The sequence below is a fragment of the Paenibacillus sp. 2KB_22 genome (assembly GCF_052115745.1).
Lineage (GTDB): Bacteria > Bacillota > Bacilli > Paenibacillales > Paenibacillaceae > Paenibacillus.
Genome location: NZ_JBFRHG010000009.1, coordinates 115344 through 173014 on the forward strand (window position 1 = coordinate 115344; position 57671 = coordinate 173014).

The window sequence follows — 57671 nt, forward strand, 5'->3', positions numbered from 1 at the left end:
GACAAGAAGGCGATAGGCTGTCAGCAAACGGAATTTTTAAGACAAGAGCAACGGTTTGGCTTACTCCCTACGCTGTATCGCAACGATTATAATCCCGGCATCACTCCCTCCATAAATATGCCCGGATCACCACGGGCTTCGGGCTAAGGCTTCTATTCGGGTGCAAGAAGAGATATCCACAACTGAGATCATCTGCTCCCTCAACATTACTGAATGTCTACCTTCTTCAGCCATCGTTCAAGGAATATGGATTCTTCATTTTCTATATTCGTAATCAGCGTTTGTAAGCTTTCGGAAATACTCGTATCCTTTGTCAAATTATATTTAATCGCTAGATTCACAAGTATCTTTGCTTTAAGTTCTATGGCTGTGAATTCATCTATATGCTCTTGATTTAATTCAATTAAATGCCGATTATCGTACAAGTACTTGAGTCTTAGCGTCATCATCTTCTTATGATCATAAAGTAAATGTAAGGGTCTTATATCAAGCATAGCCTTATGTTCCGATGTCTCTTTCACATAATTATATAGAGTTGTGTATATTTGCATGCCGAAGTCAAGATTATGCCTGTCGCCCCCGTAGTTAAACATCTCCCAATACTCCGGCGTTTTCTTAGTGAAATAATTTCTTATCGAATTCACTAGGGTATCTGCACTGAATTTATCCTGATATTGATCATTGAACGTATACAGATAAACCATTTCTTTTAGATAATCATGATTCGTTGTTAGATGATTCTTGTCGAACGCAAGATTGAAATCATTAAATGATATCTCAGCCTGACTATACACCCCGTTCTTAAAAAAATCGGAAACATACAATATCTCTCTATCCAGATCATAGCCGTAGACAAATATGTCATGATGCAATTGAAGTTTATTGTAGCGATCGCTTAAGGGCACGTAGAAATAATTGATCATGGTGTGGACATAGTTATTAGCATTAATATTTTCTACAATAAAATCAATAACAGACTCCCATTTCGTTGTTACCGTATCTCTATGTATCTTTTGAGTAGTGATCCATTTGCACGCATCCGAAGGCCGCAGCTCATAAGTCAGAGGGAAATAAAAATCTCCCCAATGATGTTTATAATCTTTGTTAATAAATAATTGAATATAATTGCTATATATCCATGGGTGTGCGCACTCGTAATGGGTAAGTATGGACAAGAGATGAGCATGTTGTGTATAGGTTGTAATCATCGGATAACTGACCGGCAATATTTTTCTGCCCAATGTTTGAGTTGAATTCTTCAACCTTCGTTCACCCCTGGTTATTTGGTTAAATGGCTTAAGGATTCCGAATCAGTATATCTCATTTAGCAATAAGCGCTTCGTACTTGCCCTGTCCAGTTTTCCTGTCTTTGTTTTTGGAATGTTATCTATAATCCTCCATTGTCTAGGCACTTTATACGATGACAAATGCAATTTGCAATGTCGTGTTAGTGCATCCATATCAACCAGGCAATTATTAAAGACTTTCAGAAATGCGATGGGTACTTCGCCTAACAGATCATCGTGTACACCAATAACCATGACCTCCTCCACTTCTTTCAAGCCGTACAAAAATTCCTCGATTTCTTCCGGATAGATATTGATACCGCCGGATATAATGATATTCTTCTTTCGGCCTGTGAGTATAAGACACCCTGATTCATTCCAATATCCCAAATCTCCTGTCTTTAACCAACCATCAACAATGGTAGCGTTCGTTAACTCCTGGTTTTTGTAATAACCGAGCATCACATTCGGGCCCTTGACCCAAATTTCTCCGATCGCTGCTCCTTCAACCTCATTCTCTTCTTCGTCAACAAGACGAATAGAAACGTCATTGATGGGTGATCCACAGGATAAGCTGCGCTCTCCCCGTTCCATCATGCTCACCCGCGGAGAAGCTTCGGTCAGTCCATAGGTTTGAATAATGTCCGAGTGAGGAAATACAGTCTGAAGATGGTCTACTAATTTCGCGGGAATCGCCGCACCGCTAATTACAATAAATTCAATTGAATCAAAGGCACTCCAGTTCTTTGTCTGATGGAAATCGGAAACAAAGTGCATCAATTGCGTAGGCACCGCTGAGAATGCCGTGACCGCCTTATTCTGAAACAGTTTAAACGCTGTGCGCGGCAGCAAAGGCAAGCTGATAAGTTTAATTCGGGTTCCATATAACATGCAAGAAATCAATTGCGTGACAATCGTAGAACTGAAATGAACGGGCATCGTTACAAGAAACGAATCTTGATCCGTATACCCCACCTTTCCGCCATGTGCCAACGCATTCGTTAATACATTCCAATGGGATAACATAACGATTTTAGATTTTCCGGTTGTGCCTGATGTAGGAAGGAGAATCGCACATTGATTGGGATCGGACTGATTGGTTAACGAGATCGATTCGAACGCAGGCATTGGTTCTTGCGATATATCCTGAGCGGTAACCCAAGGAATGTCGCAATTTAAATGCGCAGGCTGTGCAGATTTGCTGATAACCAATTTGGCGTCACTGGCATTTAAAATATTTTCAATTTCAGTATTGGATGCCGAATAAGGAACCGGTACTAACACAAAACCGCAGAATTGAATGCCAAGCGCCGCAAAAATGAACAAGGGCTCATTATTTGTGTATAATGCAAGATGACTTCCGGACTCAAGCTCAAAATTCTTATGGATGTATAAAGCAATCAAATATGCTTCTGTCATCACCTCTGCGTAAGTCCATTGCTGCTTTAGATCTTCAAGAATAATATGATCTTGGCGATCAGAGGCCTCCAGAAATAGACGCTGAATGATAGTCATCATAGCGTTTTCTCAGTCAAATAATTAAGGATTAATCCAGCCGTGGAGAACTTCTCAAATAACAGATCTTCATCAGGGATCGAGATGTTAAACTTCGATTCCACTAAAACAATAAGCTTGATGAACCCTACTGAATCGATCCCTTGGTCCAACAAACGGGTATCGTGGTCTTCCGGATACTCGATGTCCAGCTCAGCAAAAATTTCATCTTTCAAGATCAATTCTATTGATTTAGACATCATATTCCCCCGTTAGATAATCTTTAGAAAGGCTGATTAAAGAGGATAGTATACGTGATGAGCAAGTGAAAGTGATTGTGAAGAAGAATAAGTCCATAACGATGGACAAGGTGAATTTGCACTGAAAGAGTTGTTTGCATAGTTGTATGCAGAGATTCTGCAATTCATGCTGGAGGCGGAGTATGACACGATGCAGGACATAAAAAGCTTGACGCGAAGAGTACAACGACGGAAATACTTGAGGGTTCCTTCGTCAACATCGCAAAGCCTAAAGAAAAAAAGCATTTTCCCAAGCAATGAAGCGTTGCTGAAAATGCTCTACAAAACTACGATGAATGTCACTCGTAAATGGACAGTGCGTGTACAAAACCGGGAATAAGTACACCATCAAATCTCCATTTTCTTCCTCGGCGGAATTGAACTATATTGCGTAAAGTTTTGCTTGGGAGCGTTTACACTAGTAGGATTTACAGCACCAAGCGCCTGATATATTAAATATAATTACATATATGCCAATTGTCAACAGTTTCGAAAAGCCCGTTGATGCCCTCTGGAATTCCATTGTCATCTGGCTGTTCCTAGTATTACAGGTACAAAAAAAGACACGGAAGAACAACTCCGTGCCTATATAAAGCAATTATCCCGCTTCACCGAACTTCAAATTGAAGGTCAACAAGTCTTTAAGCAGGCACATAAAGACTTATATAAAAAATTGAAGTTATTAAAGACGGTTCAATCAAAGCCATAGATTACATATTTCCCGTCCTCAATCCATAAGGAAGTTGGAACAACGAGAGGCGTAGGAATTAGTCCTGCCCCTTCCATTTGAGCATCGCCACCGACTCCACATGCACCGTATGCGGGAACATATCCACCGGCGTTACCTCAACCGTGCGATACCCACCATCCTCAAGCACACGAAGATCCCGTGCCAACGTGCTCGGATTACAACTCACATACACCACACGTTCCGGCTTCATTTCCAGAATCGTTTCCAGCAAACGTGGATCGCAGCCCTTCCGCGGTGGATCTACAACGATCACGTCTGCTTCGATGCCTTGTTCTTTCCAGCGTGGAATAACGTCCTCGGATGCGCCAACTTCAAACTTCACGTTACGCATCTCGTTCAAGAGCGCATTGCTGCGAGCATCCTCAATCGCTTCGGGCACGATCTCCACACCATACACCTGATCCGCATGTTGCGCCAGGAAAAGAGAAATTGTACCGATGCCGCAATAGGCATCAATTACGGTTTCTTTGCCGGTCAGCCCGGCGTACTCTACCGTTTTCCCGTACAGTACTTCCGTCTGCACAGGATTCACCTGGTAGAACGAACGCGGAGAGATCGCAAACTGCACATCGCCAATAAAGTCATAGATTACATCACGTCCCCAGAGAACGCGGGTCTCATCGCCAAAGATAACGTTGGTCTGTTTCTTGTTCACGTTCTGGCAGATGCTCGCCACATGCGGAATGGCTTCACGGATACTGCCAATCCATTCGTCTTTGTACGGAATGTCTCGACCATTCGTAACCAGAACAAGCATCATTTCGCCTGTACGGAACGCCTTCTTCACGACCACATGGCGCAGCAGGCCGCGACCTGTCTCTTCGTTATATGCACTGATTCCAAAATGACTGCCGATCTCTTTCACCTTCGCAACCACTTCGTCATTGTGCTCATGCTGAATGAGACAGCTCTCCATATCGATGATCCGATGGCTTCCTTTGGCGTAAAATCCACCTACCAAGCCACCCTCGGCTGCTCCAATCGGCACCTGTGCCTTGTTGCGATAGCGCCATGGCTCGTCCATGCCCATCGTAGGCAGTACGCGAATGCCCTGCTCCGTATCTTCTTCGTTCATGACACCTTCGAGACGAAGGCGAATGCGATTGCTGCCGATCATTTGCACTTCAGAAGTAGCCAGTTCAGTTGTCTGATTCGCCTCACCAACTGAAGCGTCATCCTGCACACGCTGTTCGGCTCCCTCTTTATCATCCTGCACATTGGATGCCAACGTCTCTGCATCCTCCACCATCACGTTCAACTTGCCAATCCGCTGCAAATTATCGACTACCAACTGGCGTTTCCACGCAAGCTGTCCGGCATAGCTCATATGCTGGATCTGGCAGCCTCCGCACTGATCATAGATCGGGCAAGGCGCGGATACACGATCCGGGCTGGCCTTCACGATCTCCAGCAGTTTGGCGTAGCCATACTGCTTCTTGGTCTTCATCACGCGTACACGCACAGTTTCACCCGGAAGCGCACCCTGTACGAAGAGCGTGTATCCATTCGCGCGACCTACGCCCTCACCGTCATGGTTCATCCCAATGATGTCGATGACAGTCTCTTCATTTTTGCTAACGGGCAGCCCTTCGATTGGTGCAGATTCACGCGTTCTCCCCTTTGGACGAACGGCAGAAAGAGATGCGCCTTGTGGTCGCACCTCTTTTCCTTGCTGACGTGATGATGGACGAGATGATTGACTTGGCTGACGGGACGCTGAAGCGTTCCCTTGCCCCTGAGAGGCAGCCGAATTCCGGCGGTTTTTTCCACGACCGCTGCGGTTCGTATTAGACAACGTACATTCACTTCTTTCTTCTTATATAGTACTCTGCCTATGCAGGCGAGGGAGAAATCTTATTTTTCATTTTGTTCCTGATTCTAACGAATCTGGCACACCTTATTCACATCAAAAATAACGTTCCGAATTTCTAATGAACTTCAGAAACGTTATATCAACCTCGGATGGTGTTTTACGACCTTATTAGATCATTTTCTCCAAAATAACGACGTTGAGATTCGTTAGATTCGCAACTTCGGTGAATTCGCCACATTAAGGCTTCCTAAGTTCGTTAAGCTCAACGCACGGTGACCACATGAGATTATACGCGATCCCACCCTACACGGCAACTGGAAAATCCACTTCCATCTTGCCTTACCACAGAGTTGAATCCAACTCTCCTCAACAGTTATGAGATAATGTGCAACCACTGCTGCTGCAGCATTGCTTTTCTGAGGCGATCAACATTGCTTTTCGTAAGCGACCCATATTGCCCCCAGCACCCACATTCTTAACGATACAATTGCAGATGATGCTTAAGGTTCGTAAATGTAGCTGGCAGCGTGCCGCCCAACTCTCCATCTAGGTTCAGTTGCACATAACCCGGCGAGGTAACTTCCATATGACTCGTCTGGAAATGAACCACTTTCTTGTCGTTCAGATGCTCCCCACGCAGCGCGAGCGTGACGAGTCGGATCATGTCAGCCAGATTACATTTGCGGACACCGATCACATCGAACAGACCATCATCAATGGTTGCACCCGGAGCCAACTTCTCGAAGCCCCCGACCGAATTGGTATTGGCGATGAGGAATAACATGAACTCATCATGAATCTCTTCCTGACCGTCGGCGCGAATAATCAGTTCCTGAGGAGACAGGCTCGCCATTTTCTCAATACCCTTCATATAATAGGCCAGTTGCCCAATCATCGTTTTCAGACGACTCGGTACTTCATAGGTCAGTTCAGTTAATGATCCGCCACCGGCGATATTGATAAAATATTTATCATTCGCTTTGCCCAGATCAAGCGGACGAAGCTGCTGGTTAATGACCAGATCCACGTAATCTTCCCACTGTCTCGGAATGCCCAGTGCACGCGCAAAATCATTTGTCGTTCCCAAAGGAAACACACCCAGCGGAGGACGGTTCTCCCGCTCGGCCATACCGTTAATCACTTCGTACAACGTGCCATCTCCACCAGCAGCAATAATCATGTCATAGCCGCGTTCAATCGCGAGTTCAGCTTCGCGGGTTGCATCACCTTCGCCCGTTGTTGCATGACATGAAGCTTCAATACCACCTTGATCCAAACGCTGCAAAATATCAGCCAGACGTTTCTTCATTTCTTCCCGGCCTGAGGTCGGATTATATATTAAGCGAGCTTTTTTCATCTCATACGCCACCTATTCCACATTATCCATGAGTCTGAACGACCTCATAATCTTACCTTGCACCCGTCCACAACAGGACATATTTTTTACACAATGATGAACTTCCGTTCATTCTGCTCTAATCTTTCGTCTTACCTATATCTATGCATCAGGAATTCCGTCTCATTCCAAAGCCTTTAACTCCTATCATATCATCAAATGTAAAGATGTCCTAGCCTGTAATCTATAAGTATATTTTTTCATATATGTACCCACTAATCCATCTATAACCCAATAAACATCATGCACCAGTCCTGAATCTTTCCCACTACCTTTTATGTAAAATAGTCTCATTATTCAACCATTCTGCCCGCTTGGGCAGGAATTAGTCTTCGGTTTCGGTACCTTCATCTGATTTTGACATGGATATGCTACAAATTTACAAATCTTAAGATGAAAAGATAAATAATATAAACCTTTTTCCAATATAGTCTTAGTGCACCCTCAACTTAACACCACATCATACCCTTAAAGGAGAATTATGAATGAAAAAAATCGTGTTAATGCTTCTGGTTTTTCTTATGGCATGTATTCCTTGGGTCACCGTTGTTGAAGCAGCAGAAATTAACCATGATCAGGTTATCGGATTTCAGGAAATCTCACCAGTCACCGTAATGCAACAAGCAGCCAAGCGTTTTCAGCCTTTTCTGAAAGTCTATCATGGTTGTGTACCTTTCCCCGCAGTGGATCAACAGGGCAATACCAGTGCTGGCTTGAATACGTCCGGCTCATCGAATGGAAACTGTAGCTCAAGTACAGGGCAGATCTACTCCCGCTCCGCCTGGCACAATGGGGTGTGGGCCATCATGTATTCGTGGTATTTTCCCAAAGACTCCCCTTCCTCCGGACTCGGCCATCGTCATGATTGGGAAGGTATCGTCGTGTGGGTAGATAATCCGGCAGTAGCCAATCCCCAGATCCTCTCCATCGCCTATTCCGGTCACGGACAGTTCACCAACATCACACCAAGCAATACCAATACACAAGGTAACCGTCCGTTGATTTCCTATAATAGTACCTGGCCGCTAAACCATGAGCTTGGCGTTACCAACACTGTTGGGGGAACACAACCTTTAATCGGATGGGACGACCTGACTTCTGCGGCACGAAATGCGCTCAATACTACGGACTTTGGCAGCGCCAACGTACCTTTTAACGATAATAATTTCACGAACAATCTGAACAAGGCTTGGTTTAGGTAAAAAAAAATCCCCTTCAAGTGAACAGTTCACTTGAGGGGGATTTCATGATGAAGTGATCGTGAACCGATAGCTATAGATTTTTCAGTTAAACACTTACCGTTAGAAAGCTCCTCGGAACATCGCCCGTCGAAATCCTTACTCTAAGATCAGGTTGTTTTATTATCGTATCACGCTTCAGCCAACCTCAAAATCCGATTTTTCTGCCTGCGCGCAGCTGTTTGTACCAGAAATATACGGTGCAGCCCACACAATAGCCCACCAGGGCGGCACTTGCAGCTGCAAGAAGCATCACAGCGAATAGATAACCTGCGACCGTCCAACCGAGTGAGAACGAAATGAGTGCCAGAGACAGGAAGAGCACGGCCAGAATATTGTTGAATCGCTGCAGCTCCACCGCCTGCATTTCTGTCCCTTTACCATTCAACACAACTTTCCCAATTTGCACAAACAGATTAAGCTTTCCACCGGAAGCCAGACCAACCACCTGAATACTCCACAGCACGCCCAGAACTACAAGTGGATTGAACACAAACGAAAGTAGAACAAACAATACAATACCGACCTGATTCGCTTTCACATAGCGCATGGGCACTTCTCGCATCAGAATATCACCTTATCCCCATTTTATTAGTTGGTTTTATTGTAGTCGGTATTGGGTTAATGAGCAAGAGTACACTTTATTTAAGGGGAGTAAAATCTCTTTTTAGCACGTCCCAATGGGGTGTCGGGATGCCTGTTGTCTTTTTCCAATCGGTAAATGCCTGATTTAACAGCTCGATCTCTCCAAAAGAACCCGCGACCAGCTTATGAACCGGAAGCATACTATAGATCTTCAACAGAAGGTACAACGTCCGTTGATGCTTACGAATCATTTTAGCCTGAATCTCCGGTATAATCGTTATGCCCATCGCCTCAAGCACGCTGAAGCCCTCATCCATCGCCCTAATCATATGTTGAATTTGCTTTCTGTTCCCGTCCAACTTGATCAACTCACGCTTCTCATTAAAGCTCACTGCATTCAGCATCAGAATGGGCACAATATGGCTTTTCAGCCAGGCATCAATATCGCTCAGATCATTCAACTTGTATTTCACATGTTGGAAAGCTTGATCCAGCAAAGGTTTAAAGTTGATATCACCGTCCAGACTGCCAATCACCATTTGTCCGTTCCCTCCACCAATCGATAACATGCGGTCCTTTTCCCTCTTACCTCCACTCACCTGGAATCCAAACGCGACCTGTTTTGCCACCTTGCTGTTTGCCTCCAAAAAGTTCTGCATGCTTCGTGCATCTGCGTTGTTTCCCACAATCACGATATTGCTGCTCTGATTGTCTGCAAGAATAGGTAACACAGAAGGAAAATCGTTATATTTCATCACAACAAAAATAAGATCATATTGGTCATCCACTTCCAACGTTCTGGTTACCCGAACCGGATCAACTGTCGTTTTGAATTGAAACATATGCCGGATGACGACTCCATCCTTCTCCAACTCCTCTGCTCGCTTCCCTCTAGCCAGAACAGTGACATCATTGCCACCGCGCACCAGTACGTGCGCCAGTTGACTCCCCAGAACCCCCGCACCATACACTAATATTTTCATTGGTTATCCCTCAATTTCATATTTTATAAATAATCGTTGTTTTATCAACATTTGTTGATAAAATAAGAGTAACAAAGCACCTACTGTGCTTCAATCGTTAAAATATCCGCATTTGTTGAATAATCAACGAATGATTCCTTATTGTTGAAAACCATCATAGGAGGGGCCATGGACAGACGAGTACTCAAGACACGAAAGGCGATAATCGAAGCTTTTGTCGGGTTATTGGAGGAACAGGAGTTTGAGCAAATTACGATAAACGATATTGCTGATCGGGCGAATGTAAACCGAGGAACCATCTATTTGCATTACGCTGATAAGTTCGACCTGTTGGATCAATGCATTGAGACTTATTTGCAGCACTTGTTGGAGGCCTGTATGATCGAAAGCCCTACTCCAACATCCGTTACGGCCAAGGATGCACTTCTTCGGACCTTCCGATATCTGGAACAGCATGCCACGACCTATACCACACTTCTAACTAAAAAAGGTATTCCAGCGTTCCGTAGTAAGTTGATGACATTGTTGATCCAAGGAGTACAGGAGCAGATGGATGCTTGTGGCATTCAGGAAGGTATGAAGAAAGAGGTTACCATACAATTTCTTGCTTCCGCTGCAGTCGGTCTCCTGGAGTGGTGGATTATGAATTCCATGCCTTATCCGGCCGAGGAGATTGTTGACCAATTAATAGATCTACTGGAACTACATCTCAGTTTGCACGCTCCCATAAGCGGGTAAACTGTTCCTCGTTCGAGTGTTTGAGTGATCAACAACAAACAAAAAACCACGTCCTTGGACGTGGTTATTTTGTGTTTATGAGCTATGGAATTCAAATCAACTGTTGACGACATTACTGCGAGCGATGCAATTATGCACCTATGTTAAAGCGATCACTTCAAAAAGAAACTTTAACCTCATTACATCTATCCAACAAAATCTGAATCTGGCGCTCCAGCCACTGCCCAAGCAATGGATGTGGCAGCAGCGTCTCACCACTATACTTATAATTCAGTTCCTTCAGCCGGTCCGGGATTACGTTCCTCGTGAAATAACCGGCACTCAAAAACAGCGGCGCCACAATGACTCGTTTCCCCCGCTCTTCGCTCCAGTACTTCACTTTGTCGTACACACTCTCCGGATTCAGCAACGCATAATCCGTATGGGCTACACCACTAACTTCCTGCACAAGCTCTGCAAGGGAAGAAATTCCGGCTTCCCAACGCTCGCGAAAACCATCATGAATACTCCCATGTCCAACAAGCAGAATCGTTTCCTCCTCCGGTTGCTGCGACAGTAATCGGACTTTGTCCCACACCATCACGGCAATATCCGGATCGTTATCCACTGGATAACCGAAGTGAACCCGCGCCTTCACATGGAACGGCTCCAGATCCGTTTCGCGATCAGGTGTTTCCTTCGCACCGATAGCATATTCAATTTCATCCACATGTGTACTCCCGGACGAAACGAACAGAGGTACGACCAGAATATCGGTTACGCCTTGTGCTTCCAGTCGGTCGATACCGTCCTGAATCAGGCGTCCTTCCACTAGTTCAAGAAAACCGGCTTCAACGGGTAATGGAATAGGCAGATTCAACCGGGAGATCGCGTCATCGACAGATTCCACCCAGGTCTGCTCCTGAGAACCGTGACTGATGATGAGTACACCCGGCTTCTTCATGTTAGCGTCCCAGGCGTTCCAGCGTCATTTTATAACCATCATTGCCGTAATTCAGGCAGCGTTTCACACGTGAAATTGTAGCTGTACTTGCACCTGTCTCTGCTTCGATCTGGTTATACGTATTGCCTTTACCCAACATACGAGCCACTTCCAGCCGCTGGGACATGGACTGGATCTCGTTTACTGTGCAGAGGTCATCAAAGAAAACATAACACTCTTCAATATCTTTTAACGTCAAAATAGCCTCAAATAGTTGTTCAATGCTTTTATCATTTAGCTTTTTCAGCTGCATTTCATCATCATCCCCTAGCGGTTACTGTGTACCTACATTGTACTCACACTGAGTTGGTATTTCAAGCGTTACCGATTTCACGCACTACAGAATAAAAATACATGTTACCGCTTACAAAAGGTACTATTGTCCTCCACTCGCGCACATCAGACGAAATTACCGCGCTATTTCCCAGTTTTCACCTGTATATATCCGATTACTTATGTAGGATTATAACCCGCTAAAATGTGACAGTTCTGTGTCTAAACTGCATTTTACTCTTCGGGAACCTGCCATCATGCCATGCGCCCAAATCCGCAAATATCCCGTTTTCCGGGATACCCGCCTACGCCGTCTCTCCGCGAATGACATACAGTATAACAAAAGGGAGTTCCACTACCGTATATGATGTACATCTGTCATGAAACATGTGGAACGCAATTCCGAAATCCAATAGAAGGAACGTGATCGTTCATGCCACAGCATTATTATCACCGCCAGCCAGCACAAGGGCAGCGTCCGTCTTCTCATGCACGTCGGCAGGCACATACTTCCGCCTATATGCCACCCGGTGTGGTTCCGCGGTCTCTAAATGAAACTCAGATTCAACCGATGTACCCTGGAGTAGAACCACATTACCCGGGCTTCGGTGAAGTCGAAGCATCTGCAGTCGTACCCTATGGGCAAGGTGTGGCCGGAGGGAACTTATACGGAGGTGCGGCCCAGGTTGTTGCCCCAGCTCCGGTACCGGCGCCTGCTACGGGCAGTTCCGGTTTTTCATTAGCCAACATCGGTGAGTTAAAAGGAATGATCGACCGCTTCGGCGGTATTGATGGAATCATGAGTGGAATAGGCAAAATGCAGAAGGTCGTCGGTGGTATCCAGCAGATGGCTCCGATGATGAAACTCGTTATGGGCATTCTGCCTTTTGGAAAAGGTAAATCGAATAACAGCGCAGCTGATGCAGATTATGAAGAATATACACCGCCCCGGAGACGGAAACGCAAGCGGACGAATAAACAAACGAGTACTCCACGTCGCCGCAACACGACTCCAGTCCGCCGCAAATCCAATTCCACGAAGCGCCGTCCCAAAAGTCGCAAACGTTAAATTCATCCAGGCACCCCCATACAGAAGGTGGGTGCCTTAACACCGTTCATCAACAAATAAATAAATTTCAGGAACTTATGTTCTTATTTCTGTAATTTGAGGTATACTGGATAGTAACTAAAGGAGGCGGACCATGGAACTTTTCAAAGACAAATACACGCCCGCATTAATCGATCGGACCGGCGAACTATTACATCAATTCTACCCGAAGCTGGATACACAGCAATTTCATGAATTGGTTTTCGCTGAGGGCTGGGAGCAGCTTGAATTCAAAGCACGGATTCGCCGAATCACACTGGCGTTGACCGAAGTGCTGCCCGACAATTATGAGGAAGCATTACATATTATCGAACAAGCCGCTCCGAATATGAGAGGTGTTGAATATCTGTTTGTACCGGATTTTATCGAAGTGAACGGACTTGACCCAGAGGATTACGAGTTATCCATGAAGTATCTGGCCCTCTTCACACCCTATTCCAGCTCCGAGTTCGCGGTACGCCCGTTTATTAAACATTATCCAATCCAAACGATGAAACATATGATGGCATGGGCAGATAGCGACAATGAGCATATCCGCAGACTTGCCAGTGAGGGCAGTCGACCACGTTTGCCATGGGGTGCCAAACTACAGAACTTTATCACTGATCCAACACCTGTACTTCCGATTCTGCATGCATTGAAACAGGACGAGTCCCTCTATGTTCGTAAAAGTGTCGCCAATCATCTGAATGACATCTCCAAGGACCACCCCGAACTGGTTCTGGATCTGGTTACGACCTGGTACGGACAACATGCGCACACAGACTGGATTGTCCGGCATGCCAGCAGATCCTTACTGAAGAAAGGACATAGCAAAGCACTAAGTCTTTTTGGTTATAACGAGCAGGATTCCATTCACATTGAGCAGCTTCAGCTTGTCCAAGATACGATTGCCATTGGCGAGGATCTTCATTTTTCGTTTGATGTGGTCAATGAAAGTGGCGAGTCTCAGATGCTGAGAATCGAATATGAGATGGGTTATATGAAAGCAAACGGCAAACAGGCTCCCAAACGATTCAAATGCTCCGATAAAATGTACGCGACAGGCAGAACCAAGGTTGCCACCAAACAGTCATTCAAAATCATTACAACGAGAAAATACTATGCTGGACTACATACGTTAACGATTGTAGTGAATGGTATAGCGGCAGCAACGACTTCGTTTGTCCTTGAAGTGCAGGAACAGGGATAATTCGCAAGTTATACACAACTCATTCCAACGACAACTTATTCACATGTGGATAGAATATTTCTAGTATATCTAAGCAGCATCAGAAAGGCCACCTGGCAAACATCATCTCCCTACAGTTATTTCTGTCCGAGATCATGGCCAGTGGCCTTTTGCATATGTAGTTCAAACTGCAAGTCCCCTAACACACCCTCACCGCTGTCCAAATGTAACACGTTCTACTTAAACCATCCACGCTTTACAAACCAGGCCACCATACTTCCGCCAAGCACAAACATCAATAGCAGTACCGCCCCATACCCAAACTTCCATTGAAGCTCAGGCATATAGGCAAAGTTCATGCCATAAATACCCGCGATCAGCGTAAGCGGCATAAATACAGTCGTAATCACTGTGAGTGTCTTCATAATCTGATTCATTCGGTTGGAATTCAGGGAAATATAACTATCCCGCAGGTCGGCCGTCATCTCCCGATCGGCTTCGATCATGTCTGTCAGCTTCAATAAATGGTCATAGATATCTGTAAAATAAGCTGTATGTTCGCCTGTTCGCTGCACATGCTGGGAGTTCACCACTCGATAGAGTAGATCCCGCATCGGTACAACCGTTCGTCTGAGCTTCAACAATCGGCTACGCAGGTCAAACACTTGGTTCATCAGGTCTTCAACGGACTCTTGTCCACCCCGGTTCTCCAGTTCAGCCAGTTCATCCTCAATGGCAAATAGAGACGGAAAATAATGATCGACCAGCTTGTCCATCACCGTATAGGCCGCTGCCACTGGACCACGAGCCCAGATCGTACGCTCATGTGCATGGTGCAATAATCGATCCCACGCTTCATCCACTTCCTCCAACACACCATGATGAAAAGACACAAGGAAGTTCGCTCCGAGAAACAAGTCAACCTCCTCGGCTTCCAGTGTGGACGGGTTCAGTGCATGCAGTACAAGAAACTGCAAATGTTCATAATAATCAAGCTTCGGCCGCTGCAACACATGCAGACAGTCCTCAATAGCTAAGGGATGAAAATGAAAATATGTATCCAGCAAACGGCTTTCCTCTTCCGTAGGCTGGTTGAAATCTGCCCATACCCAGGCGTAATCGTTCAGATCTAGCTGTGTAAGCGGTACGTTCACGGAGACTTGATGTTCTCGTGTAATGGCGAGTGTACGAATCATAAATCAGACCACGTCCTTGTCCTGTATCTTTAAGTCATTGTACAACGTTAACCATAGGCTCGTCTCCCACGTGTCCAAAATATCCACAGATGCCTTCAAACTCGACAACAAAAAAAGCCAACCCTGTTGGCTTCTCTCATTTCCCTATCCACAGTTCCCTGTATCCACAGGAATATCTTCTTTTGGTTTATCATTCCACGGATGGCTATCCACATATCCAGCCTGTCCACACGTTCATGCACAGGCGTCTCTTGATTTTGGTTGTATAATTGTCCACATATCCCGATATTCACACAGTTATGAACAGTTTGTCTGGTAACCCCGGATTCGTACGGAATCACTTCTCTTTTTAGAAAATAATCCAGTACAGCAATCCTGCCAGTCCAGCAGTAATTGGAATTGTAATGAACCACGTAATAATGATACGTCCAGCAAGTCCCCATTTCACAGCAGAGAAACGTTTTGCGGAACCCACACCCAGAATAGCTGATGTGATCGCGTGCGTTGTACTAACTGGAAGGTGAAGCAACGTTGCTGTGAAAATAACGGAAGCAGCTGACAGATCGGCGGCAAAACCGTTAATTGGTTCAATTTTAAAGATTTTTGTACCCATTGTTTTGATGATTTTCCAACCACCAATGGATGTACCCAGAGCCATCGCGGTTGCTGCTGAGATTTTAACCCACAGCGGCACTTCCAGATGATCTTGTACACCTGCTGCAACCAAAGCAAACGTAATAATACCCATCGCTTTCTGTGCATCATTCGTACCATGTGTGAAAGCTTGCAGTGCTGCCGTGAAAATCTGTACCGTACGGAAACCTTTATTCACGTTATGCGGACTGCGTTTGGCAAAAATGTATTTGAGAATCGTCATGACCACATAACCGATGGCAAATGCGATTAGAGGTGATAATAGCAAACCTCCGACAATATCAATGAACCCGCTCCACTTCACTTTATCGGAACCTGCGCCAACGAGCACGGCACCAGCAAGGGCTCCAATCAATGCGTGTGATGAAGAAGACGGAATACCAAACCACCATGTAACCAGGTTCCAGATAATCGCAGCGATCAAGGTGACTATGACGACCTCGATCCCGTTATCTAGCGTGGTGGGGTCGGTTACACTCCCCCCAATCGTCTTCGCAACGCCTGTAAACATCATCGCACCGACAAAGTTCATTACCGCTGCCAAAAGGATCGCGCGACGTGGCGTTAGTGCCCGTGTCGATACTGAAGTTGCAATGGCATTGGCCGTGTCGTGAAAACCGTTGATGAAGTCAAACGCCAGTGCAAGGAAGACGACTATACCTAATACCCAAATCGTTGTTTCCATTATTCTCTGGCTCCTTAAGAATTACGCATGATGATGGATTCGAGCACATTTGCTACGTGTTCACAAGCATCCGTTGTTGTCTCAAGACGTTCGTAAATTTCCTTACGTTTGATCAATTCAATCGGATCAGGAACGGTAGCGAAAAGGTTCTTGATACACATGCGCAACACTTCATCACCCTGATTTTCCAGATCATTCAATCGAATCGTGTACTCACGAATCGCCAGCAATTTTTTCTGAGACAGCAAATGAATAGCCTTCTGAATTTCGTAAGCCGATTGGCGCAAAATTTCAGCAAATTGCACGATATATTCGTCAGGATCCGTCAGTTGGTACATATAGAAACGGGAAGCCGTTGCTTCGAGTCCGTCCAATACGTCATCAAGTGTTGTTGTCAGCTCCATAATATCATCGCGTTCGATCGGCGTGATAAACGTTTTGTTGAGTTCCGTAATGATTGTGTGCACATAGTCATCACATTGGGACTCGTACTTCTTCATTTCATTGGCAAAAAGAGTCACATCCTGAAGGTTGGAAACATGCTGGGAGAAATAATCTGCCGCTTGAACAACCGTATCTGCCATGTTCTCCAGTGTCTCAAAAAATATATCCTTCTTCTTCTTAAGCTTCATAGCCCTATCCCCTTTACGGAAAAAATTGCCGATAACCGATGAAACATGAAATGACAACCTTTGATATCTTATCATATTTGTTTCATGGTTTGTACAAAAGGTGTGATCCTTTTTTATATTCTTATCACATTAATCTGAAATGAATCTTAATTATTTGGAATAATGGTAAATTCAAGTCAAGATTTTACACTGCGTTTACAATTCGACATCCAAAGACAGAATCGACACGATTCTATTTTTCACGCCAAGATACAATATAACGCCTTTTCGATAACAAAATGCATACCTGTTTCATTGTATTCTTTCATTACATCCTTCATTGCTGCACAGCCAGCTTCACATGACTGGAGAATTCCGGTTGATTGGGAACAATGCTGATAAAGGTTTTACCCGGCACAAGAGCCACTTCACTGCCATCCTGAACAAACCGGATAATATCTCCCTGTTTCTTCACCCACTGCCCACGAATCATTTTGCCCTTCTGGAACAACATGGCTTCCCCGCCCTGTTCCAAATTGACGGACAACCGACCTACACTATCGAGCACCTTGTGATCTGCACCTGCCACAATGATATTCGCTGCGCCAAGTGCAGTCCCATTATCCAGATCCTGATCTGCCTTACCATTCACCATTCTCATATATCGTCCGCTAACTTCATCATAATCATACGTCACCCGGTAACTATCCAATAAATAATGGATGTCGAATTGCTTCACTGCCTCTCCTGCGGATGTCGCGCCTTCTTCGTTATAGATGTATACGGGAGATTTAAACTCATGGCTATAACCCTTGATGTCTGCCCCTTCTCTTAACTTGTCCGCTGAAGTATACAGATTGTGTGGCGCTTTACGATCCTTGGAACGCCAGAAGTAAGGCCCTCCATTTGAGATTTCATCCATATGCTGTTTCTGCTGCCTTTGCAAAATGGAATATGCCTCCGGACTGCCTCCGGCATGAACAAGCACCCCATCGTAACTCTCGCCAAGCTCAATCAGATATGGACGTATACTGCGAACAGGTCCAACCGTCTCAGCACCGCCTTCACTCTGGAAGATGGCTATAAACCGGGTAATGCCTCCCTCTGCGAGGACTTCAAGAATGATATCGGCGGAACTCAGACCCGATTGGGGCCGAGCCGCTGGTGCATTATTAATCATGACAGCAAGGGGACGACGCGTAATCGCTTCATCTACAGGCAGACCTGTAAGAGGTGCTGTGTAGAGTGAAGCGTTGGACTCCTCCACAGTCTGTTCTTCTTGTACAGGTGCAGGTGTCGGTTCTGGCTGAAGTGGCATCTGAGACGCCTCCTGGTTTTGGCAGGCAACAAGACTCAATGAGAGAATTAACAGGGATGCAGCCGATGCCGCTTTGTTCCATTTAAAAAGCTTCAATATAGGACCTCCTGAACGATATGGCCTGGTTCTAAGTTGTGATATATGTCTCATGTGGGCAACCATTTCACGTATTTCTTTCCATTTAATCACACCCCATCCGATTTGTCTGCGCCCCGAAGGCCTTGATACAGCGTGAAATTCACATTTGAAACAGTGAATAGCGAGAAAAATATGTCCTAAATGTGAACTTCTCAAACCTTACTTAAAATTTGAACTAGATTGTGATTTTAATCACAAACAAAACGACTTTTGGACTATACAATAAAGACATCAAAGGTGATCACTTAGAAAAAACAAAAACAACACACACTAGATTCCATGAAGGAGTGGTTCATATGTTCAGCTTCAACCAATGGCTTAGAGAAAACAAAGTGGCAATGTGGATTTTGACAGTACTTCGGGTGTATATCGGTTACGATTGGATGACTCACGGATGGGGCAAATTGACTGGCGGATTCCAAGCTGGCGGGTTCCTCGCCGGGGCAGTCGGTAAAGCAACGGGTGAAAATCCAACAGTTCAAGCATGGTGGGGAACGTTCCTTGAGAAATTCGCAGTACCAAACGCAGGATTGTTCGACTTTATCATTCCGCTTGGTGAATTCCTTGTAGGTGTAGGACTCATTCTCGGATGCTTCACAACACTGGCTGCGCTGATGGCTCTCGTGATGAACTTCGCGTTCCTCTTCTCGGGTACAGTAAGCACGAACGCTCAACTGGTTCTGATGCAAATCTTCCTGGTAGTTGCTGGTGCAAATGCAGGTAAAATCGGTCTGGATCACTGGGTACTGCCTTACCTTCGCGGATTGATCACTCGTAACAAAGGTAATCACCCAAAAGACACACCAACGATTAGCCCAACTCATAAAACAGCTTAAACAATATTCAACAACGCTGCCGTCCTGCTCTCCATCCCCCGGAGAGCAGGGCTTTTTGCTTTTCAAGATATCCTGAATGTCCTGACTGACTTGCCCATCCACAGAATATCATATTATGATGAACATAAAGTTGAACTTCAAAGGAGTACACGATATGCCGACCCAGCGACGTCTTGAGACCGATGCAGACTTCCAGGAAGCCATGAATATGAAGTATAAGGTTCGAGTTTTTAAAGATAATCACCAGATTGACTCGGGTGGCATTATTATCCGTTTTGACAGCAATACCGTAGTTGTACAATCCAGTGTCAGTGAACTTGCTTTTCATTCGCGTACAGACTGTGAATTGTTCGAAATTCGCAAATAAAGATCCATTGCATGCATAAGTCCTCATATTGAAAAAAGGTTCCTTTAGCCCATCAAGGGTCTAAAGGAACCTTCTTTTATTTATATATTGTAATGGTATACATTAACACATGTTTCCGTACCCAACTGGTTTCTGACACCATATTCAGGCTGTTGTCTGTTCCAAGTTACACGCCGTCTCCAAACTGCCAGCAGTTCAAACTGAGCGTTCCATAAGGGTAAGACTGGAATAGGCGCTTCGCTGATCGGGACATATCCGCTGTACCCATCGCGTAGAACAAAGGCGCAAGGTGTTCTGTCCCATACGACGGCACTGCCGTACGTGCATGAGGGGCTTTTTTCTCATATTGAAACAGTTCTCTTGTGTTCCACTGCTGCAAGCGCTCCCCAATCCAGTTATCAAATTCCACCGCCCACTCCTGCGGTTCATCCGTATCGCCCAGCATACGTAAATTGTGAACCGTTCCACCACTGCCAATGATCAGCACATCATCATGACGCAGCTGTTCCAGCATTCGGCCAATATCATACTGTTCCTGCGGCGTACGCAGCGAGTCTACAGATACAGCGATCACAGGGATATTAGCCTCAGGATACATATGGAGCAACGGTACCCATACGCCATGATCCAACCCTCGGCCTCGAATCGGCTGATGCGCAAGATTGCTGCGGGTGAACAAAGCACATATCTCGTTCGCCAGATCTGGCTGCCCGGATGCAGGGTATTCCATCGTATACATCGTAGAAGGAAATCCATAAAAATCATGCAGGGTCTGATGTGTATCATCCATCGTCACGGACGGTTCAGGACAATCCCAATGCGCCGTAAATACGACAATGGCTTTCGGAGCCGGCAGCCTGTCTCCAAGCTGGTTCAAGAAGTGAGTGTAGTCATTGCTCTCCACCGCCAGAGCGGGAGAACCATGCGCAATGAAAAGTGCGGGTAATGTCATTGCTGCCAACCTCCAGACACGGATAGAATGCTTACTCTTCTATTTTACCCCTAAGAAGGCGCTTTTCCAAGCTGACATCCCCAAACCGTTGCAATCCTGCCATTTATATCATCCAGTGCTGCCAATCCTGCTCGATCTTCTGACGTTCACCCAGCCACTCTCTGGTACGCGTAATTAGCTGTTCCCGCTCTTTACCTGAAGAGAAGGTATGATCGCCCTGGAAGATGATCTCCTTGTCGCAACGCCCTTCCTGACGCATCCAGAATACCTTTTGATACAGGAATGCGTAATCTACAGGAATAATCTCATCTGACGTGCCATGCATGACGAGAACATCACCGCTAAACTTGACTGCTTCCTGGAATGGTTGATGTTCAGCGAGAGATTCGAAGAAGGTAGGTGTGAATTTGTATCCAAGATAATCAGCCGCACCCAATTTCACGCCTTCATCGTAGACTTCCCGTCCCGTAATCTTCACGATATCATTGAATGGATAACCCACGGAGGACCACATCACCAGATTCTTGACACGTTTATCGCGCACAGCTGTTAGTAATGCAACGGCACCACCCAGACTATGACCAATCAGCGTTACGCGTGTAGGATCTACATCACTGCAATTCACCGCGTAATCCAGCACCGAGCGTGTCTGCAGCACCATGGACTCCAGTCCCTCCGCTCCATACTCCCCACTGCTCTCTCCGCAACCGATATAATCGAAACGCAGAACCAGATAACCGTCTTCAGCCAGCTCACGGGCAGTCTTTACAAACAAACGGTCCACACCGATCCGACTACCCACGAAACCGTGGCAGATGACTGCCAAAGGTACGCGCTGCTGACTCTTCTCCTCCTTGATATCTTTCACAACCGGATAGTGAATCGTGGCTGTTAATTCTTCCTGTCCATGACGGATACTGATCTGACGTTCCATACCGATTTCCCCTTTCCATGCTTAGCCTGTTATGTTTCATTTATTAAATATATATAATCCGATAAGTTTAGTGTGTATTAAGATGTTATTCATATATTATCATCCCGTAACCTGCAAGTCAACGTAAGGAAGAACCCTTTCTACGTTGAATGCTAGTCTTCATTTTATCGGATGATAAGCGCAAAAAAATGAGCCATGCTGATGACAGCTGGCCCGGAAATCTTTTATCTTTTTGGAATTCAAACCAAGGGTTGCAGGATCGTTATTCGTAGCTTCTGCGGAACATCTCGTGGGTTTCCACCCGTCCATTCCACTCATGCTCATGACCCGAATCACTGTTGTCCCAGAAACTTCTTCCCCTCAAATTGCCATCTGTCAGTTCTTCTGCATACTCCGTGTCCTCCAGATTCTCCTCAAAGGATACAACCTCGTCCACAACTCCACGGGAGTTGCTGTTCAGTAGCAGCTTACGCGTCAAATCTGTTTGTTTGTCCATAACAAGCACACTCCAATCTTGGATTTCTGTTGGAAATGCTACTATTGTGATGGAATCGGCTGTTCTTTATGCATACTTCACACAATCGTTAGATCTGTGATGCCTGAAGGTATTTTTTCACATGAATGGGGGAAAATAAACGAACAATCATTGGCAGCATATGCCTCGGAATCCTTCTGCCGAAAGGAATGAATTCATGGAACATTTATTGGAATGGATTCAACATCACGGTAAACTGGTACTGTTATGCACCTGTGTCATTCTGGCCTGTGTGGGCATCTGGGCCAACCATGAGCAGCTTTTTAATAAGGAATGACTTTGCGAAACGAGAGCCCTTCCCGTATACTAAAATACCGTCAGGGTCTTCAGATAACGGAAGATCAGAACGTGTGTAGACAGGGGGAGCAATCATTGGGGATTTCCTATAAGAAACTGAAAGAAATACAGAATCGGCAAATAACCGAGATGAGTCGTATGACACCTGAACATGTGAAATTGTATGACGAGATCAGCACCATTGCGCGTCATGCACCAGCGGACGAGAGAACACAGGAAGAATGGATTCTCTCCGCAGGAAAAGCAATCGTGCAGGCTCAGCGGGATAACAAACCCGCACGCGAGCTATACGGACCTGATCTGGAACAAGACATCCATGCACAGCTCGGGATAACAGATACAGCACCGAAGAAGACGGCTGCCACTGAGGTGGGTACATCCACTCCAACCCGTGGTAATAGTCCATCAGCTTCATCGAAAAAGAAAGCCAACGTTGCTGAACCACAGCCAGCGGAGAATGCCGAGCCAGCGAAACGGACACCAAAGTGGTATGCCATGATCGCATGGGCCGCACTGTCTTTTGTCATGCTGATCCAAGGATGTGCAGGATTGTTCGTGGGTTGGACTGGTGGAGACACGGAACCATTCCAACACATCAGTCTGTTCTCTCTGATCGTTGCAGCCGTTGGCGGAATCGCATTGGTAGAGATGCTCCGCCGCCTTGCTGAGCGACCAGACGATGAAGGAGCGGACCGAAATAAGGTACCTAAGCTCAATATTCGGGGGATCGTCATCTACATCGTGGTCGTGGTACTCGTGCTGTTTGTCGGGTATCCGTTACGGGATAAACTTCCGGTATTCGCACTAGCTCCATGGGTGAGTGCGGTAATCGGCATTGTGGGGCTTGCTACGTTACGGCCTTTATTCGGTCAAAAGAAAACAGCATAACACGTTATATCATGGATTAAGGGGCCTCACGAATTCGTGAGGTCTTTTTCCATTTGGAGCTGGTGCCGATGTTTGATTCCTTTGCCTGGTGTTTCTCCAAACTCCCGCTTGAACATCCGGATAAAATAGTTCACTTCCATGCCGATGTTCTCTGCCGCCTCTCGCACGCTTGCACTTGGATGCTTGTTCAACCAGTCCGAAGCCTTCTGCAACCGCAATCGCTGCATATATTGATGTCCTGTCACGCCATAATGATGATGAAACAATCGATTGAGATGCTGCACCGAATAACCCACTGCATCCGCGACATGCCTCAATAACAGGTCATCCTGGTAATGTGTATGCATCAATGCTACGGCTCGGATGAGTGCATCTTTGCCTGTGTCAGACTCCTGATTCGAACGGGTTACTATCTCCTCCTGCACCATGGATGATCCAATATCCACACGACCGACATCCGATGCAATTTTCGATTGTGCTATATCCAAAATGAGCTGGTAGATCAGGGCAGAAGTATTCCACATCTCCGTTACTCCTTGATTCAGTCCCTGCCAGAGATCTGTTAACCGCGACCACATGAATTCAAAACCGGAGATGGGGTACGGCTCGTTCTGAAGCAAACCCGCGCTATGAAGTACCGATCCAGTCGATGCACCGCCAATACCGATATAACCAAGTTCACCTTTGGATTTGGAATGAGGCACATACTCATGCGCAATCCCGGGCTCCACAATGAATAACTGCCCTGCTCCCATCGTCCATGTCCCTTTTCCCGGAATCCTGAACTGCCCTTCACCGCCACGTGACAAAAACAACTGATACACCGGAAATCCATCCGGTCTATGCAGAACTTTCGCTTCCTGCGTGCCCACACAATACAGGTACAGCGGCAACCGGGAATCCGGCAGGCCCGTCAAACGAAACGCAAGCATTCCCTCATTCCTTTCGGCTCATAGGCTTCTAGCTTATTCCTTCTATTATCCATCGACTTGTCCTGCTTCAGCAATGGTCTAAGGAACCTTTTTGGCGACAAGATTTTTATAAAACAGGTGGGGTAGTTGTGCCAAGTTTGGTTAAAAAGCATAATGAAAAACTCCCCTTCCAGAAGGAAAGGGAGTCCGAGTTTATTTCAGTATCAATTTTTACGTTCAGCTCTGTGCAGGTGTTTGCCCCTCACTTGATGCTGGTGGATTGGTAGAAGACGTTTGCTCCTGTGTTGGCGTAGATTGAGCCTTTTCAAGTTTAAATGTATCAGATGGACCTGAAAGCGTATGTTTATTCGTTGTTGTATTTCCAGCAACGGAAAGAATATACACCTTGTACTCGTTTCCTTCCACCAGATCGGCTCCTGTTGAATCTTTAGCTGTTTTAGTCAAGGAAACTTCAACCGCTGAAGGATTTCCAACTTGGTAGCTAGAGTTAGAGCTTGCTGTAGTGACATCCAAACTATCTGTTCCTTTAACAATAAAGAGTCGGTATGCAGAAATTCCAGTTTCAGCAGCTGGTTTAGTAAAGGTAAGCTTATAACTTGCCTCAGTCACAGTACTTGTATTTTGAAGGCCTGTTATAGTGGCAGTTTGAACCGCATTTGCTTGTGCAAAAATATTAAACTCATTGGAAGCAGAAGACAGATTGGAAGCACGTGATGTACTGTCCGAAACAGACAAGACAAACACTCTGTATTTCTGTCCAGCTACAAGTACACTACCATTAATATCTCGATGTCCACCGTTTAGTACTACTGGACTGCCTGCATTGCTCTTATTAATTTCAACAAAGGAACTAATTCCAAGAGCAGAACTTGTATTGAATCCACTCACTTGGTTAGCAGGCACAATCAAGATACGATAATTGGAGATATTCGTCTCGTTAGTTGCCTTATTGAAGGTTATTGTTACATCCGAAGGCGTTCCAGACTGCCCTTGATCTTTAACAGTTACATTCACATTGCTCACCACTGCTACAGCGGAATTTGAAGTAAGCGTAACTAAACCGGAGGCTGACGATATTGCATTCGTTAAAGACGCATTATTATTAACAGCCATTACGTAAACTCGATAGCCTACATCATTACGGAGCGAGTCACCATCCACTGTTCTAGAACCATTAGATAAAGTAATCGTCTGGTTACTTCCGGTTCTACTTACATACGTATAATTGGAGCTATTCACCGCATTGGCTGCATTCAGATTGAAGCTGCCTGCATTCGCATTCTTCACCACAAACACTCGATAGTGATTTACATTTGTCTCATCTGCGGATTTAGTGAACGTCACACGCAGATCACGTCCATCTCCGTTATCACCAATATCCGTTGCACCCACATTGCTCGGAGCCGTTATAGCGGCGTTCTGTGACAACGTAATCTGTGAAGAGTAACCAGACAGAGCATTCTGACTGGAGTTTCCGTTGTTATTCACCGACAGCACGAATACCCGATAAGCAACGTTATTGGTAATGGTATAACCATTGGTATCTACCGCATAGTTTGGAAGCGTAACGGACAGGTTACCACCCGTTTTGTTCACCTGTGTGTAGTTGCTTGACGCATTAGCAGCGCTCAGCGTGAAGCTGCCCACATTAGCGGAACGAACGACATAGACTCGATAGGCAGAGATTCTGGACTCATCCGCAGCTTTGTTGAAAGAAACGCGCAGATCACGCCCATCACCGTAGTCACCAATATCCGCAACAGCAAGGTTGCTAACGACTCCAGCGTTACCGTTCGTTGTAAGTCTCAGCACAGTGGAGGAAGCTGACAGCGCATTGGTGTATCCATTTTGCTGATTGCCCACTGCCATCACGTAGATGCGATAATCTTGCAGATTCGTTACGTTATAACCACTTGTATCCTTCATGGATGAAGGCAATGTCGTGGTAATATTGTTGCCTGTTTTGTTCACCGTATAGTACAGACTGGAGGACAGGTTGCTTGCCGTTGTCAGATTGAAGCTGCTGGCAACGGAGTTGCGCACCACGAAGACGCGATAGTTCGCTACCTTGGACTCATCCGATGAACGATTGAAACTCACTTGAATATCTCGACCATCTCCATAATCCGAGTTGTCTCTCACCTGCGTAATTACCGGAGACGTTGCTGTGTTCACGGACAATGTAAGTGAAGAGGATGCTGCGGACAGCTTGCTGTCTGTTGTTGTATTTGTGCTTACGGACAGGATGTACACTACATATGCTGTACCGCTCTTGATCAATTCGCCGGACGTGTCCCGTGTCGAAGAAGTCAGCTGACTTTTGACCGCAGCGGTGTTGCCTTTGTATATGATCGTGGAGTTTGCACTGGACACTTTGTTCGCTGCAGCCAGATTGAACGCAGAAGAGTCCTTCGCTTTAACAACAAATGCACGATAATACGTAATGTTCGATGTCGTGCTCGGCTGCGTGAAGTTAATCTCCAGATCGCGGCCATCGCCATAGTCACTAATATCTGCGGCACGCAGACTTGTAACTGCCTGTACTGTGGATTTCACAATATTGAGCTTCAAAGCCTGGGAAGACCAGTTCAATGCATTTTTATAATTATTGCTGCTGTTACCAACAGTCAGTACATACAGGCGGTACGTTTCATTGCTGTTGAGCAAATCCCCGTTCACGTCACGCGTCTGTGCATTAAGCGTCAGTTTCGGGTTGCTGCCATTCGGTGTTACAGATGTATAGTTTGCAGAAGGTACGGCAGATGCTGCCGATTCTGTAAAGCTATTCACATCGCGAGATTTCACCAGCATAATCCGGTAAGCAGATACCGCCTTCTCCGAAGTTGGACGTGTGAAGCTCACGGTCAGGTCACGACCATCCCCGTTACTTCCAGATACCGAACCATAGATGTTCCATGCAGCATATTGTGTCTCATCCACTGGTGGCGTTGCCTTTGTCTTGATATCTACACGTTGATTGCGCGAGTTCCAGAATACTTTCTCTCCAAAAGCTTCACTGACAAAACGAATTGGAACCATCGTGTTGCCCTTAATCGTATTTGCAGGTACATCCAAAGAGATCGCTTCCCCGTTGATGTATGCCGTTTTGGAACCAAGTGTCAGAGTAACTTCCTGATCATCACGAGTCGCAACAATCGTTTTGGTTCTGTTCGTGTACTGCACCTTCGCATCCAATCCTTCAAAAATCGACCGAAGCGGAACCAGTACACGTCCACCTTTCATCACAGGTGCCTGAGCAGATGATAACTCTGCATCATTAATATATATGCTGATCCTCGCAGCTGCATCCATAACCGACGTTGGAAGTGCGGACATCAGCATGGCCGATACAGCCAGCGCTGACATAACCTTCTTCACTTGTTTTCCTCCCGCTTTCCTCATATCCCATATCCCCATTCTCGCATTTAGTTAACATCGAAATAGATTCGTTGTTCTTTTCAATAATTCCTGTATTTACCTATGCACAACTAAGACGTTCCGATCAGCTCAAAGGTTTCCAGTTGTACAAAAAATATTTTCGCAGAAATCTTCCTCTATCTTCCACCCTCCAAAAGTTAAAAATAACAGAAGAATTTGTCACTATTCCGCAACCACATCCTGCCCCAATTGCGTTAATGTATAGTGACTAGTGAACAACGCCTATCATTTTCTTAACTACGGGAGGTTCATATCTATGACATCATCGTTCCAATCTGCCAAACGTAAAGGCATACGCACCTTCATTACAGCCACCGCCATTCTCATGCTGCTACAAACGGCTGTCGCTCCATTATCCGGAGTCGCTACTGCCGCTTCTTCCAGTACAGAATCCAAAGTCACGACTGCCAGTTCAACAAAGATATATCACACATTTCAGTCCATGCTCTACAAAAAGAACGGCTTGCCTGCCGCCGATGCTTATCTCGAATCTCATATCAAAAAAGTAACAAAGCATCACGCCACCCTGATGGTGCTTCAATTGGAGAATGCTCGCCTAAAGGCGCTAAGCGCCATGACGGACCGCCTGCTCGTTCCTAACGTTCAGGACAAGATGATCAAGGCTTACAAGTTGAACGATAGCTTCACCAAACTCATGGAGCGTACCCAAGACTCCGATCTGCGTGCACTGCTAAAAGAAGCCCGTGACAGCGGCTACCGCCTCGTCATGCTCGAAGGCTCTCTCTATCCCATAATGAATTATGCGGCATTCGTGAAATATACCTCTGTCATTAAAGAGGATATCTCAAGCTACATCCATATCATGACAAAGGAAACGAAAAACTTGCCTGCGGATGACGGTGCTCTGGTCATTGGCTATCAGGAAATCCTCCTTCGAGCACTCAGTCAGGAAAAATTCCTGGAGCTGCATCCGAAATCGAATCGGGCCAAGCAGGTGCAGGATCTGTTGAACAGTTATACCCTGTATACCTTTTATGGGCTGAACAACACACCGCTGTTTGATTATGATACGAACAAAATGGTGCCAAACGCTCAAAGAGGATACAACGGCGTCTTGCAGCGCCTTGCATCCGTGGACAGTGAGTTCCTCACCAAGCTAGATGCCTTTATGGACGTCGTGAAAGAATCGAAGTATGAGAAAACGGCTGAAGTCGAGAAATGGCTGGAGCAGCATGTGCCGGTCAGCGATTATGCGAATTATTGAGTTAATCTGTTCCTTCCAACATTAACATTGAGGCCTAAATATTTAGGCTACGTTACAACATATCATTACGACAAAAAACCGCCACAGGATCTCTCCTGTGGCGGTTTCTTCTTGGTTTCTTGGTTTCTTGGTTTCTTGCTCTATTGAAGTGGCTTGACCATACGATTATACTCATGTCCTCCGATGACAATGACATCGTCTTTGACATATCCCTGCCGTTCATAGAGCATTAGCGCACGGCCGTTGTCCCGTTCTACAATCAGGGATACCTGTGAGTGACCCAGATCTCTGCCCTGCTTCTCAAAAGCAGCCATCAGTGCCCGGCCGATGCCCTGCCCCTGATAAGCTTCACTTACCGAGAGAGTATCCAGATAATACTCACCCGGGCGGGTTTCTTTAACCAAAGCATACTTCTCATCCCGACTTCGTCCAAGGCGATTCAGAATCGGCTGGTCCAGACGATCCGCTTCACCCCCATCATAGGCTACAAGAATTCCCGCGATCAGTCCATCCTGCTCCATCACTGTCACATGACGATAGCTAATCCGATTGTCTTCCTGTTCATAGAACGCCTGCAAAATCTGCATCGCCTTCTCATGATCCGCCTCACCCGCAAGCGCGTATGCAATGTCTCCTATCGCTTGATACAGCAACGGAATGACCTGATCAGCATCTTCTATCCGCGCAGGTCTGATTAGAGGAGATGTTTCTTGGTGATCTGATTGCATACTTCATTTCACCTCCGACTGCATGTCTGACTGCCTTGTTGAATAATTCATCAGATTAACATGTTGAACAGATTCAAATTTTTGTTCAGCTCGGTATAGGCGATACCTTTGCGATTCATGCGTTCAATCAGGGGATGGTAATCTTCCTTGTACATGAGCTCAATGCCCACCAGGGCAGGGCCATTTTCCTTATCATGCTTTTTTGTATATTCAAACCGGGTGATATCATCATTCTTCCCTAGAACTTCCTCCAGGAATTCACGTAAAGCTCCTGCACGCTGTGGGAAATTAACCATGAAATAATACTTCAGACCTTCGTAGATGAGAGAACGTTCTTTGATCTCCTGCATCCGGTCGATATCGTTGTTCCCGCCACTAATGACGCAGACCACCGTTTTGCCCACAATCTGCTCACGATACTGCTCCAGTGCGGCAACAGCCAAGGAACCGGCAGGCTCGACAACGATCGCATTTTCATTATAGAGCTCCAGAATGGTTGTGCAGGCTTTGCCTTCTGGCACTTTCACAATGTCATCAAGTATACTGCTGCAGATATCATAGGTAAGGTCACCAACCCGTTTCACCGCTGCGCCATCCACGAATTTATCAATATCATCCAGTGTCACAACCTGTTTCCGGAACATCGCCTCACTCATGGAAGCTGCTCCAAGTGGCTCGACACCGATGATGCGTGTCTCCGGACTTACGGTCTTCATGTAGGTTCCCACACCGGCTGCCAGTCCTCCGCCACCAATCGTCACGAACACATAGTCGGCATTCTCATCGAGACTTTCCATGATTTCCATCGCTACCGTACCATTACCTGCAATAATCTTCGGTTGATCAAAAGGATGGATGAACGTCATGCCCTGTTCGTCACATGCACGCATCGCTTCTGCATAGGCATCATCATACGTATCCCCGATCAGCACCACTTCAACGTTACTGCCACCAAAACGTCTTACCTGCTTCACCTTTTGGTTCGGGGTTGTACTCGGCATGAAGATTTTGCCGTTAATCCCAAGGGCATTACAGCTAAAAGCGACACCCTGAGCATGGTTGCCCGCACTTGCACAGACAATACCCTTCTCCATCTCGGCTGGCGTCAGACTGCGAATCATATTATAGGCACCCCGAATTTTGAATGAGCGCACCACCTGAAGGTCTTCCCTTTTCAGATACACATTACAGTTATATTTGGCCGACAATACAGCGTCCCGCTGCAACGGCGTTCTTACAATGACCTCACGCAGCACATGATGTGCGCGCACGATATCTTCCATGCCAACACTGGCACGACCGGGATTTGTGGTTCCCGTTGGTTCTTGTTCAACTGGTTTCATGTTGTCTCCACACTCCGCTTTTATGGTCTATATAAGTTGAACAACGTTTATTTACACTGAAACTACGATGACAGAACAACCCTCCAATCGCTGTTATCCCCAGATTTTTTCGATTCCCTTTTCCAAGGGAAAAATCCGGTGATAGCGTATGCTTCCGATGCAGCTTTCTTTCAGAAAGCTTTTAGGCGAACGCTCCGCTTTTTCAGGTTTTTTCTGTCCTCTTCGTTATCGTGTAAATGACTAATTCAACTTATCTAGCAATGTCGCGCACTGCTTTTCTTTGTATTGTATCACTTTTGTTCTGTTCTTGCGCTTGAGCTTACATCATTTATCATTCGTACAATTTCATCGATAATGACCTGAGGGTCTGTATATATAACCATATGCCCCGATTGATCTGCCCCAATCCATCTTGCATTGGATAGCTTGCTCACCGTCTGGCGATGCGCCATGATGAGAGCAGGTCTGATTTTCCCCTCTCCCTTACCCGGTTTCGTACCCGAGATCACGCTGACTTCCAGATTACCCAGATCCGGCGGATGCTCCAACAATGCTGCCATGTCACTGAGAAATGTTTTGCCTTCTGCAAGCATCGTGCTTGCTGCCCTTACAGTGAAATCCTCCTTGAGATGATCCGTCGCCACATCGGCAGGCTGAATGCTTCCCGCTTTGCTGCCAAGCAACTTATATAAACCCGTACGCGCCATGATTGGAATAAGGAAACCATTGATGGCAAAGCTCTTCTTGGCCGTGTTCGAAAAATACATATCGCAATGCTCGTCTGATGGATCTACCAGAATAATGCCTCGTAATCTACAGGGATTTGCAGACGCCGCAGCCCGTACAATTGGACCACCCCAGCTATGTCCAACCAGAATAAATGGGCCCGGGCCCAGCGCAGTCAGCAGTTCCCCAAGATCCCCTGCAATGCGTTCAAGGCTACGGGCAGCCGCGTCGACATCACTTCGTCCTGCCCCTGCCCTGTCATACACGACGGCGCGTGCATGCTCAGCAATGGCTGGTGCAACTAATCCCCAGTTCGATCTGGAGGCACCCATGCCGGATTCAAATACAACGGTAAGTTCCCCTGTTCCCCTGGACATATAATGTAATTTGCGACCATCGCGGGTCTGAACAAACGCACTTGAGCCAAACGTATGTGAGCTAGGGTTAGGATTCATGTTCCCCTCCTGATTACAAGCATAGTCATCTTTCACCGAATCTAATTGAAAATGATTATCAATTACTCCATTATAGAATACTCTATCCTTTACCACAACCATGTTGCTTCATCAAAGTTACAGCCGTCCTGTCGTTTCTATCGCTTTATGTCACGTGCAAGGATCATCACCCATCCCACCGTTTTCTTCCTCCTTTCTTTTCCCTTATGCAAAAAGAAAACCCGATCCATAATCAGATCGGGTAACTGTACCAACCACTATGCGGCTGGTCCTTACATACACCTTCTTGTTGCTTCGTGTGCAATTCCTGCACGGATTCACAATTGCTTAATTCCAAGGATGGATGAATACTCGCTTTAAGGCTACTGCCCCTTATCCCCGAATACCATGATCCTTCTTGTTTAGCTGCTCCAGAAGCTCGTTCATCGCTTTTTCCGTCATGGCCCCACCGCTAAACGCAACCAGTGCACGCAGCGGCATATATTTCATCATTGCATCCATCATATCCGCATGATCACCAGCATCCTCACCACCGAATCCGCTGGCTTCCTGGAACTGTTGCAAAGCCTGTTCCAATAGCTTCTTATGCGCCGGATCACGCTGGATATCACCTAATGTGCTATTACGCGTATAAGTGGGAAGGAATGTCGCTGTAGACTCTACATTCACACGTGTATGCACATGAATGTCCCGAGAGGAGCTGCCCACCTGAATCTCGAACTCACCTGTCTCCACATGCCAGTCCTTCATATCTACATTGTAATAGGCGAATGAACGCTTGTTTAGCGTAAAACTCACTACTTTTGACTCTCCAGGTTCAAGAGCTACTTTGGCAAAAGCCTTCAGTTCTTTGACCGGACGAATAACTGTGCTCTCTACGTCGCTAACATACAGTTGTACAATCTCCTTGCCCGCTCTGTCTCCGGTATTAGTGACCCTAACTTGCACATTCACCTCATCCTGATCCGTCAGTTCCGTGCGATCTACCTTCAGGTCAGCATATTCAAATGTTGTATAACTCAGTCCATAACCAAACGGGAACAGGGGCTCCAGCTCTTTTTTGTCATAATAGCGGTAACCCACAAAGATACCTTCCCGATAATCGACACGATCCCCTTCGCCCGGGAAGTTCAGATAAGATGGATTATGGCTGAGTTTCGCAGGGAATGTCTCTGCCAGTTTACCGGACGGATTCACCTCTCCGTACAACAGATCAGCTATCGCTCCACCAACCGCCTGTCCACCAAGATACGCTTCGAGCACCGCTTGCACCTTCGGCAGCCAAGGCATCTCCACTGGAGATCCGTTGCTAAGAACCACGACGACACGTGATTGAATCTTCGCAATCTCTTCAATCAGTCGAATATGGTTGTCAGGCAGACGCAAATGGGCACGATCATACCCTTCGGATTCATAACGATCCGGCAATCCAACGAACACTACAGCTGTATCCGCTGATTGCGCTGCCTGAACAGCCTCATGCATTAACGTTTCATCCACATCATCGGCTTCAATCCGATAACCTGGAGCATAGGAGAAGGTTACACCTTCGCCAGCCACCTGTGTCATCTCTTCCACAATATCATCCACTTTGGTCGGATTAATGTGGGAACTGCCGCCACCCTGGAAGCGAGGTTTACGCGCAAATGCCCCGATTATCGCCACATCGCCTTCACGCCCAAGCGGCAGGAGACCTTCTTCATTTTTCAGCAAAACCATACTCTCGGCTGCCACCTTACGCGCAAGTTGGTGATGCTCATCCTTGTTATATGTAGCCCCATCTTGCTTTTGATCAACAGCATTAAAGATCAGCGTAAGCAGACGCTCCACCGCCCGATCCAGCTTGTCCAGCGGCAGTTGTCCGCTCTCTACAGCATCGATCACTTTACGCTCACCAATTCCACCACTTGTGGGCATCTCCAGTTCCAGTCCTGCTGCAAGGGCGTCTGCACGTTCATTGACCGCGCCCCAGTCGGATACCACAAGACCTTCGTGTCCCCATTCGTTTTTCAGGATGTCGGTAAGCAACCATTCATTCTCACCAGCATACGTACCGTTCACCTTATTGTAGGAACACATCACCGTCCACGGCTGTCCATCCTTCACCGCACCTTCGAAGCTCGCCAGATAAATCTCGCGCAGCGTCCGTTCATCTACTACCGCATCAATCGACATGCGCCGTTCTTCCTGATTATTGACTGCAAAGTGCTTGAGAGATGCACCCACACCCTGGCTCTGCACACCCTGAATATGACCCGTAGCCATCTGCGTGGATAACAACGGATCTTCGGAAAAGTATTCAAAATTACGTCCGCCCAGTGGGGAACGTTTAATATTCACACCCGGACCAAGCAACACCCCTACATCCTCGGCCTGACATTCCTCACCCAGGGCCACCCCGACCTGACGCGCCAGCTCCTTGTCCCATGAACTAGCCAGTCCTGCCGCAGACGGGAAACAGGTTGCAGGAACGCTCGACGTCAGACCCAGATGATCTGCACTTCCATCCTGCTTGCGCAGCCCGTGAGGTCCGTCCGTCACCATGATGGATGGAATGCCAAGACGCTCCACCCCTTTCAGATGCCAAAAGTCCAGTCCCGAGCACATACCCGCTTTTTCTTCCAGTGTCATCCGCTGTACCAGTTCCTTGATGTTACGTTCCACATTAACCCCTCCAGTTCATGATGTTGATGCAATTTACACTTCACTCCGATGACAGAACACTTCGTTTCTTCAAGTTTTTTCTGTCTTCTCCGTTATCATGTAAATCTTTCGTTGGATTTAAGTAATATAACAAGAATACATCGTGAACTGTTGCTTATTCAAATGTTTACCCCATTCGTCACGCTTACATAACAGCAGCTCTTCGTTTGCTTCACGAGCCAAAAATAAAATAAAAAACAGCCCGATTTCAATTTCATCAGGGCTGTTTTTTATTGCTTTAGTTTCACAATATTTTGGATTAATCATACCGATCATTTAATAAGGAAACACCAACTTACGCCTGTGTCTTAAACCAAGCTGCCGCAGCTTCTGCCTCGGTACGAGTCAACTGATGACCCTGGCGCTCCCAATGCGTGTTTACATCGGCACCTGCACCGCTGAGCAGCGAAGCAAGTTCCTCGGTTTCACGTCTTGGTACAATCGGATCGTTCTCGCCTGCACCAATGAACACAGGCAGACCTTTCAGATCTGGCAATTCCAGACCGCGCAGCGGTACCATCGGATGATGCAGAATTACACCTTTAAATACATCCGCTTGATGGAAGATCAAGCTTGCCGCAATGTTGGCACCGTTAGAGTAGCCGAGTGCATATACGTTGGACCGATCGAATCCATACTCCACCGCAGCTGCATCTACAAAAGATCCCAGCTCTACCGTACGAGCAATCAGATCTTCTTCATCAAAAATACCTTCGGCCAAGCGGCGGAAGAAACGGGGCATCCCGTTCTCCGATACGTTACCTCGTACTCCAAGTATGCCAGCTCCTGGCGCGATCATCTCCGCAAGACCGATCAGATCGTTCTCGGTTCCCCCTGTGCCATGAAGCAACAGGATTGTTGGGGCATCCGGCTGAGTACCTGCTTTATAGATATGTTTCATTGTATTGGTTGTGGTCATGATTTGGACTCTCCTTTCCATTCACGCACTTCAATTCGTGGCAACAATTGTTCAATCTGTTCGCGCTGTGGTTCATACCATTCAGGCAACATCAGTTTCTCACCCATGCTCTCTGCTGGTTCATCCCGTGCAAATCCCGGAGGATCCGTAGCCAATTCGAACAGTATGCCTCCCGGCTCCCGGAAATACACAGCGTTGAAGTATTGACGGTCAATGACTGGTGTTGGATGATACCCGGATTGTTCAAGATCCTGCTGAATTTGTTCATGCTCCGCGTAGTCTTTAGCACGCCAAGCAATATGGTGAACTGTTCCGGCTCCGCCAATCCCGCGTTGAATGCCTGTAGACTGAATGTCAATGATCTGCCCAATATCACCGCTTGCCTGTAGACGAAGGAGCCCGTTCTCTTCACCGACCTGCTCCAGACCGAGTTTGCTCACCAATACATCCATGGTTTTCTCAGGAACGTGGCTGAACAATACAGCCCCGCCGAATCCTTTGATGGCATGCTCCGGTGTAACTCCGTTGAAACTCCAGCTGCTTGGCTGACCACCTTCGCGCTCAACCAGTTCAAGCAACAGGCCACCTTTATCGAAGAAACGAATGTACTGCTCACCGAATCTGGTTTTATCTTCATACGGAATATCGAAGGAAGTAAGACGTTCTTTCCAGAAAGGCAAGCTTCCTACAGGTACCGCATATACGGTAACTCCAGTTTGACCTGAGCCAATGACACCTCTTCTTGAATTCTGCTGTGGGAAAAAGGTGATGATTGTGCCCGGTGCACCCTGCTCATTACCATAATACAAGTGATACACGTCTGGTGCATCAAAGTTAATTGTTTTTTTCACCAGTCTGAGCGCCAACACGCCTGCGTAAAAATCAACGTTTTTCTGTGCATCGTCTACAAAAGCTGTAATGTGATGAATTCCTGTAGTTCTGAACATAATCTCCACTCCCTTAGGTTTAGTATTTAGTCGTATCATAGGTTGTTTTTGCATCTTTTATTTATTGTATTGATTTTTGTTATTTATCTTTAAGTTAAGATTCTTTAAATTTATATTAATCCATTGGACTGCAATATGCAAGCTTTTATTTTAAAATTAAGATTTAAACCAAAAAACAGGCCCCGAGCACCTCGGGAACCTGCTTATCGTTATAACAATTACGTTGTTTCACTAATCCTGAAATATCTTTGTATCACTGCTTCTTAAACCAATTTCATTCTTTTTGGTGGATTCACCAAATCTTTGTGCTCATACTCGTCCTTGATGTCTCCAACAATCTCTTCAAGGATATCCTCCATTGTAACCATACCCACCGTAGCACCTGCCTCGTTTTTCACGGTTGCAATGTGTACACGGCTTTGCTGCATCTGGATCAGCACATCCTTGATCGGAGAACGCTCGGAGAAACTCGGCGTATTATGGACATATGTCTCCATATTGAAGGCGCGGCCTGCCGCCACACTCGTCAGCATTTCTTTGGTGTTGATGAAACCAACAAAATGCGCCTGATCTCCATTTGCAATAACAGGATATCTCGTGTATTCGTGTCGATTCAGCGTCTCAATGATCTGATCAAGCGGCATTTCTTTATTCAACGTAACGATTTTATCTCTTGGAATCATGATCTCCTGAAGCAAACGCTCATCAAAAGCAAAAATGTTCTTCAGATAATCCAGCTCCGTCTGGTTGATCTCGCCACTCTCATAGCTCTGTGCCATAATCAGCTTCAGCTCTTCTTCCGAGTGAACGGTATCATGCCCGGCAGGTTTTACACCAAATATGCCAAGCAACAGACGAGCAGCTCCATTCAGCGCGTAGATGAAAGGATTCATGATTTTACCGAACCAGTACAGTGGTGGTGCCAGCAACAGCGTCATTCTCTCTGCAAACTGAATCGCCAGTGTTTTCGGTGCCAATTCACCAATAACCACGTGCAGGAACGTAATAATCGCGAGAGCAATACCATAGGAAAGCACGGTAGACAACGCCGCCGGCACTTCCATGCGCTCAAATAACGGGTGCAGCATTTTCTCAACGGTAGGTTCACCCAAGGCCCCCAATACGAGCGCCGTGATGGTAATCCCCAATTGACATGCCGACAGATAATAATCCAGGTTGTGCGCCACTTTTTTGGCCAGTACTGCCTTTTTGTTACCTTCCGAGATCAATTGATCGATTCGGGACATCCGTACTTTAAGAATTGCAAATTCAGCTCCAACGAAAAAGGCTGTCAGACCTATAAATACGGCTACTAAAAATAAATTCAAGGCTATTATTCCGTCCAATGATTTCCCTCAGATTGAGGGATTCACCTCCATTAAAATTTAAAATAAGGTTGCACGAGTGAAGTTCCGGTGACAGCTCGTTCTTCCAATAGCCATTGCCTCCCAATTTCGCTGATTGTTGTTTTCAGTGGTTTAAAATTGGTTTGCAAACGCGAACGCTGCGCTTCTTCAGAATCGATTCCGTCCCCTACACAGCTACGTTGTCAAAAACTATTTGAAGTTTCACAAGATTCTCGGCTAAAATCACGCCAGATCGCTTGCAGCTTCCTCAACTTCAGCGCCGCTCACTCGTTCCAGAAGAACTTGCTTGATGTGATAGTTCTCGGCGTCTACCACGGTCCAGACATAATCCCCGTGTTCTACCGTGTCGCCTTTTTCCACACCTACACCCTTCTGGTACTGAATCCATCCGGCCACCGTATCCATCTCTTCATTTCCTTCAAAGCTAAGCCCGAACTGCCGCTCCACTTCATCCAAAAGTACCCGACCATTAATGAGATATTGATTCTCTCCGGTCTCCTGGATATCAGCCACCTCATCGGCATCGAATTCATCACGAATCTCACCGACCAGCTCCTCCAGAATATCCTCCATCGTAATGATTCCCGAAGTACCGCCGTATTCATCCACAACCACGGCCATGTGTACACGTTCCTGCTGCATTTTAATCATCGCATCCTGGATACGTGTAACTTCGGAAACGAATGGGATCTCGCGAACGAACTCGCTCAGTTGATACGATCTTGCAGCAACCATGTCAGGCAAAATCTTTTTCACATTCACGACGCCGATAATACGGTCCTTGTCCCCGTCCTCAATGACAGGGTAACGTGAATAGTTATGTTCATCCAATATAGGAATAATATCGTCATAGGTCATATCCTGATCTAATGTCACCAGTTCCGTACGTGGTACCATGATGTCTTTGGCATCACGTTCGTCGAATACAAATACATTTTCCAGATATGAAAGCTTGGTCTTGTTGTTCTCGTCACCTTCGTAACTCTGGTTCATGATGATCTTGATCTCGTCCTCCGAGTACGCTTGATCATGTTCGGCAGGCTTCACACCGAATCCACGCAGAATAACTCGTGATGCTCCATTGAGGGCCCAGATGAACGGATACATGATTTTACCAAACCAATATAGAGGCGGCGAGAGCAATAACGTCAGTTTTTCCGAAAACTGAATCGCCAATGTTTTGGGTGCCATCTCACCAACAACCACATGCAAGAATGTGACGAGGATAAAGGCAATTGCATATGAGGCAATGGATGAGATTGAAGCAGGCACATCTAAATAATTGAATACCGGGTATAACAATCTCTCAACCGTCGGTTTTCCGAGTGCTCCCAGTCCCAGAGCGGTGACTGTAATACCGAGCTGACAGGCTGACAGATAATAATCCAGATCCGAGACAACTTTTTTGGCGAGTACAGCCTTTTTATTGCCCTCGGCAACCAGTTGATCCACTCTTGATGTACGAATTTTGACTACAGCGAACTCCGATGCTACGAAAAATGCAGTCAATGCAATCAAGATAATAAGTAAAGCGATATTCAATATGGTAATTATGTCCAATGATTTCCCCGATTCTCAGGGATTCACCTCCAGAGATATTTACAGCGTGATCCGTTAACTGTGTTAACCATTCATCAGCTGTTAGTCTTTCAACACGACGTCTGCCTTATATAAAATCGATTTCAATGATAATTTTTGTATAAGTCTTACGTTTGACCTTGTAAAATTACAAAACAGGAATTCAAGATGAAGTCAATGACTTGCAGAAACTTCTTCATTCAAATCGGGTTACCCCTCATGCTGTCAATTGTTCCTCGCTTAACTCCACCTAGATTCGCCATTTGGACAATTTACAATATCGCCTACCCAATAGATATCCACCTCCCCTCGTACTCATTCCTGTTTCCGAAAAGTATACCATGTTTCCCTCTCAACCATCCAGTTGCACGTTATGGTTTGGAACAAGGTTACAGTATAATGTTCACAAATTAGTCTCTATGTATGTTACGTACTTTATATAATATGATTAATATAGCCTTATAATGTGATATTGTTCACATGTTTAGTATAGTCCAATTTATAAAAATACTACCCTGTACTTTTGCGCACTAAACATACCTGAACCTCCAGATTCACTCCTTGTTTTGTACCTTTCCCGTGTCTTTATCCTAAGGACAAGTCCGCTCGTTTACACAAGATACATCTATATACGCAGCAAAGAGCCCGCAGGATGCAAATACCTTTCCGGTACACATCTTTCGGACTCTTTGTTCATTCTATACCAGTGCTTTAGCAGCAATATCCGTCCGCTGATGTTTGCCATCGAATTGGATACGTTCCGCCTGTGCATAGGCTTTGTTTCTAGCTTCGGCAATATTCGCACCAAGGCCAACTACGCCCAGGATCCGTCCACCATTTGTGACCCAGTCTCCTGCTTCATTACGCGATGTACCTGCGTGGAATACCACCGCATCATCCACCTGATCCAGTCCTTCAATGACTACACCTTTGGCATAAGGACCCGGATAACCTCCTGAAGCAAGTACCACACATACAGCAGCTTCATCGCTCCATTCAATCTCAATGTCAGCCAGCTTGCCATGGACGGTTGCCCAGAAGATATCAAACAAATCACTCTTCAGACGTGGCAGAACCACCTGTGTTTCGGGATCACCGAAACGTGCGTTGAACTCAATCGTTTTGGGTTTACCATCAGGCGAGATCATCAATCCGGCAAACAATACACCCTGGAATGGACGCCCCTCGGACACCATTGCTTTGGCAGTTGGTTTGATGATCGTCTCCACAGCCTCCTCAATAATGGAAGCCGAGATATGTGGCAATGGTGAGTATGTACCCATACCGCCTGTGTTTGGCCCCTGATCATTGTCGAATACAGGCTTGTGATCCTGTGCTGCCGCCATTGGTCGAACGGTCTCTCCATCGACAAAAGCCAGAATGGACATTTCCTGACCTGCGAGGAATTCCTCGATGATCACTTTGGCTCCAGCTTCTCCAAACACTTTATCCACCATGATGCTGCGAAGTGCTTGATCAGCCTCATCACGGGAATAAGCTACCGTTACTCCTTTGCCCGCTGCCAGTCCATCTGCCTTGATGACAACTGGAATTGCTTGTTCATTCAGGTATGCTTGAGCCTGTTCGTAGTTATCGAATTTCTCATAAGCTGCGGTTGGAATGTTGTATTTGTGCAGCAGATCCTTCATGAACGTTTTACTTCCCTCGATCTCTGCTGCATTGCGATGAGGTCCGAATACCGGAATACCAGTGGAGTCAAATGCATCCACGATCCCATCTGCCAGCGGATCATCTGGACCAATAACCACTAATCCTACTTTAAGCTCTACAGCAAGAGCCGTTAGTTTATCGAATTCATTTACCGCAATCGCATGACACTCAGCGAGCTCAGCAATACCTGCATTTCCCGGTGCACAGTGAATCTTGCCTACCTTCGGACTCTTCGCCAGCGCCCAGATGATTGCGTGCTCCCGGCCACCGCCGCCTACTACCAGAATATTCATTCGTTCTGTTCCCCCTCCGTGCATAACTAGATTTGTTACGCTAATGCGTGTTGAAAACCTAAAAAAGAGGGGGTGTACCATAAGTCATAAGTATGACTGGCGACACCCCTTATTAAACCTTTTTCGCTCTAGTGTTTGAAGTGACGAACGCCTGTGAAGACCATGGCAATTCCGTATTCATTGGCTACTTTGATGGATTCTTCATCCTTAATCGAACCGCCAGGTTGAATCACCGCTGTAATTCCGGCTTTTGCTGCCAGTTCCAACGTATCTCCCATTGGGAAGAACGCATCCGATGCCAGAATGGCACCTTTTGCTTGCTCGCCAGCTTGCTCAATCGCAATTTTGGCTGCACCCACACGATTCATTTGTCCAGCGCCCACACCTACCGTCATATCATTCGCAGCAAGTACAATCGCGTTGGATTTCACGTGTTTAACTACTTTCCAGCCAAACAACAGCTGTTTCAGTTCTTCTTCCGATGGTGCGCGATCCGTTACCACGTTCAGTTCGCTCGCTTCAATGGAGTGCACATCGGACTGTTGCACGATCATACCACCGTCGATGGAAGTTACAACGAATTGGCTCTCCCGTTTACGAGCAGCATTCAGTTCACCCGTTTTGAGCAAACGAATGTTTTTCTTCTTCGTCAGGATATCGAGTGCCTCTTGCGTAAAGTCAGGAGCAAGTACGATTTCCAGGAAAATCTCGCTCAATTTGCCCGCTGTATCGCTATCGATAATACGGTTTGCTGCCACAATGCCTCCAAAGATGGACGTTGGATCTGCAGCATATGCCTTGCTGTAAGCTTCATAGATACTTGCGCCAATGCCTACGCCGCATGGATTCATATGTTTAACCGCAACAACCGCCGGTTCTTCAAATTCTTTCACAATCTGCAATGCTGCGTTCGCATCGTTGATGTTATTGTAAGACAACTCTTTGCCATGCAATTGCTCGGCTGTTGTCAACGTATCTTGAGCAGCCAGCGGTTTGCGGTAGAATGCCGCCTGCTGGTGTGGATTTTCGCCGTAACGCAAATCCTGGAGTTTTTCGTAAGTAACCGTCAGACGCTCTGGCAACGGATCACCGTTCAGGTTGGAGAGATAGTCAGAAATAACTGCATCGTAAGCCGCTGTATGGCGGAACACTTTTGCTGCAAGCCGTTTGCGTGTTTCGAGAGTGGTATCTCCATTGCTGCGAACTTCTTCAAGTACCTTGCCGTAATCTGCTGTGTCAACAACGACACTAACATAAGCATGGTTTTTGGCAGCGGAACGAAGCATGGTTGGACCACCGATATCAATGTTCTCGATCGCGTCTTCGTATGTTACGTCCGGCTTGGCGATGGTATCCTGGAAGGGATAAAGGTTTACGACAACGAGGTCGATGTACCCCAGTCCGTTCTCCTCCATCTGACGCTTGTGCTCTTCGCTGTCACGAACAGCCAGCAAACCTCCATGAACTGCCGGATGCAATGTTTTAACACGTCCGTCCATAATTTCCGGAAATCCGGTCACATCCGAAATTCCGATGACAGGTACGCCTTCCTTCGACAATAGGCTGCTTGTACCTCCTGTCGAAATAATCTCCACACCCATTTGCGACAGCTCGCGGCAAAAGTCCACGATGCCTGTTTTATCCCATACGCTGACCAGCGCTCTTTTGATACTCACAATATGCTCCTCCTTTAATGTCCCATGGCTTCGCGTTTCCTGACGAAACACAGCCGATTTATTTCCCGAGAAATATCACAAAATGCGTACCAATTTTCGACTTCTGTTATATAGTTGATAAATGGATTTTCACACTTAAACACTACGAGTTCAGAACAATCTTTCGATCGCTGTTATTCCTAGATTTTTTTGAACAATTTCTCAATGGTAAAAATCCATTAATAAAGGCGAGCGCTTCGCTTCTCCAGCTTATTTCTGCCCTCTCCGTTATTGTGTGAAACAGTTTAAAACTATATCAAACCGGTTTGTTAACAGTGACGTGACGCCCATTCAATTGAACCAAACCTTGAGCGAACCAAGATACCACTTCGGGGTATAACTGCTGTTCGGCCGCATGGATGGAACGGCTGATTGACTCAGGCGTATCCTCTGGCAGAATGGGAACTGGATGCTGGGCAATAATCGGTCCGGTATCCATACCTCCGTCTACAAAATGCACAGTCACGCCTGTCACTTTCACGCCATATTCAAGTGCCTGTCCAATCGCATCCTTGCCTGCAAATGCCGGCAGCAAGGACGGATGAATGTTAATCAACCGCCCTGCGTAACGATCCACCACAACCGAAGTCAACAATCTCATATATCCGGCAAGAACGACCAAGTCGATCTCTTTGGATTCAAGTACTTCCACGATCTCTGCCTCATAGGCTTCACGGGAAGCATAATTTTTCGGAGTAAACAGATGACAATCCACGCCTGCGTCCTGTGCACGCTGCACAACACGTGCAGACGGTTTGTCACATACGAGCAGATCAACGGATGCATTCAGCCCACCGTTCCGTACTGCATCGACCAATGACTGAAAGTTAGTCCCTTCACCCGAGGCAAATACAGCTATGCGGTAGTTCGCCATTAAACATCCGCTCCCGTGAAGGTTACTCGCGCATCTCCTTCAGTAACACGTCCAATGATGTACGCTTCTTCACCAGATGCTTTCAGTTGTTGCAGAGCTTCCGCTGCATCTGCTTCATTAACAACCAGTACAAGTCCAACACCCATGTTAAATGTGGTGAACATGTCACGGTTTGAGACAGATCCCTTTTCCTGCAACAGGTTGAAAATCGGCAGGATCGGCCAAGAGCCGTAGTCAATATCCACATTCACGTTGCTTGGCAACATACGTGGAATATTCTCGATGAAGCCACCACCTGTAATGTGTGCCATGCCTTTTACTTTTACCTTTTCGAGCAGGGACAACAGGGGTTTAACATAAATTTTCGTAGGTTCCAGCAGGGAATCCCCCAGCTTACCACCCAGTTCCGCTACTTCATCATGCAGATCAAGTCCCGCATCTTCCAACAAAAGTCTGCGCACCAGCGAGAATCCGTTACTGTGCACACCGCTGGACGCAAGTCCAATCACTGTGTCTCCTGGGGCGATGGTTGTGCCGTTGATGATCTTCGCTTTGTCCACGATGCCTACCGTGAATCCGGCAATATCGTATTCGCCTTCACTATACATGCCCGGCATCTCTGCCGTCTCGCCACCGATCAGCGCACAACCAGATTGATGACAACCTTCAGCGATACCCGCAACAATAGCTTCGATCTTCTCAGGAATGACTTTGTCACATGCCAGATAGTCGAGGAAGAAGAGTGGTTCTGCACCCTGTACCACAATGTCGTTCACACACATCGCTACCGCGTCGATTCCGATGGTATCGTGACGGTCCATGGCAAATGCAATCTTCAGCTTGGTGCCTACGCCATCCGTACCGGATACAAGTACAGGCTCATCGTATTTATCTTTGTTCAAACCGAACAGGGCACCGAATCCACCCAGATCTGTCATCACTTCCGGACGGAAGGTACGCTTCACGTGTTTTTTCATCCGTTCAACCGCTTCATTACCTGCCGCGATATCGACGCCGGCCTTTTTATATGCTTCGGACACAACCATCACACCCTTCGTATCTTATAAAAATTGAACCAGTGTATTAACACGTACCTCTTCGGTAACTGAACAACCTTTCGATTGCCGTTATCTCTAGATTTTATCGTGTCAATGTTAAGTCCAACCTACCTATCCTTGCTCCATCTCTAACAGATGGTTTTGTACCAATTCAAACCCGGCTACGCCGAGCGTATTAAACTGACTATACTCTTCTATCGGGAGGTTACGAATGTACTCATCACCGCAGTATAAATGTCCAGCACACTGAAACACTCTCAGTTCTTCCTTTTCGGGCGTCAAAGGTGTGTTACCCACGATCCTCCACGATCCATTTCGGATATTGGCCGGAGAAGTGAATATGACGTTGCTTCTACGGTTCCCAAAGGAATAGAAGAGAAAATCGCCATCTTCCACCCTTACGGTTTCGTCACGCTGAATGCTCATCACGCCGAACGAAAATGCCTTTTTGAAACGCCCTTTAAGTGCGCATACCACCTGGCATACCGCAAATCGGCCGTCCTTCATCGGAATCAGGAACACGTCACCTTCGTTATAGCTCTTTCTCATCTGCATGGATTAACAGCTGCAGCCGAATTTTTCTTCGCCACCAAAGTCGAGGCGGGTTGGGTAATCATTATCAAAACATGCGAGGCAAAGCCCGCCCTTGGGATCATCCTGATTATCTCCCTGAATGGATGCAATCAGTCCATCCGGACTGAGGAACGACAGGGAATCCGCATTTATTTCACGGCAGATCTCTTCCACCGATAGCTGTGAAGCGATCAATTCGCGGCTGTCCGGTGTATCGATGCCATAGAAACAAGGATTCTTGAAAGGTGGGGATGTAATGCGCACATGAACTTCCGTTGCTCCTGCATCACGCAGCATGTTCACGATCCGCCGGGAGGTCGTTCCCCGTACAATGGAGTCGTCAATCATAACCACACGTTTGCCTTCGACAACACGACGCACAGCGCTCAGCTTCATCTTCACGCCCTGTTCCCGCAATTCCTGACTTGGCTGGATAAATGTACGTCCGGTGTATTTGTTCTTGATCATACCCATCTCATACGGAATACCCGTTTGCTCCGCATAACCAATGGCCGCTGAGATACTGGAATCTGGTACCCCCGTAACCAAGTCCGCATCTACAAACGACTCAATCGCCATGCGGCTTCCCATCCGTTTACGGGCAGCATGCTGATTCGCACCATTCATATCACTATCCGGACGAGCAAAATATATATATTCCATCGCACATAATGCCTTGCGGTGTTTGTGATGATCGAAGCGATCTTCATGCAGTCCATCTGCATCCAGCACAAGCAGTTCACCGGGTTCAATATCACGAATTAACTCTGCGCCGATTGTTTCCAGCGCACACGTCTCGGAAGCAAACAGATATGCATCCCCGAGCTTACCCATCGTGAGCGGACGAAGTCCGTGTGGATCGGAAGCTACGAGCAGCTTGTCATTGGTCATAATCAGAAAGGCGTAACCGCCAACAATGCGCTGGAATGCCTCTTTGGCCGCTTCCACAAGCCCTTTGGAGGATCGTGCAATCAGATGCGCAATAACCTCGGTATCACTCGTTGTTTGGAAAATGGAACCGCTCTGCTCCAGCTCACGCCGAATCGTTGGTGCATTTACAATGTTACCGTTAGTCGCTACCGCCAGATCGCCATCACGATATTTGAATACCAATGGCTGTGCGTTCGTCAGTTTACTGTCACCGCTTGTTGAATACCGGACATGTCCAATGGAAATATCCCCGGTTAACGTCTGCATCAGGTCTTTGGTGAACACTTCTTTCACCAGACCCATGCCGCGATGATAGTTAAACTGGCTGCCATCACTCACACACATGCCTGCACTTTCTTCGCCCCGATGTTGCAGCGCATGCAGTCCATAATAGGAGAGTGAAGCCGCGTCAGGGTGTCTGAACACCCCGAACACGCCGCATTCTTCCTTCAACTTGTCGAGTCCTTCCTTGCCGGACCCTTCATTATAATAATCGCCTGTCCACAACGGTCCTGTCGTCAGTTCATGAGACATGGAATCGCATCCTCCCAGACCTGAGCCAAACCTCCTACAGGTTCGCTCACGGCTGATGTTCCGTTCAACTCAATCGTCAGGTTACTTCCTTCTACACGGCCAATTACAGCTACAGGTACACCGCGCTCACGTACAAATGCTTCAAGTTTACCCGCTTGCTCTGGCGTAGCCGACAACAAGATACGGGATTGACTCTCACTGAACAGGGCGTGATCTGCACGCAGTGCAGTCTCCACATTCACCTGTGCTCCTACGTTACCGCTAATACAAGACTCTGCGAGTGCTACAGCCAAGCCGCCTTCAGACAAGTCATGTGCCGAGCGAACGAGACCGGATTGAATAGCTTCCAGCACCGTGCTGAGCAACGCTTTTTCCGTCTGCAAGTTCAGTTCTGGCGGACGGCCTTCCGTCTGACCATGAACCGCGTATTGCAGCTCACTGCCGCCCAGTTCAGCTTTGGTCTCACCGAGGAGGATGATCACATCTCCTTCGGATTTGAATGCTTGTGTCGTGATATGATCCGTATCATGAACGAGACCTACCATACCAACCACTGGCGTTGGATAGATGGAGCCTTTGGCGTTTTCATTGTACAGACTTACGTTACCACCGATAACCGGCGTATCCAGCACACGGCAAGCTTCTGCCATACCGTCTACCGCTTTCTCCATCTGCCAGAAAATATCTGGTTTCTCCGGGTTACCGAAGTTCAGATTGTCCGTAATCGCGAGTGGCTCTGCACCGGAACATACGATATTACGCGCTGCTTCACTTACGGCAATACGTCCGCCAACTTCAGGATCAAGATACACATAACGTCCGTTACAGTCCGTTGTCATCGCGAGACCTTTACGTGTGCCACGAATCGTTACAACCGCTGCATCCGAACCTGGACGAACGGCAGTGCTTGTACGCACCATGTAATCATATTGATCATAAACCCATTTTTTACTCGCAACCGTTGGTGAAGCCAGCACTTGTTTCAGCGCTCCGCCGAGATCCGACACTTCGTCGTAACGAAGCGTGTCGATGGAAGCACTTTGCTCATAGTACGCAGGTACAGAAGATGGTTTGTCATACACCGGACATTCGTCAACAAGTGCTGTTACTGGCATATCCCCTACCACTTCGCCATGGTGGATCAATTTCAGACGACCGTCATCCGTTACTTTACCAACTTTGGCACAGATGACACCCCAACGTTCAAAGATTTCCATCGCCTGCGCCTCATCCTTCGGCTCAACGACGAACAACATGCGTTCCTGGGACTCGGACAACATCATCTCGTAAGGTGTCATGCCTTCTTCACGCTGTGGCACCTGATCCAGATACAGTTCCAGACCGTTACCCGCTTTACTTGCCATCTCTGCACTTGAACATGTCAGACCGGCAGCGCCCATATCCTGAATTCCGAGCACGATTCCCGTGTCGATCAATTCCAGACAGGATTCCATCACCAGTTTCTCCATAAACGGATCACCAACCTGAACCGCTGTCCGTTGGGACTCGGATTCTTCTGTCAGCTCAACGGATGCAAACGTTGCACCGTGGATACCGTCACGACCTGTTGGTGGCCCTACATAATAAACTGGGTTACCTACACCTTTGGCTACACCGCGCTGAATCTTGTCATGATCAATCAGACCCACACACATCGCGTTAACCAGCGGATTGCCTTCATAACTCTCATCAAACATGACTTCACCCGCAACGGTAGGAATACCGATACAGTTCCCGTATCCAGCAATACCGGCTACGACATGCTCGAACAAATATTTAACACGATCGCTCTCCAGCTTTCCGAAACGAAGAGAGTTCAGAAGTGCTACCGGTCTTGCACCCATGGAGAAAATATCACGGATAATGCCGCCCACACCTGTTGCCGCGCCTTGATAAGGCTCAACTGCGGAAGGATGGTTATGGCTTTCAATTTTGAATACAACGGCCTGGTTATCACCGATATCCACGATACCGGCACCTTCACCAGGTCCCATCAGGACACGTGGTCCAGTGGTTGGGAAGCGGCGCAGCAATGGCTTGGAGTTTTTATAAGCACAGTGCTCGGACCACATTACACTGAACACACCAATTTCCGTGTAGTTTGGCTTGCGGCCCATGAACTCACAGATCAGCTCATACTCGCTGTCAGACACGCCCATTTGTGCGTAAAGTTTATGTTCTGCGACCTGTTCTGCTGTCGGTTCCTTAGCGGATAGCTGCTGCGTCATGCCGATCCCTCCATGCTTTCAAAATAGATGTAAACATACGTTTGCCGTCTTCCGAACCAAACAGTGAATCCACTGCACGCTCTGGATGCGGCATCATGCCGACCACGTTTCCAGCCTCGTTACAAACTCCTGCAATATCACCCAGGGAACCATTCGGGTTGGTACCATACGTAAATACGATTTGGTTGTTCGCTTGCAGACTCGCGAGCGTCTCCTCGTCGCAATAATAGTTACCTTCACCGTGAGCAATTGGGATGACAATCTCTTCGCCCGGTGCATAATCACGTGTAAATGGTGTATCTGCGTTTGCCACTTTTAATACCGTATCGTGACAACGGAATTTCAGGGAAGTGTTGCGGATCAATGCGCCTGGAAGCAATCCTGCTTCCGTCAGAATCTGGAATCCGTTGCAAATGCCCAAAATATATTTACCTTGTTCAGCAGCTTTCGCTACCTCGTTCATTACCGGTGCAAAGCGGGAAATCGCTCCGCAACGCAGGTAGTCACCATATGAGAAACCACCCGGAACCAAAATACAATCATAAGCCGATAGATCTGTAGCCGTGTGCCATACATAATCAACCTCTTGTCCAATCGCATCTTCCACTGCCTTGTAACAGTCGATGTCGCAGTTGGAGCCAGGGAACACAAGAACTGCAAATTTCATGAGATTAACCCTCCAATTCGTAGCGGTAATCTTCAACAACGGTGTTGGCCAGCAGCTTTTCACACATGACTTTCAATCGTTTCTCCGCTTCCGCACGATCTGTTGTATCCAGGTTGAGTTCCATGACTTTACCGATCCGTACACTTTCCACTTCGTTGAATCCCATGGAATGCAGGGCTCCTTGAACAGCTACGCCTTGCGGGTCGAGTACGCTTTGCTTAATAGTGACATATACGGTTGCTTTGATCATGATCCTTATGTTCCTCCTCAGTAATGAACGGGATAAATGCTTTATGCTGTTAAAAAAGTGACTTTGGAGCTTGCTCCGGGGCGGATTGTTCTTCCGGTCGCTGGTTGTCCCCAGGTTTTTTGGATTGTTTTAGCCCGCTCTGCGGTCAAAACCCGGGGACAAAGGCGAACGCTTCGCTCCTTTAAGAACAATTCCGCCCCTCCGCTAGTCCATGCGACGTTTTTTAAAGGCCTAAACCTTTACGTTGCACGGCGTGTATTGGTCTAGTGCGTGCTCCCAGGCGGATTGTTCTTTCCGGTCGCTGGTTGTCCCCAGGTTTTTTGGATTGTTTTGGCCCGCTCTGCGGTCAAAACCTGGGGACAAAGGCGAACGCTATCACTCCTTTAAGAACAATTCCGCCCCTCCGCTAGTCCATGCGACGTTTTTAAAGGCCTAAACCTTTTACGTTGCACGGTGTGTAATGGTCGAGACTGACCATTATGTGGAAACAGTTAATGGTCTTAGAGTAACTTTAGTAATCAGTGAATTTAGTTCTCGTAATCTTCTTTCAGGCTTCCCCTACCTGTGGGAAGCCATCGCTCTTCATTGCCTCACCCACCAGTTTGAACACTGGCGGAGGGAAAGATTTGAGCTAGAGAAGCGAAGCGTTCGCCTTTGCAACCGGAATGTTTCCTTTTGAAAAAAGGATTCCAATCCAAACATTCCGGGGGCAACAGCGATCGAAAGCCAAACTTTCCCATAGCCTCTCGCTCAAACGTTAGCTTCCTCAAACTTTCCAGTAGCTCGCGCTCAAACGTTACACTTTATTATTTCGTTAAACGGTTATAAATATCGACGTATCTTGCGGTTGTTTCTTCAACTACCTCTTGCGGGAGCGGATCAGGTTTGCTGTTCTTATCCCAATCGGTTCCAGCGAGATAGGTGCGCACTGGCTCTTTATCCATGCTGTCGATCTCGATGTCTAGTTCATAATTCTCTTTGGCCCAGAAGCGTGAAGCATCCGGAGTGAAGATTTCGTCTATCAGGATGACCTTGCCGTCCACGATGCCGAACTCGAATTTGCAGTCTGCCAGAATGATGCCACGCTGATCACAATAATCACGCGCGAATTCGTACAAGCGCAGACTTTTTTCCTGAAGCTCCATTGCAAGTCCGTCTCCCACCAATTCTTTCATGCGATCCATCGAAATGTCCTCGTCATGCCCTACATCATTTTTGGCTGCCGGTGTGAAAATGGGAACTTCGAGCTTGGCGTTTTTGCGAAGTCCATCAGGCAGCTTAATACCATTCACTTCACCGCTTGTCTCATACTGTCTCCAACCACCACCAGTGATGTATCCACGCACGACACACTCAATATCAATGCGTTCTGCTTTGCGTGTTACCATGATGCGGTCTTTGAGCAATTCTGGGTCTGTGATGAGGTCACCCAGTTGATTCAAATCGGTATGAACGACGTGATTCTCCATCATGCTACCTGTCAGTTCAAACCAGAAACTGCTGAGTTTATTCAATACGTTTCCTTTCTCGGGAACCGCCGGGTCCAGCACGTAATCAAATGCCGAGATTCGGTCAGTAACCACGATCAGAAAATGTTCACCCAGATCGTACAATTCACGTACTTTTCCTTTATATAACAGAGGTGCTTTAACGAGATCTGCCGCAGTGGACAGTGCCATGGGCTCACCTTCTTTCAGGAGATGTAAAGTATACGTCCAATTCCCCTCATCACGCAGGGCCACTCCGAATGCAGAAGAACCTTCCGATCGCTGTTATCCCCGGATTTTTTCTGATCCCTTTCTCAAGGGGAAAATCCGGGGATAAAGGCGAGCGCTTTGCTTCTTCAGGTTTTTTCTGCCTTCTCCGTTCCAGCGTGAACACATAATCAACCTATACTTTTAGGGAGTAGAATATAAAAGCTTAATATATTAATCGTTCAAGCCGAGCTTTTTGAAGATCGTATCTACGTGCTTCAAGTGCCATGACGGGTTGAACGCATCTGCGATTTCTTCTTCGTTCAGTACTTCCGTGATTTCCGGTGTGGATTTCACGATATCCTGGAACTGACGTTGTTCTTCCCATGCTTGCATCGCACGTGGTTGAACAGTATCGTATGCTTGCTCGCGGCTGAAGCCTTTGTCGATCAGTTTTGTCATTACGCGGCCGGAGAATGGCACGCCGAAGGTGCGCTCCATGTTGCGTTTCATGTTCTCAGGGAATACCGTCAGGTTCTTCACGATGTTACCAAAACGATTCAGCATATAGTTCAGCAACATCGTTGCATCCGGCAGAATGATACGTTCTACAGAAGAGTGCGAGATGTCGCGCTCATGCCAGAGCGTTACGTTCTCGTATGCCGATACCATATGTCCGCGAATGACGCGGGACAAACCGGAGATGTTTTCACTACCGATCGGGTTACGCTTGTGCGGCATCGCGGAAGATCCTTTTTGACCTTTAGCAAAAGCTTCTTCCACTTCACGGAATTCACTCTTCTGCAGTGCACGTACCTCTGTAGCGAACTTGTCCAGGGAAGTTGCAATCAACGCCAATGTAGCCATATACTCCGCGTGACGGTCACGTTGCAATGTTTGAGTGGAGATTGGCGCAGGTTTCGTGCCCAGCTTCTCGCAGACAAACTCTTCAACAAACGGATCAATGTTGGCGTACGTTCCTACTGCGCCTGAGATTTTGCCGTATTGTACGTTGTCTGCTGCATGACGGAAACGCTCCAGGTTCCGTTTCATCTCTTCATGCCACAACGCCATTTTCAGTCCAAATGTTGTGGGCTCCGCATGTACCCCGTGCGTACGTCCCATCATTGGTGTATGCTGATAGGTCAGTGCTTTTTCACGAAGAATTTCAATGAAATTCACGATATCCTTTTCCAGAATCTCATTCGCTTGACGCAGTACATAACCCAGAGCCGTATCCACGACATCTGTGGAAGTCAGTCCGTAATGCACCCATTTCCGCTCTGCACCCAGACTTTCAGATACCGTACGTGTAAATGCGATAACGTCATGACGTGTTTCCTTTTCAATCTCATAGATGCGGTCGATGTCAAAAGATGCGTTCTGACGAAGCAATGCTGCTTCTTCCTTAGGGATTACACCCAGTTCAGCCCACGCCTCACATGCACATATTTCAACTTCCAGCCACGATTGGAATTTGTTCTCTTCGGTCCAGATGGCTCTCATTTCGGGTCTGCTATAACGTTCAATCATGAATTTGTATTCCTCCAGAGGTTAGTTTGTTCAATCCATTGCAATCCTTCTTCAACATCCTGACAAAGCAGATTCACATGCCCCATCTTACGTCCTGTTTTCGCTTCGGTTTTACCATATATGTGAAGCTTGGGAATCACACCAAGTTCTATCGCTTCTGCATCAGGTTGCCCTGTTCTGGCGATAATGCCTTCCAGATGTTCTCCAAGCACATTGACCATAACGACCGGGCTCAATAACGAAGTGTCCCCAAGTGGTAATCCGCAGATCGCACGGATATGTTGTTCGAACTGAGAAGTCGCACAAGCTTCCATCGTATAGTGACCGGAATTATGTGGTCTTGGCGCCAGTTCGTTGACGTACAGTCTTCCATCCGCCGCTACAAACAGTTCCACAGCTAGCAACCCGACAGCCTTCATTGATTCTGCAACCGCTGCTGCCAGCTTTTGCGCTTCAATCTGGATGTCTGCAGCAACTCTAGCCGGTACAATTGAAGCATGCAAAATGTTATTCACATGAATGTTCTCCGCTGGCGGGAACGTTTTGATCTCTCCGTTGGTACTACGCGCAACAACGACCGAAATCTCGCATTCAAATTTGATGAATTGTTCCAGCACCAGTTCCGCACCTGTAGCTGCAAGCTCTTCGTACGCAGCCACAGCCTCATTCGCTTCCCGAATTACACGCTGGCCTTTGCCATCGTAACCTCCAGTCACCGTCTTCAGTACACATGGCACGCCAAGTTCACTTACAGCAGCAAGCATCGTATCCCCACTCGTGATCTCCCGATAAGGTGCAACTCTTACTCCAGCGGCTTCAATTGCACGTTTTTCACGTAATCGATGTTGTGTGGTGTATAGTAACGCACTTCCTTGCGGAACGTAGGACTCACGTTCGAGCAGTCCAGCGACTTCTGCATCCACATTTTCGAATTCATACGTAATGACATCGCATTGCCGAGCCAGTTCAAGCGCAGCTTTGGCATCGTCATATCCTGCTTCAATCTGACGAGCAACTTGACCACAAGGCGCATCCGAAGCGGGATCAAGGGTAACAAATCGATACCCCATTGCCGTTCCTGCGAGGGTCATCATACGCCCGAGCTGTCCGCCTCCAAGAATGCCGATGGTTGTTTTCCCAGGTAGCAGGACATATTGTAGTTCTCCAGCAGTACCCGATTGATTCCCTATTCTACTCATAGTTCTTTACTGCTTTCGAGTACTTCTTGTTTGATGCGCTCTCTTCGAGCTTCAGAGCGACGTTGGACATCCGGGTCAAAAGCCCCGATCATCTGAGCTGCCAGCAATCCGGCATTCGTTGCCCCCGCCTTGCCAATCGCTACAGTTGCGACGGGAATACCACCAGGCATCTGAACAATGGACAACAAGGAATCGAGACCGTTCAATGCTTTGGATTGCACGGGAACACCAATGACCGGAAGCATCGTTTTGGAAGCGACCATCCCGGGCAGATGTGCTGCCCCGCCTGCGCCTGCAATGATCACCTTGAATCCTCGATCAATTGCTTGCTCTGCGTATTCGAACATTAAATCCGGTGTACGATGGGCTGAGACAACTTTTTTCTCATAACCGATTTCCAGTTCATCCAACACCTCGCACGCATGCTTCATCGTTTCCCAATCCGACTTGCTGCCCATAATTACAGCGACTTGCAGTGACATGAATACATCCAACTCCCGTCTGAGCTTTTTTGATTACATCTGATATGAAGGAACGCTTATTACGTGTGAAATGAAAAAATCCGCTACCCGCGAAAACATCACATTTTCTTCGGACACCGGACTCCAAGAAATACGTATCCCTCATTTGGGCATGCCAAAAGGGGGCTTGCTGTCCGCATCTGGTTGCATGCGACTCTCAGCCGTATCTCCTCGTAGTCCGGAAATTTACGGTTCCCGGGTAGATACTTCCGGGCCCTATTCCCGGCGTTATACGAGCAAATATCTATCAAACTATTTTCGTTCATTTTTGTAATCTCTTATTACACATTTCGTTCCTACTCGACCTTATTCTTACCTGATCGACACATCTAACATTCTAACAATCCCCTACAGCTAATGTCAACTTAAAGACGAACATTTAACATATTGACAAATATAATGTTCGGGAATTGCTTCATTAATTTCGGTTAGCCATCCATTTCATCCCATAAAAGAAAGCCGGCTCCTCTTCAATCTCTCGAAGACAACCGGCTTCCTGCTTTTCAGTGCGTACACACTTCATCCATTATTTTACGATCAGTACTGGAACCTGAGCATGCTGCACCACATTGTGACTGACACTACCCAGGACAAATTCACGAATTCCACCAAGTCCACGGCTACCGATAATAATGATATCAGAATCATTTTCTTTGGCAAAATCAAGCAACACTTCCGCAGCCGCTCCTTGGATCAGATCCACATTGGCCGTTACACCAGCAGCCTGAAGTCGTTCTTTCGCTTCATCTGTTGTCTGCACCGCCAGATTGTAGTAATCATTATTAAGGGAAGGTGGCAGTGGCGCCAGCCCCTCACCGATAAATACACGCGGGAAATCAAAAGCATGAATGACATCCAGTACAGCATTCGGGGACACTTTGGCTAGCTCAATTGCACGATCAAGTGCTTTATTTGAAGCTTTGGAACCATCATAAGCCACTAATATTTTAGAAAATAACATGTGAATCCCGTCCCTTCCTTTATATGTAGAGCACGCGAAGCAAGCTTCGGTCTAACATCCAATAAACTAACATAAGCATATAACTTCTTAAACGTACCGGAGCCACCATGAACCATTTATACGAAAGAATTTACATATGAAACCTGTGAACGATTACGCGTGTGTTTCAAGTGTTCATTGAATAAAATAACCATAGATTACCGCATTCAAGAACAACAACAACGGAATGCCAATGGTGAAGCTGGGATGTTTGGTCTTATGCCTTTTCCGATACATCGCGATCCAGACTCCCAAAGCACCGCCAATAAACGCAAGCAAGAATAACGTCCGTTCGGGTGTACGGTCACGACGCTGTTGTGCACGCCTCTTATCATCCGACATCACCAGATAACCAACTACATTAATAAATAAAAACCACAATATAAGTCCGGTTTGCATATAATTCTAGCGATCCCCCTGTCCCGGGACATCTCCCTGTCTCCATTATAGTCCTCATCAGAGACATGTTCAACGCACCAGGTAGGGAACCGCAATTTTGTGTAAAATGTTACATCGCTCTGACCTAGGACTCCTGTTTTGGAATACCGTTCAGGCTTGGTGCTCTTTTGGCTGCTTTGTCCGGGCGCAAAGCGATACTCTCTTCCCGAATACTGTCTTTGTTTTGCTGGTTATGGATTTTCTCAGGTTTGTTATGCGGCATATAGGTATCACCTCCTTGGCTTACGTTGCCTGAAAAAGGAGGATCTTATACGACTTGGCGTGAACGAGTAGTGAAAAGTCATCATCAGTTCATCTGGAGTTTGTCTACTCTCCTTTTTTCTCCATAGCCGCTTTTAGCAGATCACCCAGATTGGAACCGATGGACTCCTGCTTTGCATACTGCTTAACCAACTTTTGCTGATCGCGTTTGTTCACATGCTGTTTATCCTTATCCAATGTTTCTGTAATTCCACAAGGTAGACATTGTACGTATAGCCCCGCCTTGCCTTCTTTGATTTCCATCTTTTTGTGGCACTGCGCACAGCGACGATTGGACAATCTTTTCTCGGCAGAACGACGATATCCACAGTCCTCTGTAGGA

The 57671-nt window shown here is 46.7% G+C and carries 52 protein-coding genes and 1 riboswitch (1 of these 53 only partly in view); of the genes, 8 read left to right on the forward strand and 44 right to left on the reverse strand.

The window, feature by feature from the left end:
* Positions 1 to 206 precede the first annotated feature (206 nt).
* The 5 genes from AB4111_RS28785 to AB4111_RS28805 all read right to left on the reverse strand — a co-directional run bounded on the left by AB4111_RS28785 (position 207) and on the right by AB4111_RS28805 (position 7000).
* Positions 207 to 1262 (reverse strand): hypothetical protein, encoded by a 1056-nt coding sequence (locus AB4111_RS28785; RefSeq protein ID WP_442034634.1) that lies wholly within the window; start codon positions 1260 to 1262, stop codon positions 207 to 209.
* Positions 1263 to 1310: 48 nt separating this feature from the next.
* The gene (locus AB4111_RS28790) at positions 1311 to 2804 is read right to left on the reverse strand and encodes a class I adenylate-forming enzyme family protein (RefSeq protein ID WP_442034636.1); all 1494 of its coding nucleotides are present in this window, start codon (positions 2802 to 2804) and stop codon (positions 1311 to 1313) included.
* Positions 2801 to 3040, reverse strand: a complete 240-nt coding sequence (locus tag AB4111_RS28795) for an acyl carrier protein (RefSeq protein WP_442034638.1) — start codon at positions 3038 to 3040, stop codon at positions 2801 to 2803. The genes AB4111_RS28790 and AB4111_RS28795 overlap by 4 nt, the downstream gene beginning before the upstream one ends.
* Before the next feature lie 806 nt (positions 3041 to 3846).
* Positions 3847 to 5625 (reverse strand): 23S rRNA (uracil(1939)-C(5))-methyltransferase RlmD, encoded by a 1779-nt coding sequence (gene rlmD, locus AB4111_RS28800; protein ID WP_442034640.1) that lies wholly within the window; start codon positions 5623 to 5625, stop codon positions 3847 to 3849.
* A gap of 493 nt (positions 5626 to 6118) precedes the next feature.
* On the reverse strand, positions 6119 to 7000 hold the full coding sequence (locus AB4111_RS28805) for a diacylglycerol kinase (protein ID WP_074093499.1): 882 nt from the start codon (positions 6998 to 7000) through the stop codon (positions 6119 to 6121).
* 524 nt (positions 7001 to 7524) lie between these two features.
* Between AB4111_RS28805 and AB4111_RS28810 the strand changes: the two genes are divergently transcribed.
* Positions 7525 to 8241, forward strand: coding sequence for an NPP1 family protein (locus tag AB4111_RS28810; RefSeq protein WP_442034642.1), 717 nt, complete (start codon positions 7525 to 7527; stop codon positions 8239 to 8241).
* Positions 8242 to 8425: 184 nt separating this feature from the next.
* On the opposite strand, the gene AB4111_RS28815 is transcribed toward AB4111_RS28810, so the two are convergent.
* The gene (locus tag AB4111_RS28815) at positions 8426 to 8842 is read right to left on the reverse strand and encodes a DUF4395 domain-containing protein (protein ID WP_442034644.1); all 417 of its coding nucleotides are present in this window, start codon (positions 8840 to 8842) and stop codon (positions 8426 to 8428) included.
* 76 nt (positions 8843 to 8918) lie between these two features.
* The gene (locus tag AB4111_RS28820) at positions 8919 to 9845 is read right to left on the reverse strand and encodes a ketopantoate reductase family protein (RefSeq protein ID WP_442034646.1); all 927 of its coding nucleotides are present in this window, start codon (positions 9843 to 9845) and stop codon (positions 8919 to 8921) included.
* Between the two features lie 168 nt (positions 9846 to 10013).
* Here AB4111_RS28820 and AB4111_RS28825 point away from each other — a divergent pair, with 168 nt between their 5' ends.
* Positions 10014 to 10583: a TetR/AcrR family transcriptional regulator gene (locus AB4111_RS28825; RefSeq protein WP_442034648.1), complete on the forward strand. Its 570-nt coding sequence runs from the start codon at positions 10014 to 10016 to the stop codon at positions 10581 to 10583.
* A gap of 157 nt (positions 10584 to 10740) precedes the next feature.
* Here the strand turns inward: AB4111_RS28825 and AB4111_RS28830 are convergent, their stop codons facing one another.
* Together AB4111_RS28830 and AB4111_RS28835 are read right to left on the reverse strand one after the other, a co-directional pair.
* A complete protein-coding gene (locus tag AB4111_RS28830; protein ID WP_442034650.1) occupies positions 10741 to 11526 on the reverse strand; it encodes a sirohydrochlorin chelatase in 786 nt (261 codons plus the stop codon).
* A gap of 1 nt (position 11527) precedes the next feature.
* Positions 11528 to 11818 carry a YerC/YecD family TrpR-related protein gene (locus AB4111_RS28835; RefSeq protein WP_017690665.1) on the reverse strand — a complete coding sequence of 97 codons (291 nt, stop codon included), beginning with the start codon at positions 11816 to 11818 and terminating at the stop codon, positions 11528 to 11530.
* 453 nt (positions 11819 to 12271) lie between these two features.
* On the opposite strand from AB4111_RS28835, the gene AB4111_RS28840 reads away from it, so the two are divergent.
* Entirely contained in the window at positions 12272 to 12907 is a 636-nt protein-coding gene (locus tag AB4111_RS28840) for a tyrosine protein kinase (RefSeq protein ID WP_442034652.1), read from the forward strand.
* A gap of 133 nt (positions 12908 to 13040) precedes the next feature.
* Positions 13041 to 14138, forward strand: coding sequence for a DNA alkylation repair protein (locus AB4111_RS28845; protein WP_442034654.1), 1098 nt, complete (start codon positions 13041 to 13043; stop codon positions 14136 to 14138).
* A 215-nt stretch (positions 14139 to 14353) separates the two neighbouring features.
* On the opposite strand, the gene corA is transcribed toward AB4111_RS28845, so the two are convergent.
* The 4 genes from corA to AB4111_RS28865 all read right to left on the reverse strand — a co-directional run bounded on the left by corA (position 14354) and on the right by AB4111_RS28865 (position 18677).
* A complete protein-coding gene (corA, locus tag AB4111_RS28850) occupies positions 14354 to 15313 on the reverse strand; it encodes a magnesium/cobalt transporter CorA (protein ID WP_253430100.1) in 960 nt (319 codons plus the stop codon).
* A 349-nt stretch (positions 15314 to 15662) separates the two neighbouring features.
* Positions 15663 to 16652 (reverse strand): inorganic phosphate transporter, encoded by a 990-nt coding sequence (locus AB4111_RS28855; protein WP_062836232.1) that lies wholly within the window; start codon positions 16650 to 16652, stop codon positions 15663 to 15665.
* Positions 16653 to 16666: 14 nt separating this feature from the next.
* Positions 16667 to 17284 (reverse strand): DUF47 domain-containing protein, encoded by a 618-nt coding sequence (locus AB4111_RS28860; protein WP_062836231.1) that lies wholly within the window; start codon positions 17282 to 17284, stop codon positions 16667 to 16669.
* Positions 17285 to 17600: 316 nt separating this feature from the next.
* Complete coding sequence (locus AB4111_RS28865; RefSeq protein WP_442034657.1) at positions 17601 to 18677, reverse strand: DUF3048 domain-containing protein; 1077 nt, start codon at positions 18675 to 18677, stop codon at positions 17601 to 17603.
* A 338-nt stretch (positions 18678 to 19015) separates the two neighbouring features.
* Here AB4111_RS28865 and AB4111_RS28870 point away from each other — a divergent pair, with 338 nt between their 5' ends.
* Both AB4111_RS28870 and AB4111_RS28875 read left to right on the forward strand, forming a co-directional pair.
* Positions 19016 to 19555 (forward strand): DoxX family protein, encoded by a 540-nt coding sequence (locus AB4111_RS28870; RefSeq protein ID WP_339239503.1) that lies wholly within the window; start codon positions 19016 to 19018, stop codon positions 19553 to 19555.
* A gap of 154 nt (positions 19556 to 19709) precedes the next feature.
* Positions 19710 to 19922, forward strand: coding sequence for a hypothetical protein (locus AB4111_RS28875; protein WP_442034659.1), 213 nt, complete (start codon positions 19710 to 19712; stop codon positions 19920 to 19922).
* Positions 19923 to 20088: 166 nt separating this feature from the next.
* On the opposite strand, the gene AB4111_RS28880 is transcribed toward AB4111_RS28875, so the two are convergent.
* The 3 genes from AB4111_RS28880 to AB4111_RS28890 all read right to left on the reverse strand — a co-directional run bounded on the left by AB4111_RS28880 (position 20089) and on the right by AB4111_RS28890 (position 22304).
* Positions 20089 to 20874, reverse strand: coding sequence for a DODA-type extradiol aromatic ring-opening family dioxygenase (locus AB4111_RS28880; RefSeq protein ID WP_442034661.1), 786 nt, complete (start codon positions 20872 to 20874; stop codon positions 20089 to 20091).
* Positions 20875 to 20977: 103 nt separating this feature from the next.
* Positions 20978 to 21808 (reverse strand): alpha/beta hydrolase, encoded by an 831-nt coding sequence (locus AB4111_RS28885; protein WP_339239500.1) that lies wholly within the window; start codon positions 21806 to 21808, stop codon positions 20978 to 20980.
* A 262-nt stretch (positions 21809 to 22070) separates the two neighbouring features.
* Complete coding sequence (locus tag AB4111_RS28890; RefSeq protein ID WP_133387380.1) at positions 22071 to 22304, reverse strand: hypothetical protein; 234 nt, start codon at positions 22302 to 22304, stop codon at positions 22071 to 22073.
* 411 nt (positions 22305 to 22715) lie between these two features.
* On the opposite strand from AB4111_RS28890, the gene AB4111_RS28895 reads away from it, so the two are divergent.
* Positions 22716 to 23528: a hypothetical protein gene (locus tag AB4111_RS28895; protein ID WP_442034664.1), complete on the forward strand. Its 813-nt coding sequence runs from the start codon at positions 22716 to 22718 to the stop codon at positions 23526 to 23528.
* A gap of 26 nt (positions 23529 to 23554) precedes the next feature.
* Here the strand turns inward: AB4111_RS28895 and AB4111_RS28900 are convergent, their stop codons facing one another.
* A complete protein-coding gene (locus tag AB4111_RS28900; protein WP_442034666.1) occupies positions 23555 to 24460 on the reverse strand; it encodes an AraC family transcriptional regulator in 906 nt (301 codons plus the stop codon).
* A gap of 216 nt (positions 24461 to 24676) precedes the next feature.
* A complete protein-coding gene (locus AB4111_RS28905; RefSeq protein ID WP_442034668.1) occupies positions 24677 to 27838 on the reverse strand; it encodes a stalk domain-containing protein in 3162 nt (1053 codons plus the stop codon).
* Between the two features lie 316 nt (positions 27839 to 28154).
* Between AB4111_RS28905 and AB4111_RS28910 the strand changes: the two genes are divergently transcribed.
* Entirely contained in the window at positions 28155 to 29123 is a 969-nt protein-coding gene (locus AB4111_RS28910; RefSeq protein WP_442034670.1) for a hypothetical protein, read from the forward strand.
* A gap of 140 nt (positions 29124 to 29263) precedes the next feature.
* Here the strand turns inward: AB4111_RS28910 and AB4111_RS28915 are convergent, their stop codons facing one another.
* The 26 genes from AB4111_RS28915 to AB4111_RS29040 form a co-directional block, all read right to left on the reverse strand.
* Positions 29264 to 29851, reverse strand: coding sequence for a GNAT family N-acetyltransferase (locus AB4111_RS28915; protein WP_442034672.1), 588 nt, complete (start codon positions 29849 to 29851; stop codon positions 29264 to 29266).
* 50 nt (positions 29852 to 29901) lie between these two features.
* The gene (ilvA, locus tag AB4111_RS28920; RefSeq protein WP_253430067.1) at positions 29902 to 31194 is read right to left on the reverse strand and encodes a threonine ammonia-lyase IlvA; all 1293 of its coding nucleotides are present in this window, start codon (positions 31192 to 31194) and stop codon (positions 29902 to 29904) included.
* A 290-nt stretch (positions 31195 to 31484) separates the two neighbouring features.
* The gene (locus AB4111_RS28925) at positions 31485 to 32375 is read right to left on the reverse strand and encodes an alpha/beta hydrolase (RefSeq protein ID WP_442034674.1); all 891 of its coding nucleotides are present in this window, start codon (positions 32373 to 32375) and stop codon (positions 31485 to 31487) included.
* Positions 32376 to 32747: 372 nt separating this feature from the next.
* The gene (locus tag AB4111_RS28930) at positions 32748 to 35039 is read right to left on the reverse strand and encodes a beta-glucosidase (protein ID WP_442034676.1); all 2292 of its coding nucleotides are present in this window, start codon (positions 35037 to 35039) and stop codon (positions 32748 to 32750) included.
* A 117-nt stretch (positions 35040 to 35156) separates the two neighbouring features.
* Positions 35157 to 35354 carry a hypothetical protein gene (locus AB4111_RS28935; protein WP_442034678.1) on the reverse strand — a complete coding sequence of 66 codons (198 nt, stop codon included), beginning with the start codon at positions 35352 to 35354 and terminating at the stop codon, positions 35157 to 35159.
* A 19-nt stretch (positions 35355 to 35373) separates the two neighbouring features.
* On the reverse strand, positions 35374 to 35979 hold the full coding sequence (locus tag AB4111_RS28940) for an alpha/beta hydrolase (protein ID WP_442034717.1): 606 nt from the start codon (positions 35977 to 35979) through the stop codon (positions 35374 to 35376).
* A gap of 14 nt (positions 35980 to 35993) precedes the next feature.
* Positions 35994 to 36944, reverse strand: coding sequence for a ring-cleaving dioxygenase (locus tag AB4111_RS28945; RefSeq protein ID WP_442034680.1), 951 nt, complete (start codon positions 36942 to 36944; stop codon positions 35994 to 35996).
* Positions 36945 to 37207: 263 nt separating this feature from the next.
* Positions 37208 to 38290 (reverse strand): hemolysin family protein, encoded by a 1083-nt coding sequence (locus tag AB4111_RS28950; protein WP_442034682.1) that lies wholly within the window; start codon positions 38288 to 38290, stop codon positions 37208 to 37210.
* Positions 38291 to 38533: 243 nt separating this feature from the next.
* Complete coding sequence (locus AB4111_RS28955) at positions 38534 to 39871, reverse strand: hemolysin family protein (RefSeq protein ID WP_442034684.1); 1338 nt, start codon at positions 39869 to 39871, stop codon at positions 38534 to 38536.
* A 716-nt stretch (positions 39872 to 40587) separates the two neighbouring features.
* Positions 40588 to 41853, reverse strand: a complete 1266-nt coding sequence (gene purD / locus AB4111_RS28960; RefSeq protein ID WP_442034686.1) for a phosphoribosylamine--glycine ligase — start codon at positions 41851 to 41853, stop codon at positions 40588 to 40590.
* Positions 41854 to 41981: 128 nt separating this feature from the next.
* Positions 41982 to 43529, reverse strand: coding sequence for a bifunctional phosphoribosylaminoimidazolecarboxamide formyltransferase/IMP cyclohydrolase (gene purH, locus AB4111_RS28965; RefSeq protein WP_253430049.1), 1548 nt, complete (start codon positions 43527 to 43529; stop codon positions 41982 to 41984).
* 295 nt (positions 43530 to 43824) lie between these two features.
* Entirely contained in the window at positions 43825 to 44442 is a 618-nt protein-coding gene (purN, locus tag AB4111_RS28970) for a phosphoribosylglycinamide formyltransferase (RefSeq protein WP_442034688.1), read from the reverse strand.
* Positions 44442 to 45482, reverse strand: a complete 1041-nt coding sequence (gene purM / locus AB4111_RS28975; RefSeq protein ID WP_442034690.1) for a phosphoribosylformylglycinamidine cyclo-ligase — start codon at positions 45480 to 45482, stop codon at positions 44442 to 44444. Before purM ends, purN begins: the two co-directional genes overlap by 1 nt.
* Positions 45483 to 45611: 129 nt before the next feature.
* The gene (locus AB4111_RS28980; protein WP_442034692.1) at positions 45612 to 46055 is read right to left on the reverse strand and encodes an immunity 26/phosphotriesterase HocA family protein; all 444 of its coding nucleotides are present in this window, start codon (positions 46053 to 46055) and stop codon (positions 45612 to 45614) included.
* 3 nt (positions 46056 to 46058) lie between these two features.
* On the reverse strand, positions 46059 to 47537 hold the full coding sequence (gene purF / locus AB4111_RS28985) for an amidophosphoribosyltransferase (protein ID WP_091038782.1): 1479 nt from the start codon (positions 47535 to 47537) through the stop codon (positions 46059 to 46061).
* Positions 47522 to 49765 (reverse strand): phosphoribosylformylglycinamidine synthase subunit PurL, encoded by a 2244-nt coding sequence (purL, locus tag AB4111_RS28990; RefSeq protein ID WP_307414987.1) that lies wholly within the window; start codon positions 49763 to 49765, stop codon positions 47522 to 47524. Before purL ends, purF begins: the two co-directional genes overlap by 16 nt.
* Entirely contained in the window at positions 49743 to 50432 is a 690-nt protein-coding gene (gene purQ / locus AB4111_RS28995) for a phosphoribosylformylglycinamidine synthase subunit PurQ (RefSeq protein WP_047840493.1), read from the reverse strand. Before purQ ends, purL begins: the two co-directional genes overlap by 23 nt.
* Before the next feature lie 4 nt (positions 50433 to 50436).
* The gene (gene purS, locus AB4111_RS29000) at positions 50437 to 50682 is read right to left on the reverse strand and encodes a phosphoribosylformylglycinamidine synthase subunit PurS (protein WP_017690695.1); all 246 of its coding nucleotides are present in this window, start codon (positions 50680 to 50682) and stop codon (positions 50437 to 50439) included.
* A gap of 806 nt (positions 50683 to 51488) precedes the next feature.
* Entirely contained in the window at positions 51489 to 52361 is an 873-nt protein-coding gene (locus AB4111_RS29005) for a phosphoribosylaminoimidazolesuccinocarboxamide synthase (RefSeq protein ID WP_442034696.1), read from the reverse strand.
* Between the two features lie 249 nt (positions 52362 to 52610).
* Entirely contained in the window at positions 52611 to 53909 is a 1299-nt protein-coding gene (purB, locus tag AB4111_RS29010) for an adenylosuccinate lyase (RefSeq protein ID WP_339239480.1), read from the reverse strand.
* Positions 53906 to 55108, reverse strand: coding sequence for a 5-(carboxyamino)imidazole ribonucleotide synthase (gene purK, locus AB4111_RS29015; protein ID WP_442034698.1), 1203 nt, complete (start codon positions 55106 to 55108; stop codon positions 53906 to 53908). Before purK ends, purB begins: the two co-directional genes overlap by 4 nt.
* A complete protein-coding gene (gene purE / locus AB4111_RS29020) occupies positions 55105 to 55590 on the reverse strand; it encodes a 5-(carboxyamino)imidazole ribonucleotide mutase (protein WP_253430025.1) in 486 nt (161 codons plus the stop codon). The genes purK and purE overlap by 4 nt, the downstream gene beginning before the upstream one ends.
* A 193-nt stretch (positions 55591 to 55783) precedes the next feature.
* A riboswitch (purine riboswitch) is annotated at positions 55784 to 55885 on the reverse strand.
* Between the two features lie 270 nt (positions 55886 to 56155).
* Positions 56156 to 56590 (reverse strand): universal stress protein, encoded by a 435-nt coding sequence (locus AB4111_RS29025; protein ID WP_339239478.1) that lies wholly within the window; start codon positions 56588 to 56590, stop codon positions 56156 to 56158.
* Between the two features lie 174 nt (positions 56591 to 56764).
* On the reverse strand, positions 56765 to 57028 hold the full coding sequence (locus tag AB4111_RS29030; protein WP_017690702.1) for a DUF1294 domain-containing protein: 264 nt from the start codon (positions 57026 to 57028) through the stop codon (positions 56765 to 56767).
* Between the two features lie 124 nt (positions 57029 to 57152).
* Complete coding sequence (locus tag AB4111_RS29035) at positions 57153 to 57290, reverse strand: hypothetical protein (RefSeq protein ID WP_442034701.1); 138 nt, start codon at positions 57288 to 57290, stop codon at positions 57153 to 57155.
* A gap of 104 nt (positions 57291 to 57394) precedes the next feature.
* Positions 57395 to 57671 carry the 3' portion of a DNA topoisomerase III gene (locus AB4111_RS29040; protein WP_442034703.1) on the reverse strand. The gene runs 1853 nt beyond the window's last position, so 277 of the gene's 2130 nt are visible here — the last part of the coding sequence; the start codon falls outside the window, past its right edge — the gene reads right to left on this strand; it ends in the stop codon at positions 57395 to 57397.

Coding starts and splice junctions, on each gene's coding strand:
- purE (WP_253430025.1), bottom strand. CDS start 55,590: ATGTCACTGCAAGTCGCTGTAATTATGGGCAGCAAGTCGGATTGGGAA.
- AB4111_RS28795 (WP_442034638.1), bottom strand. CDS start 3,040: ATGTCTAAATCAATAGAATTGATCTTGAAAGATGAAATTTTTGCTGAG.
- AB4111_RS28870 (WP_339239503.1), top strand. CDS start 19,016: ATGTTCAGCTTCAACCAATGGCTTAGAGAAAACAAAGTGGCAATGTGG.
- AB4111_RS28810 (WP_442034642.1), top strand. CDS start 7,525: ATGAAAAAAATCGTGTTAATGCTTCTGGTTTTTCTTATGGCATGTATT.
- purK (WP_442034698.1), bottom strand. CDS start 55,108: ATGAGTAGAATAGGGAATCAATCGGGTACTGCTGGAGAACTACAATAT.
- AB4111_RS28935 (WP_442034678.1), bottom strand. CDS start 35,354: ATGATCGGTATGATTAATCCAAAATATTGTGAAACTAAAGCAATAAAA.
- purF (WP_091038782.1), bottom strand. CDS start 47,537: ATGTCTCATGAACTGACGACAGGACCGTTGTGGACAGGCGATTATTAT.
- AB4111_RS29025 (WP_339239478.1), bottom strand. CDS start 56,590: ATGTTATTTTCTAAAATATTAGTGGCTTATGATGGTTCCAAAGCTTCA.
- AB4111_RS28885 (WP_339239500.1), bottom strand. CDS start 21,808: ATGGAACGTCAGATCAGTATCCGTCATGGACAGGAAGAATTAACAGCC.
- ilvA (WP_253430067.1), bottom strand. CDS start 31,194: ATGAAACCAGTTGAACAAGAACCAACGGGAACCACAAATCCCGGTCGT.
- AB4111_RS28830 (WP_442034650.1), bottom strand. CDS start 11,526: ATGAAGAAGCCGGGTGTACTCATCATCAGTCACGGTTCTCAGGAGCAG.
- AB4111_RS28925 (WP_442034674.1), bottom strand. CDS start 32,375: ATGAATCCTAACCCTAGCTCACATACGTTTGGCTCAAGTGCGTTTGTT.
- AB4111_RS28835 (WP_017690665.1), bottom strand. CDS start 11,818: ATGCAGCTGAAAAAGCTAAATGATAAAAGCATTGAACAACTATTTGAG.
- AB4111_RS29005 (WP_442034696.1), bottom strand. CDS start 52,361: ATGGCACTGTCCACTGCGGCAGATCTCGTTAAAGCACCTCTGTTATAT.
- AB4111_RS28805 (WP_074093499.1), bottom strand. CDS start 7,000: ATGAAAAAAGCTCGCTTAATATATAATCCGACCTCAGGCCGGGAAGAA.
- purS (WP_017690695.1), bottom strand. CDS start 50,682: ATGATCAAAGCAACCGTATATGTCACTATTAAGCAAAGCGTACTCGAC.
- purD (WP_442034686.1), bottom strand. CDS start 41,853: ATGAATATTCTGGTAGTAGGCGGCGGTGGCCGGGAGCACGCAATCATC.
- AB4111_RS28790 (WP_442034636.1), bottom strand. CDS start 2,804: ATGATGACTATCATTCAGCGTCTATTTCTGGAGGCCTCTGATCGCCAA.
- AB4111_RS28900 (WP_442034666.1), bottom strand. CDS start 24,460: ATGCTTGCGTTTCGTTTGACGGGCCTGCCGGATTCCCGGTTGCCGCTG.
- AB4111_RS28855 (WP_062836232.1), bottom strand. CDS start 16,652: ATGGAAACAACGATTTGGGTATTAGGTATAGTCGTCTTCCTTGCACTG.
- purL (WP_307414987.1), bottom strand. CDS start 49,765: ATGACGCAGCAGCTATCCGCTAAGGAACCGACAGCAGAACAGGTCGCA.
- AB4111_RS29030 (WP_017690702.1), bottom strand. CDS start 57,028: ATGCAAACCGGACTTATATTGTGGTTTTTATTTATTAATGTAGTTGGT.
- AB4111_RS28915 (WP_442034672.1), bottom strand. CDS start 29,851: ATGCAATCAGATCACCAAGAAACATCTCCTCTAATCAGACCTGCGCGG.
- AB4111_RS28945 (WP_442034680.1), bottom strand. CDS start 36,944: ATGTTCAGAACTACAGGAATTCATCACATTACAGCTTTTGTAGACGAT.
- AB4111_RS28875 (WP_442034659.1), top strand. CDS start 19,710: ATGCCGACCCAGCGACGTCTTGAGACCGATGCAGACTTCCAGGAAGCC.
- AB4111_RS28840 (WP_442034652.1), top strand. CDS start 12,272: ATGCCACAGCATTATTATCACCGCCAGCCAGCACAAGGGCAGCGTCCG.
- AB4111_RS29035 (WP_442034701.1), bottom strand. CDS start 57,290: ATGCCGCATAACAAACCTGAGAAAATCCATAACCAGCAAAACAAAGAC.
- AB4111_RS28910 (WP_442034670.1), top strand. CDS start 28,155: ATGACATCATCGTTCCAATCTGCCAAACGTAAAGGCATACGCACCTTC.
- AB4111_RS28880 (WP_442034661.1), bottom strand. CDS start 20,874: ATGACATTACCCGCACTTTTCATTGCGCATGGTTCTCCCGCTCTGGCG.
- AB4111_RS28845 (WP_442034654.1), top strand. CDS start 13,041: ATGGAACTTTTCAAAGACAAATACACGCCCGCATTAATCGATCGGACC.
- purQ (WP_047840493.1), bottom strand. CDS start 50,432: ATGAAATTTGCAGTTCTTGTGTTCCCTGGCTCCAACTGCGACATCGAC.
- AB4111_RS28940 (WP_442034717.1), bottom strand. CDS start 35,979: ATGAAACATATCTATAAAGCAGGTACTCAGCCGGATGCCCCAACAATC.
- purN (WP_442034688.1), bottom strand. CDS start 44,442: ATGGCGAACTACCGCATAGCTGTATTTGCCTCGGGTGAAGGGACTAAC.
- AB4111_RS28980 (WP_442034692.1), bottom strand. CDS start 46,055: ATGCAGATGAGAAAGAGCTATAACGAAGGTGACGTGTTCCTGATTCCG.
- AB4111_RS28815 (WP_442034644.1), bottom strand. CDS start 8,842: ATGCGAGAAGTGCCCATGCGCTATGTGAAAGCGAATCAGGTCGGTATT.
- AB4111_RS28820 (WP_442034646.1), bottom strand. CDS start 9,845: ATGAAAATATTAGTGTATGGTGCGGGGGTTCTGGGGAGTCAACTGGCG.
- AB4111_RS28825 (WP_442034648.1), top strand. CDS start 10,014: ATGGACAGACGAGTACTCAAGACACGAAAGGCGATAATCGAAGCTTTT.
- purB (WP_339239480.1), bottom strand. CDS start 53,909: ATGATTGAACGTTATAGCAGACCCGAAATGAGAGCCATCTGGACCGAA.
- AB4111_RS28860 (WP_062836231.1), bottom strand. CDS start 17,284: ATGAAGCTTAAGAAGAAGAAGGATATATTTTTTGAGACACTGGAGAAC.
- corA (WP_253430100.1), bottom strand. CDS start 15,313: ATGATTCGTACACTCGCCATTACACGAGAACATCAAGTCTCCGTGAAC.
- AB4111_RS28890 (WP_133387380.1), bottom strand. CDS start 22,304: ATGGACAAACAAACAGATTTGACGCGTAAGCTGCTACTGAACAGCAAC.